Source organism: Pseudarthrobacter phenanthrenivorans, assembly GCF_036455295.1.
In the GTDB taxonomy this organism is placed as follows: Bacteria; Actinomycetota; Actinomycetes; order Actinomycetales; family Micrococcaceae; genus Arthrobacter; species Arthrobacter phenanthrenivorans_C.
The window spans coordinates 56,234-105,980 of sequence record NZ_JAYXNX010000013.1 but is presented as its reverse complement, the minus strand read 5'-3'; the positions used below and the strand labels follow the sequence as shown (position 1 = coordinate 105,980).

Below are 49,747 nucleotides of genomic sequence, written 5' to 3'. Positions count from 1 at the left end.
TCCGCCGCCCCCGGTGTTGCCGCCGCCGTTGTTGGTTCCGCCGCCGGTGTTGCCGCCGCCGTTGTTGGTTCCGCCATTGCCGCCGCCATTGTCAGTTCCGCCGCCGGCGTTGCCGGTGCCTCCGCCTGTGCCGTTGACATTGAATACCAGCGGTATCACGGTGCTTCCGTCCGAGTGGGCTAGCGCAGCCTGGTCGGAAGCCGCGATGGCGGGCGCTGTGAGGCTGATAAGGCCAAGCCCCATCACCCCCATTGTTGCTAAGGTGCGTTTCATTTCTTCTCCCCATATATGTGTGAAACGGACCATGGTGAGGAAGAGGCCAGCGGTGGCGCCGTATGCCCCAGCAGCACGGTCAGCTTGCTTTTGAGATTTCAGGCTAGGGGCGCTGCCGGAGGGAGTCGCCAGTAGGGGGTACTTGTCTTTTCCCCGGGCCGGCCAGGCAAGTTACCTGCCAGTACCCGAAGTCCCCTACCGGACACCTGCTTCTGCGGGAGCACCTTGTCCACGGCCACGGCCACGCCTACCGTTATTAATGGGTGAAGGAGGTGAGCGGTGGAAATCTTCATGTGGTGGCTGGACCTGGACCTGGCCAGCAAGGAGTGGCTGCGGCAAAACCTCCATGCGGAGGATCTGCCCCTTCCGGTGCTCCAAGGCATCGCGGAGGCCGGCGGTCCGCATCCGGGTAACCCGGCGGCCGTCCTGACGGGCGCAGACTGGGACTTCATCGAGACCCAGTCGGAGTTCGTGGACTGAGCCCCTGCCAGGAGGGGGGATCCGCAGGGCTGAAAACCGTTGCGCCGGGGCCCATCCGGTGGTTGCATGGTCCGCATGGCAACGGCGTCAGAAACATTTGTCCTGGCAATCGGCACGAAAAAGGGGCTGTGGCTGGCCACGAGCCCGGACAGGCAGGATTGGACCCTGACCGGCCCGCATTTCCTGATGGCGGAGATTCCCAGCATCGGGATTGATACCCGTGAAGGCCGTACCCGGATCCTGGTGGGGGTCCGCAGCCCGCACTGGGGACCCACGGTTGCGCACTCGGATGACCTGGGTGCCACCTGGACCGAACCGGAACAGGGCGCCATCAGATTCCCCGAGGACACGGGGGCTGCGCTGGAACGCGTGTGGCAGATCTACCCTGACGCCGGGTCCCGGCCCGGAGTGGTGTGGGCAGGGGCCGAGCCTATTTCCGTATGGAAATCCACGGATGGCGGGGAACACTTCGGGCTGAACCGCGGCCTGTGGGACCACCCGCACCGCAGCGAGTGGGGAGCAGGCTACGGCGGCGCGGCAGCGCATTCGATCGTTGTGGACCCGGCCGGCAAAACGGTACACGTAGCCATGAGCACCGGCGGGGTCTACCGTTCGCTCGACGCCGGCGCCTCCTGGGAACCCCGCAACAAGGGAATCTCGGCCTACTTCATGCCTGACCCCAACCCGGAGTTCGGCCAGTGCGTGCACAAGATCGCCGCCGATGCCGGGGTGGCGGGACGCCTGTACGCGCAGAACCACCACGGCGTCTACCGGACAGACGACAACGCCGACACCTGGAAGTCCATCGCGGAGGGCCTCCCGGCCGACTTCGGCTTCGTGATGCTGACCCATCCCAGGCGTGAAGGCACCGCCTGGGTGGTACCGCTCAAGGCCGACGGCGAACGCATCCCTCCGGATGGGCAACTGGCCGTCCACCGCACGGACGACGCCGGAAACACCTGGAAGCACTTGAACGCAGGCCTTCCCGACCATGAGTACAACAGCGTGCTCAGGGACGCGGCATCGGTGGACACCGCCGAACCGGCAGGCGTCTACTTCGGTACGCGGGGAGGCACGGTCTACGCGAGTGCGGATGAAGGGGAAACGTTCAGGGAGGTGGCGTCCCACCTGCCCGACGTCCTGTGTGTCCGGGCGGCAGTGGTGGCCGGTGCCTGACATTGTTCTGCTGCTCCCCAGCGTCCTGCAGCCCCTGGCCGGCGGGCAGTCCGTACTGACTGCGCCCGCCGACGGGCCGGTGACGGTGGCAAGCCTGCTTGATGCGGTTGCCGCGGACTACGCCGTGCTGGGCAGGCGGCTCCGCGACGAAACCGGGGCGCTTCGGAGGTTCGTCAACATCTATGTCGACGGCGATGAGGTGCGGCGGCTGCAGGGCATGGAAACCCAGGTCTCACCGGGACAGGAGGTCCTGGTGATCCAGTCCGTTGCCGGCGGCTGACGCGAAGGGCCGGCGGCTGGCGGGCAGTCCTGACTGACTACACCCGCCGTACCGCGTCCGGCTTCCGGATCACAGCTACTAGGCCACCCGCCAGACGCTGCATTCGTCGGTATTGATGGCTTTCCGGACGCCCGTGACCCGGTCCAGGATCCACACCACGCCAATTCCGGGTGCCGTTTCCTGCACGCTGCCGCGGCGGATCACCACGTCGTCGTAGGACGGCCCCACCGAAAGGCGGGCTTCGATTTCGTCACCGCGGTGGAGCTGGTCCAGGGCGCGGACTCTGGTTACATGGGTGGTCGCTTTCTTCAACATCGGGGCCTCCTGGCTGGAGCTGGTGCCGGCTCTTGCCTGCACTAACCAGTGTGGGCGTCCAATGTTGCCGACCGGTTTCCTGGCTGTTAGCGACCGGTTAGTTCTTTAATCCGCAACTGTTTCCACCTCGTAGTCCGCCTCACGGTTGCGGTAGGCGGCCAGGAACGTGGAGATCCGGTGCACGGCTTCCTCAATCTCGCGGACTGACGGAAGGATGACGAACCGGAAGTGGTCCGGGGTGGGCCAGTTGAAAGCCGAGCCGTGGGATACGAGGATTTTCTGGTCCCTGAGCAGATCCAGCACAAACTGCTCGTCGCTGGCGATCGGATAGAGCTCCGGGTCCAGCCGCGGAAAGAGGTACATGGCTCCGGACGCAGGAACACAGGTGACACCGGGAATGGCCGTGAGGAGTTTGTGGGCGAGGTCCCGCTGCTCGCGCAGCCTGCCGCCCGGTTTCACCAGTGCCTCAATGCTTTGATACCCGCCCAGACAGGTCTGGATGGCGTGTTGGGCAGGAACGTTGGCGCACAGGCGCAGGGAGGCCAGCAACTCCAGTCCTTCCCGATAGGCCGCGGTGGCGGCCAGCGGCCCGGTGATGGCCACCCATCCTGCCCGGTAACCGGGCATGCGGTACGCCTTGGACAGGCCGCTGAACGTCAGGCAACACACGTCCTCGGCCACGGAAGCCGTGTGGATGTGGGTGGCACCGCCGTACAGCACCTTCTCGTAGATTTCGTCCGAGAAGAGGACCAGGTTGTGCTTCCGTGCCAGGGCCGCGAACTGCTCCAGAATGTGGCGCGGGTAGACCGCGCCGGTGGGATTGTTCGGGTTGATGATCACGATGCCCTTGGTACGGCTGGTGATCTTTGCCTCCACATCGGCCATGTCCGGCCACCAGTTGTCCGCCTCGTCGCAAAGATAGTGCACGGGCTTGCCGCCGGTGAGGGTCACGGCGGCCGTCCACAGGGGGTAGTCCGGCGCCGGGACCAGGATCTGGTCGCCGTTCTCCATGAACGCCTGGAGGCACATGGAAATCAGTTCGCTAACGCCGTTGCCGATCACGATGTCCTCGACCCCAATGTTCATCAGTCCGCGGGTCTGGTAGTACTGCGAGATGGCCGTCCGGGCGGTGAAGATGCCTTTTGAGTCGCTGTAGCCCTGGGCGCCCCGCAGGTGGTGGATCATGTCGACCACCACCGACTCCGGTGCCTCCAGGCCGAACGGTGCCGTGTCGCCGAGGTTCATCTTCAGGATCCGGTGGCCCTCGGCCTCCATGTTCTTGGCTGCCTGGAGGATCGGCCCCCGGAGTTCGTACCGGACGTTCTCGAGCTTGCTGGAATGCTGCATGGCGTGCATGGCTGATTTTTTCACAAAGTCAGGCAGCGGATGGCAGCCGGGCCATTCTGTGGACGCCTCCGGGCATCACCGCGCCTATCGGATAGGTTTGGGACTTGTAGTACTGCCATTCCGCAGTAGTGCAATGGCGGCAGCGGAAGGAAGTACCCCACGTGGGCGGTGTGCTCATCGGACTGGCGGTGATCGGCGTCGTCATTGTCGTGGGTTATGTCGCTGCGCGGTGCGGCCTGGGCGATGAACCCACCATCTCCGCACTGACCCGGACCGCCTTCTTCATCACCAATCCGGTGCTGCTTTTTACCGTCGTGCTGAAATCGGACCTCTCCGTGGTCTTCTCCGCCTATGTGCCGCTGGCCATGATCACCGCCGCGGTCACCGCACTGCTGTACGTGGCCGCCAGCAGGATTTGGTTCCGGCGGCCCATGGCCGAAACGGCGGTCGGCGCGATGGCAGGGTCCTACGTCAACGCCAACAACATCGGCATCCCCATCACGCTTTACGCGTTGGGTGACGCCACGGCGGTGGCACCTGTCCTGCTGGTCCAGCTGCTCCTGTTCGCCCCGCTGGTCCTGACCCTGCTGGACCTCTCCGAGGCCGGCCGGTTCTCACCAAAGCTGGTCCTGACCCAGCCCTTCCGCAACCCCATGATCATCGCCTCGCTCCTGGGCGTGGTCCTCGCCGCGTTCCACGTGCAGCTGCCGTCCCCGGTGATGGCGCCGCTGACCCTCCTGGGCGGCGCGGCGGTCCCGGTGGTGCTGCTGGCCTTCGGCATGTCGCTGCGCGGGACCACGATGCTCCGCAGCGGCGGGCACACAGCGGAAATCCTCACTGCCACGGCACTGAAGTCGGCTGTGATGCCGGCGGTGGCGTTCGTCGTCGGACGTTTCCTCTTCAACCTGGACCACCGCATGCTCCTGGGCGTGGTGCTCATGGCTGCCCTTCCCTCGGCGCAGAACGTGTTCCTGTTCGCGAGCAAGTACGGGCGCGGCGTGGCGGTGGCACGCGAAACCATCCTGCTCACCACGGCCGCCGCAGCCCCGGTCCTGGTCCTGGTCGTCTGGCTGCTGGCCGCCTGACAAGCGCGCGCCGCCCTACCGCCAGGGGCACCGGCCGGGCAAGAATGGGCACATGGAACTTCCCGTGATGCCGCCCGTCCCGCCCATGCTCGCCAAGGCCGTCAACGGCATCGACGGAATCCCGGGAGGCGGGGAGCTCAGCTATGAACCCAAGTGGGACGGGTTCCGGTCCATCATTTTCCGCGATGGGGATGACCTGGAGATCGGCAGCCGCAACGAAAAGCCCATGACCCGCTATTTCCCTGAACTCGTTGCCGCGCTCAAGGAAAACCTGCCCCCGCGCTGCGTGGTGGATGGCGAGATCATCCTGGTGGGTGCCTCCGGGGACCGGCTTGATTTCGACGCCCTGCAGCAGAGAATCCACCCGGCCGCCAGCCGGGTGAAACTGCTGGCACAGCAGACGCCCGCGAGTTTCGTGGCCTTCGACCTCCTGGCCCTGGACGGCGACGACTACACCGGCAGGCCTTTTGCGGAGCGGCGTGCGGCGCTGGAGAAGGCGCTCGTGGCCAGTAAGGAACCCGTGCACCTGACGGCCGCAACCACGGACAAGGACACGGCGGCGCGGTGGTTTGAGCAGTTTGAGGGCGCGGGGCTGGACGGCATCGTGGCCAAACGCCTGGACGGCCGGTATGAGCCGGACAAGCGCGTCATGTTCAAGGTCAAGCATGAGCGCACCGCGGATTGCGTGGTGGCCGGCTACCGGCTGCACAAGAGCGGGCCTGACGCCATCGGCTCGCTGCTGCTGGGCCTGTACAAGGACGACGGCGGCCTGGCCAGCGTGGGCGTGATCGGTGCCTTTCCGATGAAACGGCGGCAGGAACTGTTCGAGCAACTCCAGCCCCTGGTGACCGACTTCGACAACCATCCCTGGGCGTGGGCCAAGCAGGAAGAAGGCGAACGGACCCCGCGGAATGCCGAAGGCAGCAGGTGGAGCGCCGGGAAAGACCTGTCTTTTGTCCCGTTGCGGCCGGAATTGGTGGTGGAGGTCCGGTACGACCATATGGAAGGCGAAAGGTTCCGCCACACGGCACAGTTCAACCGGTGGCGCCCGGACCGGGACCCGGAATCCTGCACCTATGAGCAGCTGGAGGAGCCGGTGAATTTCGACCTCGCCTCGGTTTTGGAGACCGGGAGGGGGTAGTGGCGGTGCGTAGCCTCAGGCGGGTCCGCCAGGGTACGAGTCCAACTGATACAGGGGCTGTGGAGCGGGGATACCATTGTTGAACCGTTCCCGAAGATGGCACCCGATTGGCTTCCGCGCAAGGGGACAGATCATTACACCAGGAGATAAATGCTGTGGCAGAATCACCGACCAAGAGCCGCCACGCGCGGGATGAATCTGCCAGGATAAATGCCATGCTGTCGGATCACCCTGTGATCGCCAGCATCAAGGATGAGGATGGCTTGCGGGCAGTTCTGACGGCCCCGTGCCCTGTTGTCTTTGTCCTCTTTGGATCCGTGATGTCGATCAGAGGGATCGTGGAGACGCTCAAGTCGGCGGGCAAGACGGTTTTTGTCGATGTGGATCTCCTTGATGGCTTCGCCAGCAAGCCGGTCGTGATTGATTTCCTCAGAACAAACACCCATGTGGACGGCATTCTCAGCTCAAAGGCTGCCATGGTACGGGCGGCGAAGACGGCTGGATTCCTGTCGATTCACCGGCTCTTCCTGATTGACTCGTTCAGCTACAACAATCTGCCCAAACAGGTTTCCGTATCAGGCGCAGACGCTATTGAGATCCTGCCGGGATGCATGCCCCGCGTGATCTCCTGGGTTTGCGAAGACATAGATCTTCCGCTGATTGCCGGCGGCCTGGTATGCGACAAGGAGGACGTGATCGGGGCGCTGGGCGCGGGTGCCACAGCAGTGGCTTCGTCCAACCGGGACGTCTGGCGCATGTAGCAAGAATTCGAACTGCCCCTAGGCAGACCTCCGGCCACATGCTAGAGTCCTTTTCAACTTAAAACTTCATACTTGTTCCGGGCTCTGCCCGTGACGGTTGCTAAAAACTAGAGAACAGCGGCCCCCAATTCCAAGGGGATCGCTGTTCTCTTTTTTTGTGCCTTTCCTGAACAAGGTGGAGGTTGAGTCAGCGCGCAAAAGTGCGAATGCCTAAAACGAACGGAAACAGACAAATTGACAACCCTCAAACGCGAAGAGATCGTAAGCGCCTACGTCGATATCCTCGGCAGCGACCGCGTCATCACGGATGAGCAGACGCTGCGGGAAAACAGCGTCGATCGCTATTACAAAGTCGAGAATGTCTTTGGCATTTATTCATTGCCCCTGCCGGCGGCAGTCGTCAGGCCCGGTACCCCGGAAGAAGTTTCGTCAGTACTGAAACTGGCGAACGAATACGGAATCAGCGTCGTACCAAAGACCGGAGGGTCGGCAACCGAGGGCGGACTTGAAACCGTCGTTGAGAATTCTGTCGTTGTTGACGGGTCACTAATGAACGAGATCATCAACATTGACACCGAAAACATGCTGGCCACGGTCCAGTGCGGCGTCCGGCTGCAGGATCTTGAGGACGAGCTTCGAAAGATCGGCTACACCACCGGGCACTCCCCGCAGTCCAAGCCAATCGCGCAGTTCGGCGGCCTTGTTGCAACGCGGTCCATTGGACAGTTCTCGACTCTTTACGGTGGCATCGAGGACATGCTCGTCGGCGTGGAAACCGTGTTTGCCAATGGTGAAATTTGCCGAATCAAAAACGTCCCGCGCCGGGCGGCCGGACCGGACATCCGCCACCTGGTGCTTGGAAACGAGGGTGCCCTCAATTTCATCACCGAGGTAAGCGTCAAGATCTTCCGCTACTTCCCTGAAAATAACCGGTTCTACGGTTATCTGCTGGACGACATGAAGACCGGCTTCGAAATCCTCCGGGAAGTCGTGACCCAGGGCTACAAGCCTTCTGTTGCCCGCCTTTACGACAAGGAGGATGGGCTGTACCACTTCGGGCATTTCTCCGAAGGCCGTTGCGTACTGATTTTCATGGCGGAGGGTCCCGAACTCATCGCCGAGGCCACCGGGAAAGCCATCGAGCAGATTGTCTCCTCCTTCACTACCGCTGATCGCGTCGCAGACTCGCTGATCGAGGACTGGTTCAGCCACCTGAACTGGGACGTCTCCAAAATCGAAGAGGAAAGGGTGGAGATACGCGAGACATTGAACAACGGCTTCACCACTGAGATCTCGGGAAACTGGAGTGTCATCAACGACATTTACAACAATGCCCTTGCGCGAATCCGGAAAGAAGTGCCCGCGCAATTCACCCTCTTGGGTGGCCACTCCAGCCACAGCTATCTCAATGGAACGAATATGTATTTCGTCTATTACTACAAGATAGACGTGGACCCCACCGAGGAACGTACGGTCTACCACGACCCAATCCAGAACATCATCGTGGAGGAAACGCTCAAGCTCGGCGGTTCAATGTGCCATCACCACGGTGTGGGCAAGCACCGGACGCACTTTCTCGCAGAAGAATACGGCTCCTCGCTGTACATGCTGGAAGCTCTCAAGTCTGCCTTAGACCCGAACGGAATCATGAATCCAGGGACAATCTTCCCTCTCTGATCCAGCTCATTACCAATAAGAACCAGGGAGTTTGCATGCCCGATTTGAACATTGTCGATTTTCAAATGAGCTTTTTCTCATTGAAAGGCAAGAATGCGATCGTCACCGGCGGGAATACCGGCCTCGGTCAAGCCTTCTCACTTGCGCTGGCCAAGGCGGGAGCCAACGTATTGGCAGCCAGTATCATGCCTGACGATGGCAGCACGGCGACCATGGTTGAGGAAGCCGGCGCAAAATACGCCTACATCATGTCCGACATCACGGAAAAGGGAAACCCCAAAAGGGTTGTGGATGCCTGCATATCCGAGTTTGGAAGCGTTGACATTCTCGTCAATTGTGCCGGACGCAGCATCAACGAACCCGACGTCCTCAACTACACCCGCGAACAGTGGGACCCCATGGTGGCGCTGAACCTGACAGCAGCCTTCGAAATGTCCCACGAGTGCGCCAAGCACATGGTGCCGCAGGGCAGCGGCAAGATCATCAACATCTGCTCGGTCTTCACCTTCCTCGGAGGACAATGGTCACCGGCGTATGCAGCCACCAAGCATGGCATTGCAGGATTCACCAAGGCCTACTGCGACGAGCTGGCCCAGTTCGGTGTGCAGGTCAATGGCATTGCGCCTGGCTACTACGCAACCGAACTGACCACTGCCACCAGATCTGACCCGGAAGCCAATCGCCGGGTCCTGGACCACATCCCGGCAAATCGCTGGGGGCAGACCCAGGACCTCATGGGCGCGACAGTATTCCTGGCCAGCCGGGCATCCGACTACGTCAATGGCCACATCCTGAGCGTCGACGGCGGCTATCTGGTGCGCTAGGCGCCGTCAAAGCAGATGAGGAAATGACATGACCACCAACTACATCATCGGACTTGATGGTGGATCCCAAAGCTCGAAGGTAGTCATCTTCGACACGAACGGCCACATCGTATGCGAGGCGAGTGAGCCGTTGGCTCCCATGCATACCCCCGGGGCGGGTATCGCGGAACACCCTGACGACGACCTTTACGACTCCATCGTTGCCGCAGCCTCCCGGGCGATGAAGGCCTTTCCCGGAGATCCCAAGGACATCATCGGCGTGGGGTTGTGCACCATCCGGTGCTGCCGGGCCCTGGTTCGCACGGATGGCACCCTCGCCGGGCCTGTCCAAAGCTGGATGGACCACCGGCTCTCCAAGGCGTATGAGCACAACAATGACGACGTCGCTTATGTCACCACCGCTTCGGGGTATCTCATGGGCCGGCTCACCGGTGAGCTCACGGACACCGCGGCCAACTACATCGGACCGTGGCCCATGGATGGCCGCACGTGGGACTGGTTTGACGACCGGGAAAAGTTCGAGTCGTTCAATGTACCGCGGGATATGTTGTACCGGTTGCAGATGCCCGGCGACGTGGGCGGCTTTGTGAACGCCTCCTTCGCGGAGCGTACCGGGATCCCCCAGGGCATACCGGTGGTCCACACGGCCAACGACAAGGCTGCCGAGGCGTTGGGTTCCGGCCTCCGCGACGACGCAACCGGCCTTATCTCGCTGGGCACCTACATCGCCGGCATGGTTGTCGGGAAGGAATTTGCGGCCGAGCCGCGGACATACTTCTCGAACTTTGCCGCCGAGCCATACCGCTACATATACGAATGCGCCGGCATCCGGAGGGGCATGTGGACGGTCTCCTGGCTGCGTGACCTGTTCGGTACGGAGAACGCGCGCGCTGCTGCACAGGCCGGAGCCAGCGCCGAGGAGCGCCTGAACCAGTTGGCTTCGGATATTCCGGCAGGAAGCGACGGTCTGCTGTGCGTTCTTGACTGGCTGGCGCCACCGAACAAGCCCTTCAAGAAAGGAATGTTCATCGGCTTCGACGAACGGCACGGTTACGCACACATGTACCGCGCCGTCCTGGAAGGCATCGCCTTCACAATGAAGCAAAACATGGCTGCCATGACCGCCGAAAGAGACATGAACCTCAGGACCCTTGTGGTCTCGGGTGGTGGCTCAAACAGCGACCTCATGATGCAGATCTTCGCCGACGTCTTCAACATTCCAGTGGTCAGGAATGTCGTCCGGAACGCCGCCGGTCTCGGTGCCGCCATCTGCGTTGCCGTGGCCTGCGGAATCTACCCTGACTTCGACGAAGCATCTGCCCATATGGTTCGGCGCGAGGACCGCTTCGAGCCCAACCCGCAGGACGCCGCGCTGTACGGGCAGTTGTCCACTGTCGCGGCTGAAATACCGATGCACACGGATCCCATTCTGGAAAAAATCCACAAAATACTATCTGAAAAATAAGGAGCTATTCCATGCTCAAGCTCGGCAAATCAAAGAAGATTTTTCAGCTTGTTTTGCTCATTCTCGCGGCGGGCTCAATCTATCCGCTGGTGTACCTTCGACAGAACTTTGAATCCACGATCCTGGCCGTCTTCCACCTCAGCAACTCAGAGTTGGCAGGCCTCTACTCCATGCTCGGGATCATCTTCGTAATCGGCTACATACCCAGCGGATGGTTGGCCGACAAGATCTCCGTGCGCTACCTCATTACATTCTCGCTGGTGCTCACGGCGGTGACCGGCCTCTTCTACGCGCAGGTACCGGACAAGTCCACCCTGGTCTACGTGTACCTTGTCTGGGGGTTTGCCACAGTCTTTACATTTTGGAGTGCAATTCTCAAAACTGTCAGCCTGCTGGCGGATAAGAACGAGGAAGGTACTTATTTTGGTGCGCTCGACGGCGGCCGGGGACTGGTGGAAGCAATTCTCGCCAGCTGCGCAGTCGGTCTCTTCGCGCTGTTTGCCGGGGACGGAACCTCCGACCTCATGCAGACCCGGGCAGGCTTCCAGGCCGTGGTCTACATGTACTGTGCAGTGCTCATCGTTATCGCCGTCCTGGTTTTCTTCGTACTTTCCGATACGCAGCAAAAGAGCACAAGGTCCAACGGAGAACCGGTTGAGTCGACTTTCGCCGCGGTACGTCGAATCCTGAAGATCCGCGAGGTGTGGGTGATGAGCCTGGTCCTCTTCTGTGGGTACACGCTGTTCTGGGGACACTACTACTTCTCCGGGTACCTCAACGTGAATCACGCCGTGAGCCCGGTGAATGCGGGCGTAGTGACGGTGATCGTCCTGTGGATGCGCCCAATCGGCGGGTTCGGAGGAGGATTCCTCGCAGACAGGCTCGGCAAGGGCCGGGTCCTGGCGGTCTCAATGGTTGTCGCAGCCCTCGGGTTCATCAGCCTTAGCCTCCTTCCGAGCGGTTCGAATGGCCTGGCCTACGTGCTGGTGGTGGTTGTGGGCCTCTTCCTGTACGCAATCCGTGGGATCTACTGGTCACTGCTTGATGACTGCCGTGTCCCTGCCGCGGCGACCGGTATCGCCATCGGAATCATTTCCTTCGTGGGCTACCTCCCCGACATCGTTATTCCGCAGATCAGTGGCGCAATTTACACCGCCTTCGGTGACGATGTGGCAGGGGCAAATAATTTGTTCTTCCTTGTCACAGCCGGCATTGGGCTGGTGGGGGCGGCGGCCGCCGTCTACTTCGCGGTCCTGATGCGGAAACGCCGGAATGTCGAGACTGCCAGCGTCATGGAGCCATCGCCGAGCACCATCTAGCCTCCTTTTCGCTGGCCCTCCAGCCAACGACGAAGCCCGCCACCCCCTTACCTTTCCTGGGGGTGGCGGGCTTCGATGTTTCGTGACGAGGGTGCGACCGCGGCTACTTCAGGCCCAGTTCCTTGGTGGGGGTCCGGAAGGATTCCCTGGCGGTCAGGGCGGACACAGCCGCAACGGCGCAGATGATGCCGGTGAAGATGGTGATCTGCACCCAGCCGCCGGGCTTGATGCCGCCCATGGCAGCCACGATGGCCGGCGCGAATCCTGCCATCAGGAAGCCCAGCTGGGTTCCGATGGCCAGGCCGGAGAACCGGACCTTCGTGCTGAACATTTCGGCGTAGAAGGACGGCCAGACGGCGTTGGCGGCTGCATAGCCACCGGAGAAGTAACCGATCGCGGCCAGGAACATCAGCGGGATGCTGCGGGACTCCAGGCTGAGCAGGAATACGGGCGTGAGGACGGCGCTGGCGACGGCGCCGTAGATGAAGACGGGCTTGCGGCCGATCCTGTCCGCCAGCATTCCAAAGAGCGGCTGCGTGCCCAGGGCCACGATGTTGGCAGCAACCACCAGCCACAGGGTGGTGGTGCCGTCGACGCCGGCCACGGTCTTGGCGTAGCTGATGGCCAGGGTGCCGAACACGGTGGAGACGGCAGCAATGAAGGCGCAGCAGATCACGCGCAGCACGTCGCGCCAGTGGCCCTTGAGCAGGTCGGCAACCGGAAGCTTCGCGATCTGCGCGGTCTTGCGGGCCTCTTCGAAGGCGGGCGGTTCGTGCAGGGTGCGGCGGATCAGGAACGCTACAACAACCACGGCGGCGCTGAGCCAGAACGGGATGCGCCAGCCGATGCCGAACTTGATCTCGTCCGGCAGGGCCAGGACGGGGATGAATACCAGGGCTGCCAGGATCTGGCCGCCCTGCGTGCCGGTGAGGGTCCACGACGTGAAGAATGAACGGCGGTTGTCCGGCGCGTGCTCCAGGGTCATGGAAGAAGCGCCGGCCTGCTCCCCGGCTGCGGAGAGGCCCTGGCAGAGGCGGGCCAGTACCAGCAGGGCAGGGGCCCACCAGCCAACGGTGCGGAAGTCCGGCAGGCAGCCGATGACGAAGGTGGATGCACCCATGAGCACCAAAGTGAACATCAGGACCTTCTGGCGGCCCACCCGGTCGCCGAAGTGGCCCAGGATGATGGCGCCGATGGGACGCGCCACGTAGGCGAACCCGAAGGTGGCGAAGGACATGATGGCCGCGTTGGCATCCGCACTGGGGAAGAAGACCGTGGGGAAGATCAGCGCCGCTGCGGAGCCAAAGATAAAGAAGTCGTAGTACTCGACGGCGCTGCCGAGGAAGCTGGCGAGGGCAGCCTTCCTGGGCGTCCCGGCGGAGGTGAGGGCACCCGCCCCGGCGGACGGAAGTGTCTTGCTCATGGTGTTCCTTTGATGTGACGACATTGTCGCGGATGGATCTGGGGGTCGCAGCCGCCGCTGCCTGGGTGCGGGCGGGGTGCGATGCGGCTGGAGTCCGGAATAGACCCGGCAAAGTAGCCACATTGTGGGAGCTACTTGTGCGATACAGAAACTATGACTGTGAGGGCGGTCACCTGTCAAGAAAAATAATCACCATCTAGAAGCGACTCTCACATTGTGGCAACATGGACTCATGAGTGTGAACCAAACCACAGCGGTCAATGAAGAATCCGCTGTCGCCGCCCCAACCGCGCATCCCGTGAATGCCATGCCCCCGGAGGGGAAGGTTGGCGCCCGTCCAGCCGACCGTACGGACATGGTGGGCAAGGCCCTTGGGCTGCTCGTCCTGCTGGGCGACGAACCCCGGGGCGCCACCGCGGCAGACATATCCCGGCGGGCGGAGCTTCCGTTCAGCACTACCTACCGGCTGCTTGGCTCCCTGACCCGCGATGGCTTTGTCGACTATGAGCCGGACGGGCGCCGCTACCATCTGGGCCTGAGAATCTTCCAGTTGGGACAGCGCGTCTCCAATCACCACGGCTTTGCCGGGACGGCCATGCCCATCCTCCGCCGCGTCACTGAGCAAACCGGCGAAGCAACCATCCTCAGTGTCCGCGACGGCCTGCACCACCTGACCGTCAGCAAGGTGGACGGGCCGCAGACTTTCCGCGTGACCAGCGACCCCGGCCACCTCGGGTCGCTCTCCACTACGGCGGTGGGCAAGGCCCTGGTGGCGTTCGCGGAGGATGCGGAGCGCGAAAAGCTGCTGGCCGAGCTTCCGCTTGAGGCGCTCACGGGGAAGTCCATCACGGACCGTGATGCCTTCAGGGCCGAAATCGACAGAGTGCGCCGGCAGGGTTATGCCGTCATGGACGAGGAAAACGAGGCCGGAATGCGCGCAGTGGCGGTGCCGCTGCTTAACGACCAGGGGCATGCCTTTGCCTCGCTGGCAACTGCCGTGCCGGTCTTCCGGCTGGACCTCGAGGGGCTGACCGCCCACGTGCCCCTGCTGCAGGAAGCCGCAGCCGAGTTGGCTGCCAGGCTTCCGCAGCGGTAGGCCCGTCCCCGCGCCACAGGCTCTTCCTACCTCCGTTTGTTCGTATGTAGAACAGTAGTGCGATAAGTGAACATTTGCTGTACCGTAATCCCTATCACCCGCAGCGCAGCCCAAGCATGCGTTGCCGGCGCCGTACCAAAGGAGCTGCCCGCATGAGCAATCGAACTGAGTCCTACCTCGTGGGACTGGTTGGTGATGGCGTGATGCCCTCCCTCACGCCGCCCATGCATGAACGGGAAGGCGACGTGCAGGGCCTCCGCTACCTGTACCGGCCCATCGACCTCCTCGAGCTGGGACTGCCCGGTGAGTCCGTCGGCACCATCCTGCAGGGCGCCCGCACCCTGGGCTTCAATGGCCTGAACATCACGCACCCCTGCAAGCAGCTGGTCCTTCAGTACCTGGACGAGGTGAGCCCGGACGCCCGCCGGCTGGGCGCCGTCAACACCGTGGTCATCCGCGACGGCCGCTTCATCGGCCACAACACCGACTTCTCGGGCTTCGCTGCAGCGCTGGCTGCCGGCCTGCCGGGAGCCAAGCTGGACCGCGTGGTGCAGCTTGGCGCCGGTGGCGCCGGGTCCGCCGTCGCCTACGCCCTGTTGACCGCCGGGGTCCGCACGCTGCACCTGGTGGATGTTGACCCCGCGCGGGCAGCAGCCCGGGCAGCCGAGCTTGCGGGCTTCTTCCCCGGCCGCACCATCACGGCAGGCACGACGGCGGAGCTGCCGCAGCTCATGCCCCTGGCCGACGGCCTGGTGCACTGCACGCCGGTGGGGATGGCGGCCCACCCCGGCGTTCCGTTGGACCTGGACCTCATCGACTCCCGGCACTGGGTGGCGGACATTGTCTACCGGCCCATCGAGACCGAGCTGGTCCGCGGCGCCCGCGCCAAGGGCTGCGAGGTCCTGGACGGCGGCCGCATGGCCGTGGGCCAGGCCGCCGACGCTTTCCGCATCTTCACCGGCCTGGACGCCGATCCGGACCGCATGCGCTCGCACTTCCTCGAGCTCGTGGCTGCCGAGGAGGTGGCCGCCTGATGCGCACTGGAATCGCCACCGTCTGCCTCTCCGGCACGCTGAAGGAAAAGATGCAGGCCTGCGCCATCGCGGGCTTCGACGGCATCGAGATCTTCGAGCAGGACCTGGTTACCTCCCCCCTCAGCCCCGAACAGGTACGCACCATGGCCGCGGACCTGGGCCTGGGCCTGGACCTGTACCAGCCGTTCCGGGATTTCGACGGCGTCACCCCTGAGCTGCTGAAAGCCAACCTGCGCCGCGCGGAAGCGAAGTTCAAGCTCATGTCCCGCCTGGGGATGGACACCATCCTGGTCTGCTCCAACGTTGCCACGGCCACCATTGACGACGAGGCCGTCCGCGCCGAACAGCTGGCGCAGCTCGCCAACCTGGCCGGCGACCACGGCATCAAAGTCGCCTACGAGGCACTGGCCTGGGGCAAGTACGTTAACGACTACGAGCACGCCTACCGCCTCGTGGAGATGGTGGACCACCCCAACCTCGGCACCTGCCTGGACTCCTTCCACATCCTGTCCCGCGATTGGGAGACCTCCCACATCGAGTCCTTCAACCCGGACAAGATCTTCTTCGTACAGGTGGCGGACGCCCCCAAGCTCTCCATGGACGTACTGTCCTGGAGCCGCCACTACCGGGTCTTCCCGGGAGAGGGGCAGTTCGGGCTGGCCAAGTTCATGGGCCATGTGGTCCGCGCCGGATACACCGGCCCGGTCTCGCTGGAGGTCTTCAACGACGTCTTCCGGCAGTCCGACGTCGAACGCACCGCGGTGGACGCCATGCGCTCCCTCATCTGGCTGGAGGAACAGAGCGCCAAATGGCTCGCAGGCACCTCCGCGGACGCCCTGCAGGGCGCCGGCGGCGCGAACCGCCGTCGTTACCCCATGGAACTGGCCACGCTGCCAAAGGTAAACGAACCAGCCGGGTTCAACTTCGCCGAAGTGAAGGCGGACGACACCGCGCAGCTGGAGAAGCTCCTTGGCCAGCTCGGCTTCGCGTTCGAGGGCCGGCACCGCACCAAGGACGTCCAGCTGTGGACCATGGGCCAGGCCCGGGTGATCATCAATGAACAGGCCGCGCGGCACGCGGAACCCGCCATCGCGGCGCTGGGGTTCGACGTCGATTCCCCCGTGATTGCCTCAGCCCGGGCCCAGCAGCTCAAGGCCCCCGTGGTGGCCCGCAAGGTCCAGGCGGACGAGGAAGTGTTCCAGGGCATTTCCGCGCCGGACTCCACCGAGATCTTCCTCTGCCAGGGCAGCCCGGACGGAACTGCCGCGTGGACGCATGAATTCGGGGAAGGCCTGGAACACCCGTCCGCCGGGACCAGCGCCGTGATCGACCACGTCAACCTCGCCCAGCCGTGGCAGCACTTCGACGAGGCCGTCCTCTTCTACACCAGCGCCCTGGCCCTGGAACCGCAGCCGTTCGCCGAGGTGCCCAGCCCCAGCGGCCTGGTCCGGTCCCAGGTCATGCAGACCTCCAGCGGTGCGGTTCGGCTCGTCCTGAACCTCGCCCCCATCCAGCAGGCGCGCAGCGAAGCCCGGAAGACGTACCAGGAACACATCGCCTTCGCCGTGGACGACCTCGTGGCAACTGCCCGGGGCGCCCGGGACCGGGGACTGGAATTCCTGCAGATTCCCGCCAACTACTACGAGGATCTGGACGCCCGGTTCGACCTCGACCCCGGCTTCCTGGCCACCCTGCAGGAACTCAACCTGCTGTTCGACCGCGACGCCGATGGCGAATTCCTGCACTTCTATACGGCCACGGTGGGCAGTGTGTTCTTCGAGATGGTGGAACGCCGCGGAAACTACGACGGCTACGGCGCCCCGAATGCTCCGGTGCGCCACGCCGTGCAGTACGACTCGCTGCACCGCATCCCTCGCCCATAAAGCCCCAGACGCAAGACAACCAACAGATCAGAAAGGAGCCAGCCGTGCCGGAAGACATCACTTCAGAGCTGGAGTCCGAGGAACTCGTGCCCCCGGCCGAACCGAAGGCTGCCCACCAGCTGGACAAGGCCATCGAATCCCAGGCGGACCTCAGTGCAGAGATCAGCGCCATCGGCGAGGCCTACCAGCGCGCGCTCAAGGACGGCGCCAAAGCCGAGATCCAGCCCCGCCTGGACTACCCGCCCTACCGCAGCAGCATCCTGCGCCACCCCACCAAGAGCCTGCAGCACGCCGACCCCGAGACCATCGAGCTGTACTCGCCGGCGTTCGGGCACCAGGACGTGCACGCGCTGGAATCGGACCTGACCATCCAGCACAACGGCGAACCGCTCGGTGAGCGCATCATCGTCTCCGGCAAGGTCCTGGACGGCGACGGCCGCCCGGTAGCCGGCCAGCTCGTGGAGATCTGGCAGGCCAACTCCTCCGGCCGCTACATCCACAAGCGGGACCAGCACCCTGCCCCCATCGACCCCAACTTCACGGGCATCGGCCGCTGCATTACCAGCCCGGACGGCTCCTACCGGTTCACCACCATCAAGCCGGGCGCCTACCCGTGGAAGAACCACCTCAACGCCTGGCGGCCGGCACACATCCACTTTTCGCTGTTCGGCACCGAGTTCACCCAGCGCATCATCACCCAGATGTACTTCCCCGGCGACCAGCTGTTCCCGCTGGACCCCATCTACCAGACCATCGTGGACCAGGACGCCCGCGACCGGCTGGTGGCCACCTACGACCACAGCCTCACCGAACCCGAGTGGGCGCTGGGGTACAACTGGGACATCGTCCTGACCGGGCCCAAGCGGACCTGGACCGAAAATGAAGCATACGGCGACGCCGGGGATGAGGAGTAGGAACGATGAGCACCAAGCTGGTACCCACCCCCGGCCAGACCGTGGGCCCGTTCTACGGCTATGCCCTGCCGTTCGAGAAGGACAATGAACTCCTGGCCCCGGGCTCACCCGGTTCCATCCGCCTGCAGGGCACCGTGTATGACGGCGCCGGGCACACCATCCCGGACGCCATCCTGGAAATCTGGCAGCCTGACGCAGACGGCAAGGTTGTCCAGCGCACCGGGTCCCTGGTCCGTGACGGCTACACCTTCACCGGCTGGGGCCGCGGCGCCGTGGGCAACTCCGGCGTGTTCACCTTCACCACCGTCAACCCCGGTCCCACCAAGCCGGGTGCCGCACCCTTTATCTCCGTGGCGCTCTTCGCCAGGGGCCTCACCAACCGCCTGTTCACCCGCATCTACCTGCCCGAGGACACTGAGGCCCTGGCCAACGACCCCCTCCTCAGCGCACTCGACCCCGAGCGCCGCCGGACGCTGATCGCCCGCCGCGATCCCGACGGCGGCCTCACCTGGGACATCCGTCTCCAGGGCGGGGACGAAACGGTCTTCCTGGACTTCCAGTGACCCACGCCGCCGCCATGGGAGATCTGCGCGTCTTCGCGGAAGAGGCCGACGCCGGCCTGCTCAGTCCCGTCTCAGCGTCACCGCTGGTGGCGGCGCTGACGGGGGACCGGGCCGTGCTGGCGGCGATCCTCGCCGTCGAATCGGGCTGGGCCGCCGTGCTGCAACGGGCGGCCCTGGCACCTGCCGGTTCCGCCGCCGTCGTGGCCTCCGCCGCGGAGGCGGGGCGCTACGACCTGGCCGATATTGCGCTGCGTGCCCAGGGCGGCGGCAACCCGGTAATCCCGCTGCTGGCGGACCTCCGGAAGAAGGTGGCGGCGCTCGACACCGCGGGAGTTGGGGCGGCGAAAGCCGTGCACACGTCCCTGACCAGCCAGGACGTGCTGGACACCGCCCTGATGCTGCTGGCCCGGAACACCGTCCATGCCGTGCTGGCGGACCTGAAGGGCGCCGCGGCGTCGCTCGCCGCCTTGGCAGGGCAGCATGCGGACACGCTGTGCGTGGGCAGGAGCCTGACCCAACATTCCCTTCCCTTCACCTTCGGGCTGCGGGCCGCGCAGTGGTTCCAGGGCGCGGCCGCCGCGGGCCGCCAGCTGGAGGCGCTGCAATTTCCCGTCCAGTTCGGCGGTGCCGCCGGAACTCTCGCGGCCGGAACGGTGCTGACCGAAGGCTCGCACGCCACGCCGTTCAGCCTGGCCGACAACCTGGCCGCCCAGCTGGGCCTGGCCCCGGCGCAGGCTCCCTGGCACACCAACCGGCTGGCCATTACCTCACTGGGGCATGCCCTGGCTTCCGTCCTGGACGCCTTCGGCAAGATCGCCGCGGACGTGCTGTTCCTCAGCCGGCCCGAGGTTGCAGAGCTCGCTGAACCCCGTGCTGCCGGCCGCGGGGTTTCCTCCGCCATGCCGCAAAAGCAGAACCCGGTGCTGTCCGTCCTGGTCCGCAGCGCCGCGCTGCAGGCACCGCAGCTGGCAGCGCAGTTGCACGTGGCCGCCGCCACCTTCAACGACGAACGCCCGGACGGGGCCTGGCATGCAGAGTGGCCGGCTCTCCGGCAGTTGCTGGCTCTCACCCTCGGGGCCGCCGGCCACCTCCGCGAGCTTGCAGAGGGGCTGCAGGTGTTCCCGGAGGCCATGCGCCGCAACCTGGACCTTGCCGGACCGCTGCTGCTGGCCGAGGGCGTCACGGCAGCGGTGGCTCCGCTGCTAAAGGAGCAGGGCGGCCGCACCGGCAAGCAGCAGCTGCAGGACGTGGTGGACCAAACGCTGCAGGCGCCCCCCGCCGAACAGGCCGCCACGTACCGGAAGCTGCTCCGCGACGCTGTTCCCGCCGTCGTCGTCCCTGATGCACGGCTGGAAGAGCTCCTGGACCCCGCGAGCTACCTTGGCCAGTCGGCGGAGATTACCCGCCGCATCCTGGCAGCCTTCCCTGACTTTGTTTCCCCCGATGCGAATGGAGCTTCCCGTGGCTAAACCGGCCCTGAAGGCAGCGCTGCTGTCCCCCCAGCGAGTACTCGGAGACCACCCCCTGGTGGTGGCCGGTCCTTCCCTGGGCACCTCGTCCATCCTCTGGAACCGCGTGGCATCACTGCTTGGCAATGACTACGACGTAGTGGCGTGGGACCTGCCCGGCCACGGGGTTTCTCCGGCCGCCACCGACACGTTCGACGTCGCCGCGCTGGCCGACGCCGTGGTGGACCTGGTTGATTCGATCGCCCCCGGTGAGGCCTTCCACTACGCCGGCGTCTCCCTGGGCGGTGCCGTGGGGCTCCAGCTGGGCATCAGGCACGGGGAGCGTCTCAAGAGCCTGTCCGTGCAGAACAGCGGCGCCAAGATCGGTACCCCGGAGGGTTGGCTGGAGCGCGCCGAAACCGTCCGCACGCAGGGCACACCGGTGATGATCCAGGGCTCCGCGCAGCGCTGGTTCGCGCCGGGCTTCATGGATCGGGAGCCCGACTTCAGCAGCCAGCTCCTGCATTCCCTCCGGGACGCGGACCGTTTCAGCTACGCCTTCTGCTGCGAAGCGCTGGCCGCCTTTGACGTCCGGGCGGAGCTGGGCAGCATTACCGTCCCCACACAGGTCATCGCCGGCGCGCTGGACGCTGTGGCTACCCCGGCCATGGCCGAGGAAGTGGCCGCCGGAATCACTGCTGCCGGAGGCACTGCCACGGCCGTGACGGTCGAGGGCATCTCGCACCTTGCCCCGGCCGAGGCGCCTGCACATGTCGCCGACCTCATGCGCAGCCTCATCAGCTGGGCGGAATCCCGGGCGGCGGCCAAGTGAGCGGCACGGGACAGCAGCCCGCTGACCGTCGCGGCGTGGTCCAGCCTGGCGCCACCAGCCAGGAAATTTACGACGGCGGCATGGTGGTCCGGCGGGAAGTCCTGGGTGACGCACACGTGGACCGTGCCAATGCCAGTAAGGACGAGTTCACTGACGACTTCCAGGACATGATCACCCGCATCGCCTGGGGCGGCATCTGGACCCGGCCCGGCCTGACCCGGCAGATGCGCTCCGCGGTGACCATTACCGCCATGGTGGCCCACGGCCACTGGGAGGAGCTGGCCATGCACATCCGCGCTGCCATCACCAACGGCCTGAGCAGGGACGAGGTCAAGGAAATCCTGCTCCAGACCGCCATCTACTGCGGAGTTCCCTCCGCCAACACCGCCTTCAAGACCGCCCAGCAGGTCTTCAAAGAAATGGATGCACCTTCATGAACCAGGCTTTTGTGTACGACGCCGTGCGCACCCCGTTCGGTAAGTTCGGTTCCGGGCTTGCCGCTGTGCGTCCGGATGACCTTGCCGCGCACGTGATCAAGGAGTCCGTCCGGCGCGCCCCCGGGCTCGACGTTGAGCGGATTGATGAGGTGGTGTTCGGCAACGCCAACGGCGCGGGTGAGGAGAACCGCAACATCGCCCGGATGGGCACCCTGCTGGCCGGGCTCCCGGTGTCCATCCCGGGCACTACGGTGAACCGGCTCTGTGGGTCCTCGCTGGATGCGGCGATGATTGCTTCGCGCCAGATCAATGCTGGTGACGCGGACCTGATGCTGGTGGGCGGCGCGGAATCGATGTCCCGTGCCCCCTGGGTTTTGCCGAAGACGGAGAAGCCGTACCCGGCCGGGGATATGACCCTGGCGTCCACCACGCTGGGCTGGCGCCTGGTGAACAAGGCGATGCCGAAGGAGTGGACCATCTCCCTGGGTGAGGCCACCGAGCGGCTCCGCGAGAAGTACGGCGTGACGCGCGAGGCGCAGGACGAGTTCGCCGCAGCCTCCCACAACCTGTCCGCCGCCGCCTGGGACGAGGGCTTCTACGACAACCTCGTGGCCCCCGTCCCGGGAACGGACCTGGTCCGCGATGAAGGCATCCGGGCGGGTTCGTCGGCGGAGAAGCTCGCCGGGCTCAAGACCGTGTTCCGGACCGAGAACGGCACCGTCACCGCCGGCAACGCATCCCCGTTGTCCGACGGCGCCTCCGCGGCCTGGGTGGGTTCCGAGGCGGCCGCCGGGCTGCTGGGGTTGGATCCGCTGGCCCGTATCGCCGGGCGCGGCGCGCACGCGAACGATCCGCAGTACTTCGGCTACGCCCCCGTGGAAGCGGCGAACAAGGCCCTCGCGNCTGGCCCGTATCGCCGGGCGCGGCGCGCACGCGAACGATCCGCAGTACTTCGGCTACGCCCCCGTGGAAGCGGCGAACAAGGCCCTCGCGAAGGCGGGCATCGGCTGGGACCAGGTGGGCGCCGTCGAACTTAACGAGGCGTTCGCCGCGCAGTCCCTGGCCTGCATCAACGCCTGGGGGATTGACCACGACATTGTGAACCGGCATGGCGGGGCGATTGCCATGGGCCACCCGCTGGGCGCCTCCGGGACCCGGATCCTGGGCACCCTCGCCCGGTCCCTGCAGGCCTCCGGGGAACGCTGGGGCGTGGCTGCGATCTGCATCGGCGTCGGCCAGGGCCTGGCCGTCGTCCTCGAAAACGTCACCGCTGGAAAGGCGTAAGTAATGCTGAATTTTGTTGAGTCGGTCCAGGAGGCCGTGGCCGGGATCAAGGACGGCTCCACCGTGATGATCGGCGGGTTCGGCAACGCCGGCCAGCCGTTTGAGCTGATCGACGCGCTGCTGGAGTGCGGCGCCACGGACCTGACCGTGGTGAACAACAACGCCGGCCAGGGCGACCAGGGCCTGGCCCTGCTGATCAAGGAGGGCCGGGTGAAGAAGATGATCTGCTCCTTCCCGCGGCAGTCCGACTCCTGGCACTTCGACGCCAAGTACAAGGCCGGGCGGATCGAGCTCGAACTGGTCCCGCAGGGCAACCTGGCCGAGCGGATCCGCGCCGCCGGGGCCGGAATCGGCGGGTTCTTCACCCCCACCGGCTACGGCACCATGCTCGCCGAAGGCAAGGAAACCCGGTTCCTGGACGGCAAATGGCAGGTCTTCGAGACCCCCATCCACGCCGACGTCGCCCTGATCAAGGCGCTGAAGGCCGATGGCAAGGGCAACCTGGTGTACCGCAAGACCGCCCGGAACTTCGGCCCCATCATGGCCGCGGCCGCCAGGCACACCATTGCCCAGGTCTCAGAGATCGTCCCGACCGGTGGCCTGGACCCGGAGAACGTGGTCACCCCTGGGATCTACGTCAACAGCATCGTGACCGTTGCCGGCAGCGGCAGCGCAGCAGAAAAGGCGGCCTGAGATGAGCCTGACCGAAACATCCCTCCAGACCTCGGCGACGCCCCTGGGCCGCGACGACCTGGCCCGGCTCGTGGCGAAAGACATCGCACCGGGGTCCTTCGTGAACCTCGGCATCGGCCAGCCCACCCTGGTGTCCAACTACCTCACCGAGGAACAGAACATCACCCTCCACACGGAGAACGGCATGCTCGGCATGGGCCCCGAAGCCGTTGGTGACCAGATCGACGGCGACCTCATCAACGCCGGCAAGATCCCCGTCACCGAACTCCCCGGCGCCTCGTACTTCCACCACGCGGATTCGTTCGCGATCATGCGCGGCGGCCACCTGGACATCTGCGTCCTGGGCGCCTTCCAGGTCTCCGCCACCGGTGACCTGGCGAACTGGCACACCGGGGCACCCGGGGCGATTCCCGCCGTCGGCGGTGCCATGGACCTGGCCACCGGCGCCAAGGACGTTTTCGTCATGATGACCCTCCTCACCCGCGAAGGAGCCTCCAAGATCGTGGATGCCTGCACCTACCCGGTCACCGGCGTCGGCTGCGTAACCCGCGTCTACACGGACAAGGGCGTGTTCCTCACCGGACCCGACGGCGTGACCGTCCGCGAAACCTTCGGCTGCACCCTCCAAGAACTTCAGGAACTCATCCCCGTCCCCCTCAAACCCGCGGCGGCCGTCGCCGGTGGTTGAGCCCGTCGAAACCCGGACACCCGCAGCCCGGAACGGTGGCCGCCCCCTAGGATTGGTAACCATGACCGACGCCGCAGGGACAGAGACCAGGACCGCCCCGCAGGCCAGCGACCAGTATGTCCAGTCGCTGGCCCGGGGCCTGGCCGTGATCCGGGCCTTCGACGCTGAGCGTCCCGTCATGACGCTCAGCGAGGTCGCGTCCCGCACCGGCCTGACACGCGCCACCGCCCGCCGGTTCCTGCACACCCTGGTGGAACTGGGCTACGTCCGGACCGACGGCAAGACGTTCGCCCTGACGGCCAAGGTCCTCCAGCTCGGCTACGCGTACCTCTCGGGTCTGTCCCTGCCGCAGCTGGCGCAGCCGCACCTGGAGGAACTGTCCCTGAAGCTGGGTGAGTCCACGTCCGCCGCCGTGCTGGACGGCACCGACATCGCCTACATTGCCCGGGTCACCACCCGCCGGATCATGACCATCGGCATCACGGTGGGCACCCGCTTCCCCGCCTACGCCACGTCCATGGGCCGGGTACTGCTCGCGCACCTGCCCCCCGCGGAGCTCAAGGCTTACCTGGCGGCCGCGGACATCAAGCCGCTCACTCCGCGTGCCCTGGGAACAGCTTCCGAGCTGCTGGCCGTCCTGGAAACCGTCCGCACGCAAGGCTGGTGCCTGCTCAACCAGGAACTGGAACTGGGCCTCATGTCCGTCGCGGCGCCCGTGTATGACGGGGCCAAGGTGGTGGCAGCCGTGAACGTGTCGCTGCAGGCCCAATCGGTCGAGGCCAAGCCTGACCCCGATACCTACCTCGCGTCGGTGGCACAGGAGATCGTGGCCACCGCCAGGCTCATCTCCGCAGACCTCACTGCCCGGGGGTAGCTCCCCTTGCAGGCGGCATGAACCCGGGTCAGCGGCGAAACATTAAGACTCACTCGCTCCGCTCCCATTGATTTCACGGCATTTCTTCAGGCGGCCCTTTTAGGGTCCAGCCATGACCTCAAAAACCCTCGTTATCAACCTGGGCCTGGGCGCCGTCATTGTGGCCCTCGGCGCAGGCACCTACCTCACGGCTACCGCGGCTGGATCCACCACCCCGTCGGCGGCCGCGAGAACGGTAACGGTGAGCAAGGCGGCCATCTCCTCGGTGGCCACAGCGTCGGGCAATGTCGCCCCGCAAACCACCACGGTGGTCAACGCGCAAAACTGCAGCGGCGTGATCCTCTCGGTGGCAGCAACCCTGGGCCAGCAGGTCACTGCCGGCCAGCCGCTCCTCTCCATCGATCCCACCAACGCCCAGAACGCCCTCAACGCCGCCCAGGCCCAACTGGATTCCGTGACGGCCCAGGCCAACCAGCAGCAGGTGTCCGCCGCCGGGCAGGTGGCCACCGCAAACCAGGCCCTGGTCAACGCCCAGCAGTCTGCCGGCCTGGACTCATCGCAGCAGTCGGCCACCGTGGCCGCGGCCCAGAAAGCTGTTGATGCCGATAACGCTGCCGTGACCGCCGCCCAGGCCGTGCCCGTCCCCAGCCCGAAGCCTGCCAACTGGACGGACCCGGTGGCGGCAGCCCAGAACCAGCTGGCCAAGGACCAGGCCGCGCTGACCCAGGCCCAGAACCAGGAGGCTTCCACGCAGCTCAAGGACAAGCAGCAGGTTGCCTCCGCCACCACGGCCCTGGGCAACGCCCAGAACAGCGCGGCCTCGGCAGGGGGCACCAACGTCACCAGCGCCCAACTCGCCGTCGAAACGGACAAGGCCAACCTCGCCGCCTGCAACCTGACCTCACCCGTGGCCGGAACCGTCACGTCGGTCAGCGCAACGGCCGGCGCGCTGACGGGATCCTCCCCGGCGTCCTCGGGAGGTTCCTCCGGAGCAGCCAGCGGTGGCGCCGGAGCGGCGTCGTCCGCCTCGTCCGGGAACTCGTCGTCCGGCGGGGCAAGCTCCGGCAGCGGCCTGGTCACCATCAGCGACACGGGCCACCTGCAGGTGGTGGCCGGCTTCTCGGAGTCCGACGTCACCAGCATGAAACCGGACCAGACGGCCCAATTCACCTTTCCCGCACTGGCGCAGGACCCGGCCGCGGCACCAGTCACCGGCAAGGTGGTCTCCATAGCCCAGACCGCGAGCACCACCAACGGCGTGGTCACCTACCCGGTGACGGTCTCCATCGCCAATCCACCGGCAGGGCTGAAGCTCGGCCAGAGTGCCAATATTTCGGTCACCACGGCCACGGCCGACGACGCCCTGGTGGTCCCCAGCCTGGCCATCACCACTACGGGGAACCGGCTGACGGTCAACGTCCTGAAGAACGGCACCCCCACACCGGTGACGGTCACCACCGGGATCAGCGCCAACGGGCGCACCCAGGTCCTGACCGGCCTCGCCGAAGGGGACCAGGTGGAACTGCCGGCCATCTCCAGCACCCTTGACACCGGCAGCACCCCCACCGGCGGCGGCTTCGGCGCCGGCGGCCTGGGCGGCGGCGGCAACAGGGGCGGCGCCCGGAACGGCGGCCAGTAGGCATGCCCACTGTCATCGAACTGTCCGGCGTCAGCAAGGTATACGGCAAGGGCGAGGCTGAGGTCCGCGCACTGGACAAGGTGGACATTTCAATCGAGCGGGGCGACTTCGTGGCCATCATTGGGGCTTCGGGATCCGGCAAGTCCACCATGATGAACATCATCGGCTGCCTCGATGCCCCCAGCACTGGAAGCTACCGCCTGGACGGCATCAACACCCGGGAACTGGACGAATACCAGCAGGCACAGATCCGCAACCGCAAGATCGGCTTCGTGTTCCAGAACTTCAACCTGATCTCAAGGACCAGGGCCGTGGACAACGTGGCCATGCCGCTCGCCTACGCGAAAGTGGGGCGGCAGGAGCGGCGCAGCCGCGCACTGGCCATGCTGGATACCGTGGGACTGTCCAGCCGCGCGGGACACAAACCCTCGCAGCTTTCCGGCGGCCAGCAGCAGCGCGTCGCCATCGCCAGGGCCCTGGTGACAAACCCGGTCCTCCTCCTGGCCGATGAGCCCACCGGAGCGCTGGATTCGCGGTCCTCCAACGAGATCCTGGATCTCTTCGGGACCCTGCACGCCAGTGGGCGGACCATCGTGATGATCACCCACGAAATGGACGTCGCAGAGCGTGCAGGCCGGGTGGTGCGGATGCAGGACGGCAGGATCGTCTCCGATGTCCGGCAGCAACCGGTGCCCGCGGGAACCTTTGCGGTGGCGCCGTGAACCTCCTCGAATCCGCGCGGTTCGCCCTGTCCGGGGTGGCCGCCAACAAGATGCGTTCGGTCCTCACCACGCTGGGAATCCTCATCGGCATTGCCGCTGTCATCATCCTGCTCGCGGTCGGAGCCGGGACCAGCAACAACATCAAAGCCCAGATCGGCAAGCTGGGCACGAACGTCCTCACCGTCAGCCGTTCCACCAGCGTGGGTGGACGCAGCACTGGTGGACAGGCCGGGACAAGCCGCACCCGCAGCACCAACCTCACCCTCGACGACGAGCATGCGCTCACGGACGCAGTGCTGGCACCGGATGTCGCCCGGACGGCGCCGATCGTCCAGGCGCAGGGCGTCACCGCAACGTACACCAACGCCACCCATTCCGTGGCGAGCTTCCTGGGAACCACGGCGTCGTACTTCGATATCACCAACAGCGCCATGGCGTCCGGGGCGTCCTTTACAGACGCCGACCAGCAGGCGGGGAATCCCGTGGCCGTCATCGGAAACACGGTGGCCAGCGACCTCTTCGGCAACGCCACCGGTTCCGCGGTGGGCCAGACCATCCAGCTGAACGGCCAGAACTTCACGGTGTCCGGAGTCCTCGCAGTCAAGGGGTCCACGGGCCTGAACGATCCGGATGACATCGTGGTGGTGCCCTTCTCCGCCGCGCAGAACAAGTTCACCGGGTACGCGCCCACGCTGGCATCGATTACCGTGCAGGCTGCCTCCGCGGACGTCATGAACCAGGCCCAGAACGAGATCCAGATGATCCTGGACGCCCGCCACCACGTTGACTCCACCAACCGCGACTACCAGGTGCGCAACCAGGCGCAGATCCTCACCACCGCCACCAACACGACCCAGACGCTGACCATCCTGCTCGGCGCCGTGGCGGCCATCAGCCTCCTGGTGGGCGGGATCGGCGTCATGAACATCATGCTGGTCACGGTGACCGAACGCACCCGCGAGATCGGCATCCGAAAGGCGATCGGTGCGTCCAGGGGCAGCATCGTGACGCAGTTCCTGATCGAGTCCCTGGTGATTTCCGTCATCGGTGGAGTGGCCGGGATCGCCGTCGGCTTTGCCGGCAGCGCATTCCCCGTCCTCGGAGTCCAACCTGAGGTGCAGGCCTGGACGGTCTGGCTGTCCCTGGCGGTATCGGCCGTCATTGGACTGGTTTTTGGGGTCTACCCCGCCAACAAGGCCGCAAAGCTGCGGCCCATCGATGCCCTCCGCTATGAATAGGAAACCCGTGAACAGTTCCAGTCCAGGCAATCCGGACACCGCCGACGTCACCGAGGCGCTGTCGGCTCCGGTCTTCCTGACGGCGTCAGGCGGGGAGTCCGCGCCCTTCCCCGACGAACCGGCAGAGGCCCAACCCGCCGACGAGCCCTTCATTCCCAGGAAGCGCTATACGCCGGGCCGCTCCACGAAGGTCCTGGTGTGCGTGCTGTTGGTGGTGGCCGGGTTCTTCGGCGGCTCGATGGTGCAAAAACAGCTGGACATGGGTGCCCGGGGCGCCCGCACCAACGTGGGGAACTTCCAGGGAACCAATGGCCGTTCGGGTGCCGGCAACGGCAACAATGCCGGGACGCAGACACCGGGCCAGGGACGGCGCAGCCAGAACAATGGGGCAGCCCCGGTCAGCGCCCCGGCGGCGCCGGCCGGACAATAAGGCGAAAAAGGCGGACGACGGCGGTCCATCCCGCCGTCGTCCGCCTTTTGTTTGCTGCCTTGCCGGGAAGGCCCCTACCGCACGTGGTTGCCCAGCTCGCGCAACGGGGTCTTGGCGGTCTCCCGCGCCCACCAGGCCCCTGCGACGGCAAGGACGGATGAACCGGCCACGATCCAGGCAGCCGGTCCCCAGTTGGCCTTGTCCGCGCCCACCAGGGCCGTGCCGAGCAGCGGGGTGAAGCCGGCGCAGAGGATGCCGATCTGCAGGCCGATGGCCATGCCGGAATAGCGGACCTTGACGTTGAAGAGCTCCGCGAACCAGGCCGGGTAGATGGCATTGGACATGGCGTAGGTGCCGGCTGTGATCAGGGTGCTGGTCAGGAAGATCATGGGGATGTTCGCGGTGGAGATGACCCAGAAGTAGACGAAGATCATGGCGCCGGAACCAAGGACGCCGCCGATGAAGATGGGGCGGCGGCCAAAGGTGTCCGACATCCGCGCCAGCAGGGGCTGGCTGACGATGGCCAGGACGTTGCCCAGGATGCTGACCCACAGCATGGTTGAGGCCGGGACGCCTACCGAAACCGCATAGGCCAGGCCAAAGGACTGCATGAAGGTATTGGTGACGGTCTCGAAGGACATCAGCGCCACCTGGAAGAACTGGGCGGGGTGGGTCTGGAACATCTTGGCGAAGGGGAGCTTCACCAGTTCGCCGTGGTCATGCTTTTCCTCGAAGACCTCCGGCTCCTCCAGCGAGCGGCGTACCAGGTAGGCGACGATGAGGACCACCAGGGAGAGCCAGAACGGAATCCGCCAGCCCCAGGCGATCCGTTCCGCTTCGCTCATGGCAGCCACTGGCAGGAAGGCAAGGGACGCCAGCACGATGCCGGCCGAGATGCCGCTCATGGCGAAGCTCGCGAAGAAACCACGGCGCCCCTCAGGGGCTTCCTCCGTGGACAAGGCCGAGGCGCCGGCGGTCTCGGCCCCGGCGGACAGGCCCTGCAGCAGGCGCAACACCACCAGCAGCCCTGGGGCCCAGTAGCCTGCCAGGCTGAAGTCCGGCAGGGCGCCGATCAGGAACGTGGCGCTGCCCATCAGGACGAGGGTGAGCACGAGGGTGTTCTTGCGGCCGATCTTGTCACCCAGGTGCCCGAACACCACTGCTCCGAACGGCCTCGCGACGTAGGCGACACCGAAGGTGGCAAAGGACGCGATGAGCGCCACGGTGGGGTCACCCGCAGGGAAGAAGATCTTTGAGAAGACGAGGGAGGCGGCCGTGGCGTAGATGAAGAAGTCGTAGTACTCCAGTGCGCCGCCGAGGAAGGCTGCCAGTGCTGCCTTTTTTGCGCGCTTGAGACGGCGCTGCGCCTCAGGCGTCGACTGGGCCTGGGCTCCTGCTGCGATGTTGGTCATTGTGGGGTCCCTTCCACGCTGAAGGTGGGGATCTTTTTTCTAATTTGTACGCATACCGAACAAGTGTGCGAAATGCGTCTAGAAAGAGGATACTAGCCGGTGACGGCAATCACAACGTCGATGTCGGCGAAAGGTGGATCTCTGTATGGAACCGCGCACCCAGGCTTTCCGGCTGGTCCTGATCGGGTCGGCGGCTTCCCAGGCCATGTCGCCCGGGCTTTGGAACCCGGTCCTGGCCCGGCTGGGCAGTGGCTGGACGTACGAGGCATGGGATGTCCCAGCCCACGGCGATCTTGCGCAGGTCCGCAGGAGGCTCCTGGAACCGGATATGCTCGCCGCCAACGTGACCATGCCGCACAAACACTGGGCGGCTGAAGCAGCCGACAGTGCCGACGAGTCCGTGCGGCTGAGCGGGGCCTGCAACCTGCTTCTGCGGGCAGGCGGGGGCCTGGAAGGCCACAACACCGACGTCACCGCTGCCGAAGTGCTGCTCGGCAACGCCTACCAGCGCCATGCCCTCCTGCTCGGAGCAGGAGGAGCCGCCCGTGCAGCCCTCATTGCCATCCGGGAAAACGTGGGCACCGTGTCCATCACCGACCGCGATCCCCACGCTTCCGCGGAGTTGCTGGAGCTTGCGCGCGAGCTGGGCCTCGACGCCCGCAGCATCACATGGAAGGAAGCCCGGGAGGCCGCCGCTGGTGCCTCCCTGATCGTCAACGCGACGCCCATCGGAAAAAACACGTCGGACGCGCCGGCCTGGGGCGGTGCTGTGCTGGCCCCGGACGCCGTTGTGTACGACTTCGTGTACGCCCGGCATACCACCGCCACCGTTGCCTGCGCACAGGCAATGGGTGTGCGGTGCATCGACGGGTGGGACCACCTTCGGGAGCAGGCGGTGGCCATGGTGCCACTTCTGGGCCTGGACAGCGCAGCCGGCAGTCTCCTGCAGGACACGCTCGTCCGGCTTCGGGATACCCACTAGGTTGGCCGCTGCCGGGCCGGATCTTCCCCCGCCCGATATGATCGGACAGGTGCGAACGACCGGCAGTCCCGTGCCGGCATGCCCGGTGGCTTCGGAGGGAACAGCAACGTGGAGGAGCAGGCAGGCTACTTCGTTAAGTCGGTTGAGAAGGCCTTCGATGTCCTGCTTGCCTTCACCCCGGACCAGCCCCGGCTCACCGTCTCGCAGGTGGCCGCCCGGACTGACATGACGCGGGCATCTGCCCGGCGCTTCCTGCTCACCCTCGCTGACCTTGGCTACCTCCGTGCTGACGGGCCGGCTTTCGAGCTGACTGCACGGTCCCTGGATGTGGGCCGGTCGTACCTGGCCGCACTGACGCTGCCCCGGGTGGCCGAGCCGCATCTGAGGGACCTGGCGGCGGAACTCAACGAGACAACCTCGCTGTGCATCCTGGATGGCGGTGACGTGGTCTACGTGGCCTGTGTTCCCTCACCGCGCCTGCTGAGCGTCTCCATCACGGTGGGTACCCGCTTCCCGGCCTGGGCCACCTCCATGGGCAGGGTCCTCCTCGCGGGACTCCCCGCGCCGCAGCTGGAGGAGTACCTCCACTCGGTCCGCCTGCAACGCTTCACTGACCGCTCCATCGGCAGCGTCGAGGACCTGCGTGCCGAGGTGGAGGCGGCAAGGACCAGGGGCTGGTCCATGGTCTCGCAGGAACTGGAGGAGGGTCTGCGGGGCGTGGCCGTTCCGGTCCTGCGCGGACATGAGGTGGTGGCCGCGGCCAACGTTTCGCTGCAGACCCACAGGGCAGCGGCCCAGGACATCGAAGCGTCAGTCCTGCCCCAGCTGATGGAAGCCGCACGGCGCATCGCGCTCGACTACGGCGGACCCGTACCCCAGGCCGCCCGTGCCACCCCCAAGGCGGCCCGGGCCGCGCACTGACCGAGGTTCCCGGTGCGGCTGAGGTAACGCTTTGCCACCGAAGCCGGCACCCCTACTCCCGCAGCGGCAGCAGTGGCCCTAGACTCTAGCCAACTGCGTGCAGCAGAGCCGCTGCATTGCTCGTCAGGAAGAGGAGTTGGCGGGTGAAACTGGGGATTCCGCGGGAACGCCGGGAGGGCGAGCGGCGAGTGGCCGCCACCCCGGATACCGTCAGGCAGCTGACGGGCATGGGCCTGGACGTCGCCGTCGAAAGCGGGGCCGGGGACGGCGCCGGGCACGCAGACACCGAATACCGCAACGCCGGTGCGGCCGTTGTACAGGAACTGGACATCTCCGCCGTCGACATCCTGGCCCACGTCCGTCCCCTGGACCCGGGCGTTGCCGCGTCCCTCAAAAGGGGAGCCGTGGCCGTGGGGCTCGCGTCACCGTCGTCCGAACTCCCGGCCGTGCAGGCGCTCGCGGACAATGGGGTGACCTCTTTCGCCCTGGAACTGGTGCCCCGCATTTCCCGCGCCCAGTCCATGGATGCCCTGACTTCCCAGGCGCTGGTGGCCGGGTACCGCTGCGTGCTGGAGGCCGCCATCCGGCTGCCCCGCTTCTTCCCGTTGTACATGACGGCCGCGGGTACTGTCCCGCCGGCCCGCGTGCTGGTGCTCGGCGCAGGTGTGGCCGGCCTGCAGGCCATCGGCACGGCCAAACGCCTGGGCGCGCGGGTATTTGCCAACGACATCCGCCCGGCTTCAGCAGACGAGGTGGCGTCCATGGGCGGAACGTTCATCCGGCTGGACCTTGAGACCGCGGAAGCGGCCGGCGGCTATGCGCGGCAGCTGAGCTCCGACGCCGGCACCCGCCAACGGCAGCTGCTGGCGCCGCACGTGGCGCAGTCGGAGGTATTGATTACGACGGCGGCCGTCCCCGGGCGCCCGGCCCCCCTCCTGGTAACCCGCGAGATGGTGCAGGGGATGCGCCCAGGCTCGGTCGTCGTCGACCTGGCGGCAGAGTCCGGCGGCAACGTGGAGGGCTCCGTGCCGGGCCAGGACATCCCCATCCCCACGGCCGACGGAACCGGGCACATCACGCTGGTGGGGCTGAAAGACCCCGCTTCCGCCATGGCCTCGGACGCCTCCCGCCTCTACGCCAAGAACGTGGCCAACCTGCTGGCACTCATGGTCCGGGACGGTGCGCTTGTCCTCGACTTCGATGACGAAGTGGTGGCGGGCGCCTGCCTCACCCACGGCGGGGAGGTGCGGCACCGGCCCACCGCGGAGCTGCTCGCAGAACGGACGGCCACGGCTGTGGCCCGGCAGGAAGGAGCGCTCTGATGGACGGAACGGCCCTGTTGACCATCACGGTGCTGGCGGTGTTCGTCGGCTTCGAGGTGGTGTCCAAGGTGTCCAGCACCCTGCACACGCCGCTGATGTCCGGCGCGAACGCCATCCACGGGATCATCCTGGTGGGTGCCATCATCGTGGCCGGGCAGGCAGCGGACCCGTGGGTCCTGGCGGTGGCGCTGCTCGCCGTCGTCCTGGCCACCGCCAACCTGGTGGGCGGCTTCGTGGTGACGGACCGGATGCTGCATATGTTCCACGCCAAAAAGGACGCAGCGCGGAACGTTGCCGGACCCGGGGCAGGCAGTAAATGAGCGTCGTCGATCCGGTCTGGACCTCCCTGCTCTACCTCGCCGCGGCGGTCTGCTTCATCCTGGCCCTGCGCGGGCTCAGCTCTCCCCGCACCGCGCGCCGCGGAAACCAGGTGGGGGCACTCGGGGCGCTGATCGCCGTCATCACTGTCTTCCTGTCCGCCCGGCTGGAGAACATCCCGTGGATCCTGGCTGCCATCGCCATCGGGTCCGCCGTGGCAGCCCCGGTGGCCCGGCGCGTGAAAATGACCCAGATGCCGCAGCTGGTTGCCCTGTTCAACGGGGTAGGCGGCGGGGCGGCGGCCCTGGTGGCGCTCCTGGAGCTGGGCCACGCGGACAACCCTTGGGTGCGCGTGGCCATTGTCTTCACGCTCCTGGTGGGTGCCGTGTCTTTTGCCGGATCAGGCATCACCTTCGCCAAGCTGCAGGAACTCATGACCACCCGGCCCCTGGTGTTCCCGGGCCTGCCGGTGGTGATGGCCGTGGTGCTGCTCGTCGCTGTGGCCGCGGGCGTGGCCGTGGTGATGACCGCTTCGCTGCCCCTTGCGGTCCTCCTGCTGGTCCTGGGCCTTGGCGCCGGTGTCCTGCTGGTGCTGCCCGTGGGCGGCGCCGACGTACCCATTGTCATCTCACTGCTCAACGCCTTCACCGGCCTGGCCGTCGCGGCGTCCGGCCTGGTGCTGGGCAACGTCCTGCTGGTGGTGGCCGGCACCCTCGTGGGCGCCTCCGGCACTATCCTCACCCGGGCCATGGCGGCGGCCATGGGGCGCAGCGTGGCGGGCATCCTGTTTGGTGCCTTCCGCGGAGGTTCGACGGCGGGATCCACCGCCGTGAGCGAGCGTCCGGTGCGTTCGTCCTCGCCGGAGGACGTGGCGGTCCTGCTGGGCTACGCCCAGCGGGTGATCATCGTCCCCGGCTACGGCCTGGCGGTGGCCCAGGGCCAGCATACGGCCGCCGAACTCGCCCTGGCGCTGGAAGCCCGCGGCATTGAGGTGGATTTCGCCATCCACCCGGTGGCCGGCCGAATGCCCGGCCACATGAACGTCCTCCTCGCCGAGGCCAACGTGCCGTACGAGTCGTTGAAGGAGATGGGCGAGATCAACCCCGAGTTCAAGACGACGGACGTGGCCCTGGTGGTGGGCGCCAACGATGTGGTCAACCCGGCCGCCAAGACCTCCTCCGGGTCCCCGATCTACGGCATGCCCATCCTGGAAGTGGCGGAGGCGCGGCAGGTGGTGTTCCTGAAGCGCTCCATGCGCCCGGGGTTTGCCGGAATTGAAAACGACCTCCTGTACCAGCCGCAGACGTCCCTGCTGTTCGGGGATGCCAAGGACTCGCTGGCCCAGGTGCTGGGTGCGGTGAAGGCCCTGTAGGCCGCCGCGCTGCGCCGGACCGCCCCCGTGGCGGGTTACCCTTCTTTCAGAAGCTTGCTTTCCATCCCCCATCAGAGGACGCCATGACTGACATCAGCTCCACTTCGCCCAAGCGTGCCGCCATCATCGTGAATCCTGCCAAGCCGGTGGACATCGACGTGCGCGGCCTGGTGGCCAAGCACTGCGTGGAAAACGGCTGGGGGGAAGCCATCTGGCTTGAGACCACCAAGGAGGACCCCGGCGTGGGGCAGGCCAGGGAAGCGCTGGCCCAGGGTGCGGACATCGTGATCGCGGCCGGCGGTGACGGGACCGTGCGCTGCGTGGCCGAGGTGCTCTCCGGCGGGGATACCCCCATGGGCCTGCTGCCCCTGGGCACCGGGAACCTGCTGGCCCGCAACCTGGGCATGGACGTCACCGATTACGACGGCGCCATGGCCGGTGCGCTGATCGGTGCCGAACGGAAGATCGACGTGGTCCGTGCCCGCCGCAGCGACCCGGACAAGGACCAGCTGTTCCTGGTCATGGCCGGCATGGGTTACGACGCCACCATCATGGCGGACACCAACGAGGACCTGAAGGACAAGGTGGGCTGGCTGGCCTACGTGGATGCCGGCATCCGCAACCTGCCCGGCAAGCCGGTGAAGGCAACCGTGGTGATCGACGGCCAATCAGTGGTCCACCGCGGCGTGCGCAGCGTCATGGTGGGCAACTGCGGCAAGGTCCAGGGCGGACTGGAAATCTTCCCGGACGCCAAGATCGATGACGGCCTGCTGGACATTGCCGTCCTGGCACCCCACCACGGCAAGCTGGGCTGGCTGTCCGTGCTGGCCGGCATCATCGGCAAAGGCAGGAACAGGGACACCGCCGTGGAGTACTTCCAGGGCAAGACCGTGGAGATCACCCTGGAGCACAAGGATGACTACCAGCTGGACGGCGACCACGAGGGCCAGGGCAAGCACGTGCTCATGATCATGGAGCCCGGTGCCCTGACCCTGCGGATGTAACAGCCCGGCGGCTGCAGGGGTTCTACCCCAGCAGCCGGCCCCAGCGGGCATCCAGCAGTGGCGCGTCCGCGAGCTTCAGGGCGTGCCAGAGCGTGACGGCCACGGAATCCAGGACCGGAACTCCTGTGGCCTCCTCGATTTCCCCGGTGATGTTGGCCCCGTACAGGTTGGTGCACAGGTACACCAGGGCGTCAGGCGCTGCGGCCGCGAGTTCCAGGGAGCCGGGGCGCATTTCGTCATCCGTGACCCGGGCAAAGGATTCGTTGTCGCTCAGGCCCAGGGCCCGGTGGTCCACGGTTTTGATCCCTTCGCGCTCATAGCAGGCGATCACCTGGCGGTTCACGTCCTCCGTGTAGGGCGTGAACAGGCCGATCCGTTCCGTGCCGAAGGCCCGGAACGCCTCAAGGTAGGCCAAGGTGGAGGTGGTGGCCGGGATACCCGTGGCGCCGGTGATCTCCGCGGCCAGTTCCTGGTCGTGGGACGACCCCAGCCATGAGCCGGACGTGCCGTTCCAGGCAATCACGTCCACGTCCGCCGTCGCCAGCAGCTGTGCCGCCCCGCGCATCACCGCGGGGTCGAACTGCCGGTCGGAGGAGTCATCAAGGGCGATGCGGGTGACGGGGATCCGGGTGAAGTGCACCGTGACGTCGTCCCGGCCGCCCAGGATGCGGTACGTCTGGGGTTCCAGGCAGGTGTTGGAGGACGGCACGATCATGCCGATGCGGCGGGGGCGTGTAATTGCAGGCATGGAGGCTCCTAGAAGATCCCGGCGGGCTCGTGCGATTCGGCTGCTGTTGATTGATGCTCCCTGAAGCCGTTGCGGTGGATGAAGCGTCCCGCAGCGCCGGGGTCGTGGAAGCCGTCCGTGTCCAGGACCACGCGGCCGTTGGAAACAACGACGCCGGGCCAGCCCGTGAGCGCCCTCCCGTCAAAGGGCGAGAAGTCAGTTCCCATGTGCAGGGCTGCGCCGTCCACCGTGCGTTCCTCTGCGGGGTCGAAGACCACCAGGTCGGCGTCGAACCCCTCGGCGATGCGGCCCTTGCCCGGGACGGCGTTGATCCTCGCCGGTTCAGCGGAAAACGCGCTGACGAACTGTTCCACCGTGGCACCTGCGGACGTCATGGCCGTGAAGGTGACCGGCATGCGCGTCTCCACTCCGGGAAGTCCGTGCGGCATGGCACGCACGTCGTCGGTGCGCTCGCGTTTCTGGGACAGGTCGTAGCAGGAGTGGTCGGAGGACATGGTGTGGATGGCACCGGACACCAGCCGCTCCTTGAGGGCAGCCACGGTTTCCGCGCTGCGCATGGGCGGGCAGCAGGCGAACCATTCAGGAAAGGCGGAGGCGTAGACGGTGTCGTCCAGCGTGACATAGTGCGGGCAGGTTTCGGAGTACGCGTCGAGGCCGCGCTCGCGTGCCTGCCAGACCAGGTCCACGGCGCCTGGCGTGGACTGGTGGACGAAGTAGACCGGCGCGCCCGTGTATTCGGCCATGGCCAGGGTCTCCTTGACGGAGATCTCCTCAGCCAGCTCGGGCCGGGTCCGGTGCAGGTGTTCAATCCCGATCCGGCCGTCCTGGGCGTGCTGTTCGGTGCAGTCGGCAATGATGGGGTCGTGCTCGGCATGGATGTACGCGAGCCCGTCCAGCCGCACCATTTCCCGCATGACTTTGAGGATGGTGTCGCCGTCGGCCATGGTGGTGCCGCGGTTGGTGGTGTACATCTTCACCGAGCGGACGCCTTCCGCGGCCAGTTGCTCAAGCTGCCACGGCACCGTTTCGTCCCAGCTGACCACTGCGCCGTGAAGCGCCACGTCGCAGCGGGACTCGGTGGCGAGCTCCTTCTTGTGCAGGACGGCGGCCAGCGGAGTTTCCTGGGCGTCCCGGGGGATGCCGAAGTCGATGATGGTGGTGGTGCCGCCCCACAGGGCTGCGGTGGACGTGGTGCGGTAGTCGTCGAGCGTGCGGAAGCGGCCGGTCACCTGCGCCACGTGGCAGTGTCCGTCCACGCCGCCGGGGATCACGAGCTTGCCCGTGGCATCGATGGTGCGGCCGGCTGCCGGGATGGGCTGGGTGGCATCCACGAGGGCTGCGATCCGGCCGCCGGAAACCACGATGTGGGCTTCCCGGCGGCCGTCGCTGTTCACCACGGTGGCGTTGGAAATAACAAGGTCTGGCTGGTGGGACATCGGTGTCCTTCCTGGAATGGTGAAGTCTGCTTAGGCTGCGGGGTGCGGGGTTCCGGCGTGTTCCTGGCGGGCCGCGAAGACGGCGTCCAGGTTGCCGGAAAGGCCCTTGCGGTCCTTGGCCGGCGGCGGGGCGAAGGCTCCGGCGCGGTGCAGGCCGGACTGCAGCGCTGCCACGGCCTCCGCCATGCGGATCCCGGCGGAGATCCCGTCAACCACCGGTACGGGGATTTGTCCCTTGAGGTCGCGGGCCAGCCCCGCCAGCGGTGCGCCGGCAAGGATGACGACGTCGGCACCATCCTCGGCTACGGCCTGCCGGCTGAGTGCCAGCAGGGTTTCCCGGAAGTCCTGCTGGACGGAGGCGATGCTGGTGAGGGAGTCGTTGATGGAGCGGATGGAAGCAAGCCGTCCCGCCAGGCCGAAGCGCTCCACGCACTCCCGGTACCAGGGTTTGATGCGGTCGGAGATGGCGATGATGGAGAACCGGTGGCCCTGCAGCGCTGCGGCGGACAGGGCGGCCTCGGTGATGCCGATGACGGGGACGTCCGCCATTTCCTTGAGTGCCGGCATGCCGGGGTCGCCAAAGGCAGCCACCACCACGGCGTCCACCGGGTCTGCCCCGGGCCGGGTGTGTTCGGCGATGATTTCGGCTACTGCGCCGGCGGCGATGAGGGCTTCGAAACGGGTCTCGATGTACTCCACGCCGTGGCCGGCGGTCCGGACCAGCAGTTCGGTGCCGGGGGAGGCGGAGCGGAGGGCCTCGGATTCAATCAGCGCCGTGACGTCGGCACTGATGTTGGGGTTGATGACCAGGAGTTTCATTTTCTCTTCCGGTGGAATTCTGGTTCGGTCTTCTGGAAGTCCTCGGGGAACTGGTCCCGGTACTTGCCAATGTGGGATGCGGACTGGGCGGCTGCCCTGTCCGGGTCGCCGCTGGCGACGGCGGCATAGAGTTCGCGGTGTTCGCGGATGAGCTCGGGCAGGTCGCTGACGTGCCGGAAGAGCCAGTGCATGCGGCCCTGGAGGGGTTCCAGGGCGGACTTGAGGAAGTTGTTGTCCGCGATGGCCGTGATGGCGTCATGGAATTCGCTGTTGGCGCGGTGGGCCTCCATGACCGAACCCTTGGCCAGGAAAGCCTCCGCGTTGTCCAGCAGCCCCTTGAGGTAGGCCAGGTCCTGCGTGGTGGCCCGCTTTGCGGCGAGCCGGCAGGCCAGGACCTCCAGGGACTGGCGGACGTCGAAGAGGTCCTCCACGTCCTTGGGGCTGAGGCTGCTCACCTCGGCCCCGCGGGCGCCCCGGTCGCTGATGAGGCCTTCCTGGCGGAGCATCCGCAGGGCCTCGCGCACCGGCAGCCGGGAGACGGAGAATTCCGCAGCGAGGTCGCGTTCCACCAGCCGCGTGCCGGGAGCGTAGTGTCCTTCGAAGATCCGGGTGCGGAGGGTGTCCCGGACAGTCTCGCGAAGGGGGCGGTCCTTGTCCTGGGTCTCTTCTGCGGTCAGCATGATGCTCCATTTCGGATTCTCGTTGGCACTGCTCCCGGCTGCGGGGGCGTTGGTTGCAAGTTTCCCTGCGAGGGTCAGCTTAGACAGGAAGCCGTTTGTTGTAGTTCAGGGTGAGGACTGAGGCGCCCATGATCACCGCGGAGCCCACAAAGTACAGGAGGGCCCAGGTGTAGGAACCGGTGGCCCCGACGATCAGGCCGACGACGATGGGGGTGACGAAGCCGGAGATGTTGCCGCTGAGGTTCATGGCACCGCCCAGGACGCCGGCGTTGGTGCGTCCGCCCAGGATGGCCGGGATGCTCCAGAACAGGCCCACCCAGCGCAGGAAGAACAGGACGAGCGAGAGCAGGACGACGGCGGTGGTTGCGTCCGGGACCACGGTGACGCCCACCAGGCCGGCCACCACGATGGCGCTGGAGATGCCCAGGAGGGTCCGCATCACCAGGTTTGCCGACGCCCCGGAGGCCCGCCATTTGTCGGCGATGGTGCCGCCGATGATTTCGCCGACGAAGCCGGCGCCGAAGATGACCAGCGTGGACCAGCCGATGGTCTTCAGGTCGAAGCCCTTGGCCTGGGCCAGGTACAGCGGGCCCCAGGTCAGCAGGCCGTAGAAAACGCCGTTGAATCCCAGCCAGCCCAGGCACATGGCCCAGAAGGAACGGAACTTGAGGTAGGGGAGCAGGCCGCGCTTGCCCTTGCTGCCATCCACGGCTGCCTCGGCGTCCTCGGCGGCATGCGAGGCTTCGATGTAGGAGGCCTCCGCGTCGTTGACGCCGCGGTGCTGGCGGGGATTGTCCCGGACGTACCACCAAACGGCGAGGCCCATGAAGACGGTGGCGGCGCCGGCGATGACGAAGGACCAACGCCAGCTCCCGGTGGAGGCGATGAGGCCGGCGATGATGATGCCGCCCAGCCCTGCGCCGAGGGGTGCGCCGGCGTCCAGGATGGTGGCGCCGCGGCCGCGTTCGGACTTGTGCATCCAGATGGCATTGAGCTTGCCGCCTGCCGGCATCACCCCGGCTTCGGTGACGCCGATTCCCAGACGGGCAATGAACATGCTCAGGAAGCCGCCGGCCATGCCGGATGCCGCCGTGGCTGCGCCCCAGCCGAGGCAGGAAGCGGTCATAACCTTGCGGGGTCCGAACTTGTCGATCAGCCAGCCGACGGGGACCTGCATCAGGGCGTAGGTCCAGAAGAAGGCGGAGAGCAGCAGGCCCACCAGTTCGGGCGCCAGGTTGAATTCCTTCTGGATGATGGGCAGCGCCACGGAGATCGATCCGCGGTCGATGTAGTTGACGGACACCAGGACCAGGAGCAGCAGGAAGAGCTTCCAGCGGACGGCTGTGCGCCGTTGCGTGCCGCCCTTTCCGGCTTGTTCGGTGGTCAGGGGTGCGGCCTCGTCTGGCGTGGCCGTTGTTTCGGTGTTTGGGATGGACACAGCTTCTCCTTCACGGGGAAGTTTACGGATGGGGGAGGGAGCGTAAGGTGCGTGGAGTCCGCCCGGCAGGGCAGGTGCGCCTGCCGGGCGGGAGGGCGGTGCGCGCCAGGCGATCCGGAGCGCCGGGTGCTGCCGCGTTTTTGGGATCCCAATTTGGGATCCCAAAATCAAAGGTAAGAGTGACTCCCGCCACTGTCAAGAGTTTCTTGCTGTGCCCGCACCGCGACGGCGTGCCAACGGATTGTGACTGCCCGCGGATGGCTATGCCGGGGAGTCGCTCCGCCGATGGGAAAGGATCTCGGCCAGCTCCGCGAGTCGGTGGGCGCGGGCCGATTCTGCCGGCGTGAAGGGTTCCCCGGGCCGGGAAAAGGCAATAGGCCCGTGCCATGCGGTGGGGATCTTGAGGTACGTCCCGTCGTCGGCGGCCCTGGTGCCGGCGTCCGACGACGGGACGATCCGGGCATGCAGCAGCTCGGCCACCGCCAGCGGCAGTTCCTCGGGGGCGGCGGCGATCCGGGCCGCGAGGCTGAGCGCCCCGGTCTGCCCGTCCGCCATGGCCAGCGCCGTGGTGGGCCAGGCATGTGCGCCTGTTCCGCCGCCGTCGTGCAGTGCCGCAACCAACTCACTCTCGCCCACGTCGCCCGGCACGGAAAGGACAAACTCGTCCAGGACGCCACCGGGCACGGGGTGGACGTGGATGCTCAAAATGTTGGTGTCCAGCCGTGCCAGCGCGCGTGTGATCCGCTGCAGTGAACCGGGCTGGTCCCGCAGCACTGTCCGGGCGCGCCACAGTGATGGGGCTGCCGCCAGCTGCCGGCGGTGCCGCAGGGCCGGTGCGTGCAGCCAGCGGAGCAGGATCCGGGCGGCTGAGGGCTCGGCCACCCAGATCACCAGGACCGTTGCAGTGAAGGTCAGCACCAGCACTTTCGCCACGTAGGGGAGGTGGGCCTCCAGTACCAGGGCATGCACCAGCAGCTCGATGGGCAGCATCGCCGCCACGTTCGCCAGGGTCAGGCGCCCCTTGGGCGGTTCGGGCATCTGGCCGCACACCTCACAGCGCAGCTCGGCGGCGGGCGTGTTGTGGGGAAGGCGCTTCATGGATCAAGCATCGTGCGGCGCTGTTACCGCCGCGTTGCCTTCCGATTCCATTCATGGGAACGCGCCGGGGCTTTCGGCGCCCTGCTCCGTAGGATTTACCCGGAACGTCAGCGCGGCCGCCCGTCAGTATTTACCCCCAGGAAGGCGCTGCCCGTGAAGATGTTTGCCGAAATGTTCAGCATTGGCCCCGGCAACAAGGACCACCACCCTGCGTTCAGGTGCGCGGTGGGCGTCTTCGTCCCCCTCATCACGCTGGTGCTGCTTAACAGGCTGGACCTGGCAATCTTCGCGTCTTTTGGCGCCTTCGCCGGGATCTACGGCCGCGGCGAACCACACGCGGTCCGCTTCGTGCTGCAGCTGCGGGCCGGGCTGCTGATGCTGCTGGTGATCTTCCTGGCGGCGCTCGCGGCGCGGATGGGGCCTGCCTGGGGGCTCGACGCCGCCACCCATACCTGGCTGCTGGTCCTGGCCACCACGCTGGTGGCCGGGGCCTGTTCCGTCGCCATCTCCTGGCTGCGGTTGCGGCCGGCCGGTTCGCTCTTCCACATCTTCGCGTTTGCCGCCATCGCCTCGATTCCCAACCAGCCACCCTTGTGGCAGGGCATGTTGGTGGCGGTCCTGACCACGGTGTTCGCCCTGCTGGTCGGCTTCTCCTCCCGGATCCTTTCCAGCCACCGGACCCCCTGGGCCAGGCCTGCCCGCATCCGGCGGACCCCCGCTGAGAAGCGAACAGCGTGGCTGGAAGGGTTCGGCTACCTGGTGGCGGCGGGACTCGCCGGCTCGCTGGCCACGTGGGCAGGCGGCCGGCTGGGATTCGGGCACAATTACTGGGCCATGGTGGCCGCCGTGGTTCCCCTGGTAGGCCATACCACCCGGCACCGGGTACGCCGCGGCATCCAAAGGATCATCGGGACCGTCCTGGGACTGCTGGTCCTGGCCGCGGTCCTGCTGATCGGCCTGCAGCCCTGGCAGACCGTGCTGGTGATGGCGCTCTGCCAGTTCGGAGCAGAGATGTTCATCATCCGCCAGTACCTCCTGGCCCAGGTCTTCGTGACACCACTGGCGCTGGTCTCCACGCTTCTGGTGGTTCCCGCCTCGCCATCCATCCTGCTGCGCGACCGCATCATCGAGACCGTCATTGGCGCCGCCGTCGGCATCGCCGTGGTGCTGGCCCCCGCCGCGTGGCGCCGTGCCAGGCAGCGCGCGACGACGGCCTGACCGCCTGCCCGACTGACCCACCCGCCAGGGGCTGCCCCGCACCGTGCCGCGTCCTTTCCGCGGTACGCTGGATTCCCATTCAATGGAAGCGGGTGTCAGCGGTGGCCAATTCACGGTCCGGTGATTCGGTGGTGGACCGGATCGTCCGGCTGATTTCCGCCTTCCCGCAGGATGTCTCCGCCCTGCAGCTCAGCGAACTTGCCCAGCGGGCGGGCCTGCCGCTGACCACCACGCACCGGCTGGTGGGCCAACTCGCCGCCCACCGGTTGCTCGAGACCGCGCCCGGCGGCACGGTCCGCCCCGGCGTCCGGTTGTGGGAGCTGGTAAACAGGGCGTCCCCCACTCTCGCCCTTCGGCAGGCCGCCATGCCGTTCATGGAGGACATCCAGCAGGTCCTGAACCAGAATGTGAACCTGGCCGTCCTGGACGGCTGGGAGGCGTTGTTCGTCGAGCGGCTGTCCCGAAGGGGTTCGGTGGCCAACCGGGCCCAGGTGGCAGGCAGGATGCCCGTCCACATTTCGTCCGCAGGGCTGGCGTTGATGGCCCACCAGGACAGGTCGGTGCAGGATGAATACCTCGGCCAGTTTGCCGATCCCGAGGGGAATGCCGGGCCCGACGCCGTCCGGATGCTGCTCGCCGAAACTTACCGCCAGGGGTTCGCGCAGCTCAAGGCCGTGGTGGACCCCGACACCTGGGGCATCGCCGTGCCCATCCTCAACCGCAGGCAGCGCGCCGTGGCGTCACTCGGCGTCGTCGTTCCCCTCCGCGAGATGCGCCTGCAGGCCCTGGTGCCGGCACTGCAGACGGCCGCCCGGGGCATCGCCCGGCAGCTTGCCGATTCCTGAACCATTCAACGGAATCGGTGTAACGCCGCTCACGGAGTTTCACCCACACTGGTGGGCAGACGAACCACTCCGGTACCGCCCCCGCGGGCCCGCAATGAAGCGAGAAACAGAACATGGCACGCAAAGTCATCAACACCCAGGTGGCCATCATGGGAGGCGGTCCCGCAGGACTGATGCTGTCCCACCTGCTGGCCACCGCAGGGATCGAGTCCACGGTGATCGAGATCCGCAGCCACGAGGACATCGCCCTTACCGTGCGTGCCGGCATCCTGGAGCACGGGACCGTCAACCTGCTGGTGGACAGCGGCGTCTCGGACCGGGTGCTGCGCGACGGCGACCGTCATGACGGCATCGAACTGCGCTTCAACGGCGAAAGCCACCGCATCGACTTCAAGGACCTGGTGGGGGAGTCCGTGTGGCTGTACCCGCAGACGGACGTCTTCCTGGACCTTGCCGCGCGCCGGAAGGATGATGGCGGCGACGTGCGCTACAGCGTCACAAACACGTCCGTCCATGACCTGAAGGGAAAACCGAAGGTCTGGTTCACCGATGCCGACGGCGTCGAGTTCGAGATCCAGGCCGACTTCCTGGTGGGCGCCGACGGATCGCGGAGCCACTGCCGGGTCCAGATACCCGAGGGCTGCCGCAAGTGGTACTTCCATGAATATCCCTTCGCCTGGTTCGGCATCCTGGCCCAGGCGCCGCGCAGCTCAGACGAACTCATCTACGCCAACTCGGCCAACGGCTTCGCCCTGATCAGCCAGCGCACCCAAACCGTGCAGCGGATGTATTTCCAGTGCGACCCCAGGGAAAACGTGGCGGACTGGGATGACGACAGGATCTGGGCCGAGTTCCGCAGCCGCGTCAACGGCAATGGCTTTGAGCTCAAGGAAGGCCCGGTCCTGGAGAAAATGGTGCTGCCGTTCCGCAGTTTCGTCCACACCCCCATGCGCCACGGCAACCTCTTCCTGGCCGGCGACGCCGCCCACACGGTGCCGCCGACGGGCGCCAAGGGCCTCAACCTGGCCATCAATGACGTCAAAGTCCTCTTCGAGGGACTGGACAGCCACTACAACTCCGGCTCCGACGCGCTCCTGGAGACCTACAGCGACCGGGCGCTGGACCGGGTCTGGAAAGCGCAGCAGTTCTCGTACTGGATGACCACCATGCTGCACACCCCCGCGGGCGCCGACGACTTCTCCCGTGCCCGGCAGCTCGGCGAATTGAAGTCGGTGGTCTCCTCCCGCCACGGCATGGCCTACCTGGCCGAGGCTTACACGGGCTGGCCCGGAGCTTCCTGACAGGAGGACGACGGCGGCCGGGGGGTCAGTACCCCAGCAGGCGCCGGATGGTGGCGGCGATGGCTTCGGGGTCGGGATCGTCGTCGCGCCGCACCGTGAGCAGGTGCAGCAGGACGCCGTCCGCGTAATCCGCCACGTCCCGTGCCCGGGCCGCCGGGGCCGGCACTCCAAGTGTGGCCAGCATCTGTTCGAGTCCGCCGAGCAGCAGGCGGTGCCCGGCGGTTACGGCTTCGGGACGGTCCAGTGAAAGGGCCAGCCGGGCCCGGGTAAGCCCTGAATGCTGCCGGGAAAGCGCCAGCACCATCCCGGCCAGCTGTCCTGCCAGCTGGTCGACATCCCGTGGGGTCCCTGCCGGGCCCACGTCCTGCAGAAGTTTGGCGTCCAGCTGGAGCAGGCGGTCCAGGACTGCTTCCACCAGTGCTGCCCGGTTTCGGTAGTAGTTGGACGTGGTGCCTTCGGGCAGGCCCGCGGCCGCGTCCACTGCCCGGTGGGTGAGGCCCTTCATTCCGTTGTCCGCCACGACGGTGAGTGCTGCGTCGAGCAGTTGGGTGCGTCGGTCGGGCATGGGTTCAGTGTAATGCGACCCCTTCCAATGAACTACAAAAGTAGTAGAATTTGGGGTATGGAAACGATCTCGATCGTTGGTGGTGGAATCGCAGGGCTGGCCCTCGCCGCCTGCCTGGAACCGGACCGTTTTCAGGTCACGGTCTACGAGAAAAGGCCGGAGCTGCCCACCGTTGGCACCGTCCTTGCTATGTGGCCCAATGCCCAGCGGGCCCTCGCCCGGATCGGCATCCTGGGCCAGGCCCGTGCGGTCAGCCCCGTCCTGGGCAGCGGGTCCATCCGCGATGCGGCTGGTGAGCCCTGGGCCACGGTCAACGGGGGCGAGCTGTTTGGGATGTCCAGGATTGACCTGCTGACGCTCCTCGACCGGGCCGTCCCGGGCAGCGTCCGCCGCGTCAGCAGCCACCTGCGGTCGTTGCCGGACGGTGAGGGCCTGGTGGTGGGTGCCGACGGAGTTCACAGCCTGGTCCGCCACCAGGTCTGGGGTGCGGGGACGGATGCGAGGGTCACTTCTTGCCTTGCCGTCCGGGGCACCATCCCCGCGCCGGTCAATCCCGATGAGGTGGGCGAATACTGGGGGCGCGGGGACCTGTTCGGCATCGCAGCGTCCCCGGGCGGAACCAATTGGTATGGCAGCTGGCGCTCCGGGCTTGGCCCCAACGGCATAGACGTTGAGGAGGCTCTTGAACAGTCCCGGCGCCGCTTTGCCGGCCACGCTCCCGCCATTCGCGCGGTGCTTGCCGCCGCGGTCCCGGAACTCTCCCTTGCCCAGCGGATCTGGACCACGCCCCCGCTGCGGTCCTACGTCCGCGGCACTGCGGTACTGATAGGCGACGCCGCCCATGCCATGATGCCCAACCTCGGCCGCGGCGCGTGTGAATCATTGGTGGATGCTGTCACGCTGGCAGATCTCCTGAACAGCCTGCCGCGTGGGAAGGCACTTGCCGCCTACAACAGGCAGCGGTGGCTGCCGACCCGGGCGCTTAGCCGCGCCTCGGCGGCGATGATGCGGGTGGCGCTGGCGGAACGTGGCCAGCCCGTCCGTGACGCCCTGCTCAACGTGGCCCGACGGCGGAAGGAATCTCCCGCCGTCGGCGGACATGCCGGCGGTTGATCAGCAGGGCAAGGGGCGGGGAATCCGCTTCCGCCCTTGGGTTGGTTGCGTTCAATCCTTGGGCGCCGTCCCGCTGAGGTGGTGGGTGGGGATGCGGTCCCGGTCGTAGGTGATCTCTGTGTAGCCGTGCGGCTCCGGCTTGCCGTCCTGGTTCAGGTTCACGAACACAATTTCCTCGATGGTGAGGATGCTCTGCCTGGTGATCATGTTCCGGACTTCGGCCCTCATGGTCAGCGAGGTGCGGCCAAACCGGGTGGCTGTCAGGCCCATCTCGATAAGGTCGCCCTGGACAGCCGAGCTGACGAAATTGATCTCCGAGATGTACTTGGTGACTGCGCGCCCGTTGCCGAGTTGGAGGATGGCGTAGATGGCGGCCTCTTCGTCAATCCATTTCAGCAGGCTGCCGCCGAAGAGCGTCCCGTTGGCGTTAAGGTCCTCTGGCCGGACCCACTTGCGGGTCCGGAAAGTGATGTCGGCTGTTTCCATAGGCCGAGGTTAGCTGAACGGGGCCGCCTGCCGGACCCGTATGACGATGGGGGCCTGGTGCCGAACGGCAGTCAGGCCATGGCGGTCTGGGCGGCACTGTGGGCATTGATGCTCTTGGCGTAGCAGTACGAGTGCTCCACGCCGGCGTACGGGCCGAAGTTCGGGATCGGTTCAAACCCGGAATTTTGGTAGAAGTTGCGCCCGTCCGGCTGCGCGGATCCTGCTTCGGCCTTGATGCGGGTGATGCCCTGCCGGAATGCCTCTGCTTCGAGGGCTGCCAGGATGGAGCTCGCAACCCCGGAGCCCCGCGTGTAGGGCAGGACGTACAGGCGTTTGATTTCCGCAGTGGATCCATCCAGGAGGCGAAGTCCGCCGCACCCCACGGGCTGCCCCGAGCCCTTGTCGTACGCAACGAGGAACACGGCACAGTCAGCTCCCGACGGCGGTGGCCCGGGTTCGTGGTCGGCCCGGCCAAAGCGGGCGTCCAGTTCGGCCTGCTGGGCCCGGCGCAGGTCGGCGCCGACGGGATTGGACCAGGAAACCTGGCGGATGTTGAGCCTGGGATTGGTCTGCATGACTGCCTCGATTCGCCGGAGGGGTATGCCTCACAAGGCTATGGGGCCGCGGTTACGCCGGTGTTTCCCGTCCGTTAGGGCCCGGATAACGTTTCGCAGCCCGCTGGCGGCCGCTAGGTCGCTTGGCAGCCTAGTTATCAGTTGGTCTAGAATGATGCCATGGTTTCTACGGGCAACGAGGGATCCGGCTACTGGTACGGACCCGACGGGCAGCTGGATTACAGTGCGGCGGTGTTGAAGTCACTGCGGGACTACAGGGCGGCCGAGACTGAAATCCGCCGCAGCACCAGGGACTCCATGGGGATGGGGGAGACGGACATCCTCGCCCTGCGGTACCTCCTGAGGGTGCAGGCTTCGGGCAAGCAGGTTGTTCCCAAGGACCTCAGCAAGTTCCTCAATATTACTAGCGCCTCCACCACCTCGCTCATCGACCGCCTGGTGGCGAGTGGGCACGTCCGCCGGGAGGCGCACCCCACCGACCGCCGTTCCGTGGTTGTCGTTCCCACGGGTGAATCGGACAAAGAGGTGCGCGAGACCCTCGGCGCAATGCACCGCCGCATGATGACCGTTGCGGAGAGCCTGTCCGCGGAGGAAGCCCGCATCGTGGTCGATTTCCTCCAGCGGATGACTGAATCACTCCAGGTGCACGAAAGTGAAGAATTAAAAGTTCACTAGCCGGACTAGCTAGTTAGGCTAGTTATATGTAAGCTTACGATTGTTCCTGCTGTTGCTTCCCAACGGAGTCGTGAGTGT

At 66.1% G+C, this 49,747-nt stretch carries 49 protein-coding genes and 2 pseudogenes; 37 read left to right on the top strand and 14 right to left on the bottom strand.

All coding sequences use genetic code 11. From position 1 onward, the window contains the following. Positions 1-273 (bottom strand): annotated as a pseudogene (locus VXJ37_RS16350) (hypothetical protein); the annotation flags it as partial. Positions 274-552: 279 nt separating this feature from the next. Here VXJ37_RS16350 and VXJ37_RS16345 point away from each other — a divergent pair. The 3 genes from VXJ37_RS16345 (at position 553) to VXJ37_RS16335 (ending at position 2,209) form a co-directional block, all read left to right on the top strand. Continuing rightward, positions 553-753, top strand: a complete 201-nt coding sequence (locus VXJ37_RS16345) for a hypothetical protein (protein WP_331324091.1) — start codon at positions 553-555, stop codon at positions 751-753. Between the two features lie 66 nt (positions 754-819). After that, entirely contained in the window at positions 820-1,929 is a 1,110-nt protein-coding gene (locus tag VXJ37_RS16340) for a WD40/YVTN/BNR-like repeat-containing protein (protein WP_331324090.1), read from the top strand. Beyond that, positions 1,898-2,209, top strand: a complete 312-nt coding sequence (locus VXJ37_RS16335) for a MoaD/ThiS family protein (protein ID WP_440589827.1) — start codon at positions 1,898-1,900, stop codon at positions 2,207-2,209. The genes VXJ37_RS16340 and VXJ37_RS16335 overlap by 32 nt, the downstream gene beginning before the upstream one ends. A gap of 78 nt (positions 2,210-2,287) precedes the next feature. Here VXJ37_RS16335 and VXJ37_RS16330 read toward each other — a convergent pair whose 3' ends face one another. Further along, positions 2,288-2,524, bottom strand: a complete 237-nt coding sequence (locus VXJ37_RS16330) for a hypothetical protein (RefSeq protein ID WP_331324088.1) — start codon at positions 2,522-2,524, stop codon at positions 2,288-2,290. A gap of 105 nt (positions 2,525-2,629) precedes the next feature. Further along, positions 2,630-3,880 (bottom strand): pyridoxal phosphate-dependent aminotransferase, encoded by a 1,251-nt coding sequence (locus VXJ37_RS16325; RefSeq protein WP_331324087.1) that lies wholly within the window; start codon positions 3,878-3,880, stop codon positions 2,630-2,632. A gap of 152 nt (positions 3,881-4,032) precedes the next feature. Here VXJ37_RS16325 and VXJ37_RS16320 point away from each other — a divergent pair, with 152 nt between their 5' ends. From VXJ37_RS16320 to VXJ37_RS16290, 7 genes are all read left to right on the top strand, one after another. Continuing rightward, positions 4,033-4,956, top strand: coding sequence for an AEC family transporter (locus tag VXJ37_RS16320; protein ID WP_331324086.1), 924 nt, complete (start codon positions 4,033-4,035; stop codon positions 4,954-4,956). A gap of 52 nt (positions 4,957-5,008) precedes the next feature. Next, positions 5,009-6,097, top strand: a complete 1,089-nt coding sequence (locus VXJ37_RS16315; RefSeq protein WP_331324085.1) for an ATP-dependent DNA ligase — start codon at positions 5,009-5,011, stop codon at positions 6,095-6,097. Between the two features lie 155 nt (positions 6,098-6,252). After that, positions 6,253-6,858, top strand: a complete 606-nt coding sequence (locus VXJ37_RS16310) for a glycerol-3-phosphate responsive antiterminator (RefSeq protein ID WP_331324084.1) — start codon at positions 6,253-6,255, stop codon at positions 6,856-6,858. A 234-nt stretch (positions 6,859-7,092) separates the two neighbouring features. Next, entirely contained in the window at positions 7,093-8,535 is a 1,443-nt protein-coding gene (locus VXJ37_RS16305; RefSeq protein ID WP_331324083.1) for an FAD-binding oxidoreductase, read from the top strand. A 35-nt stretch (positions 8,536-8,570) separates the two neighbouring features. Next, positions 8,571-9,359 carry an SDR family oxidoreductase gene (locus tag VXJ37_RS16300; protein WP_331324082.1) on the top strand — a complete coding sequence of 263 codons (789 nt, stop codon included), beginning with the start codon at positions 8,571-8,573 and terminating at the stop codon, positions 9,357-9,359. Between the two features lie 28 nt (positions 9,360-9,387). After that, complete coding sequence (locus VXJ37_RS16295) at positions 9,388-10,824, top strand: FGGY-family carbohydrate kinase (protein ID WP_331324081.1); 1,437 nt, start codon at positions 9,388-9,390, stop codon at positions 10,822-10,824. Positions 10,825-10,835: 11 nt separating this feature from the next. Further along, entirely contained in the window at positions 10,836-12,143 is a 1,308-nt protein-coding gene (locus VXJ37_RS16290; protein ID WP_331324079.1) for an MFS transporter, read from the top strand. Positions 12,144-12,246: 103 nt separating this feature from the next. Here VXJ37_RS16290 and VXJ37_RS16285 read toward each other — a convergent pair whose 3' ends face one another. Then, positions 12,247-13,566: an MFS transporter gene (locus VXJ37_RS16285; protein WP_331324078.1), complete on the bottom strand. Its 1,320-nt coding sequence runs from the start codon at positions 13,564-13,566 to the stop codon at positions 12,247-12,249. 232 nt (positions 13,567-13,798) lie between these two features. Between VXJ37_RS16285 and VXJ37_RS16280 the strand changes: the two genes are divergently transcribed. From VXJ37_RS16280 to VXJ37_RS16205, 16 genes and pseudogenes are all read left to right on the top strand, one after another. Next, positions 13,799-14,662 carry an IclR family transcriptional regulator gene (locus tag VXJ37_RS16280; RefSeq protein WP_331324077.1) on the top strand — a complete coding sequence of 288 codons (864 nt, stop codon included), beginning with the start codon at positions 13,799-13,801 and terminating at the stop codon, positions 14,660-14,662. Between the two features lie 152 nt (positions 14,663-14,814). Beyond that, entirely contained in the window at positions 14,815-15,696 is an 882-nt protein-coding gene (locus VXJ37_RS16275) for a shikimate dehydrogenase (protein WP_331324076.1), read from the top strand. Continuing rightward, positions 15,696-17,579, top strand: a complete 1,884-nt coding sequence (locus tag VXJ37_RS16270; protein WP_331324075.1) for a bifunctional sugar phosphate isomerase/epimerase/4-hydroxyphenylpyruvate dioxygenase family protein — start codon at positions 15,696-15,698, stop codon at positions 17,577-17,579. Before VXJ37_RS16275 ends, VXJ37_RS16270 begins: the two co-directional genes overlap by 1 nt. A 44-nt stretch (positions 17,580-17,623) precedes the next feature. Then, the gene (pcaH, locus tag VXJ37_RS16265) at positions 17,624-18,493 is read left to right on the top strand and encodes a protocatechuate 3,4-dioxygenase subunit beta (protein WP_331324074.1); all 870 of its coding nucleotides are present in this window, start codon (positions 17,624-17,626) and stop codon (positions 18,491-18,493) included. Positions 18,494-18,498: 5 nt separating this feature from the next. Next, positions 18,499-19,056 (top strand): protocatechuate 3,4-dioxygenase subunit alpha, encoded by a 558-nt coding sequence (gene pcaG, locus VXJ37_RS16260; RefSeq protein WP_331324073.1) that lies wholly within the window; start codon positions 18,499-18,501, stop codon positions 19,054-19,056. A 14-nt stretch (positions 19,057-19,070) separates the two neighbouring features. Further along, entirely contained in the window at positions 19,071-20,525 is a 1,455-nt protein-coding gene (locus VXJ37_RS16255) for a lyase family protein (RefSeq protein WP_331324095.1), read from the top strand. Next, positions 20,518-21,336, top strand: coding sequence for an alpha/beta fold hydrolase (locus tag VXJ37_RS16250; protein ID WP_331324072.1), 819 nt, complete (start codon positions 20,518-20,520; stop codon positions 21,334-21,336). The genes VXJ37_RS16255 and VXJ37_RS16250 overlap by 8 nt, the downstream gene beginning before the upstream one ends. Continuing rightward, entirely contained in the window at positions 21,333-21,773 is a 441-nt protein-coding gene (gene pcaC / locus VXJ37_RS16245) for a 4-carboxymuconolactone decarboxylase (RefSeq protein WP_331324071.1), read from the top strand. Before VXJ37_RS16250 ends, pcaC begins: the two co-directional genes overlap by 4 nt. Continuing rightward, positions 21,770-23,057: pseudogene (locus VXJ37_RS16240) on the top strand (thiolase family protein). Before pcaC ends, VXJ37_RS16240 begins: the two are co-directional and overlap by 4 nt. A gap of 3 nt (positions 23,058-23,060) precedes the next feature. Beyond that, entirely contained in the window at positions 23,061-23,750 is a 690-nt protein-coding gene (locus VXJ37_RS16235; RefSeq protein WP_331324069.1) for a 3-oxoacid CoA-transferase subunit A, read from the top strand. A 1-nt stretch (position 23,751) separates the two neighbouring features. Next, on the top strand, positions 23,752-24,438 hold the full coding sequence (locus tag VXJ37_RS16230) for a 3-oxoacid CoA-transferase subunit B (RefSeq protein WP_331324068.1): 687 nt from the start codon (positions 23,752-23,754) through the stop codon (positions 24,436-24,438). 61 nt (positions 24,439-24,499) lie between these two features. Beyond that, entirely contained in the window at positions 24,500-25,312 is an 813-nt protein-coding gene (locus VXJ37_RS16225) for an IclR family transcriptional regulator domain-containing protein (protein ID WP_331324067.1), read from the top strand. Between the two features lie 112 nt (positions 25,313-25,424). After that, positions 25,425-26,951: an efflux RND transporter periplasmic adaptor subunit gene (locus tag VXJ37_RS16220; protein WP_331324066.1), complete on the top strand. Its 1,527-nt coding sequence runs from the start codon at positions 25,425-25,427 to the stop codon at positions 26,949-26,951. A gap of 2 nt (positions 26,952-26,953) precedes the next feature. Then, positions 26,954-27,673 carry an ABC transporter ATP-binding protein gene (locus VXJ37_RS16215; protein ID WP_331324065.1) on the top strand — a complete coding sequence of 240 codons (720 nt, stop codon included), beginning with the start codon at positions 26,954-26,956 and terminating at the stop codon, positions 27,671-27,673. Beyond that, the gene (locus VXJ37_RS16210) at positions 27,670-28,911 is read left to right on the top strand and encodes an ABC transporter permease (RefSeq protein ID WP_331324064.1); all 1,242 of its coding nucleotides are present in this window, start codon (positions 27,670-27,672) and stop codon (positions 28,909-28,911) included. Before VXJ37_RS16215 ends, VXJ37_RS16210 begins: the two co-directional genes overlap by 4 nt. A gap of 7 nt (positions 28,912-28,918) precedes the next feature. Next, positions 28,919-29,341, top strand: coding sequence for a hypothetical protein (locus tag VXJ37_RS16205; protein ID WP_331324063.1), 423 nt, complete (start codon positions 28,919-28,921; stop codon positions 29,339-29,341). A 74-nt stretch (positions 29,342-29,415) separates the two neighbouring features. Here VXJ37_RS16205 and VXJ37_RS16200 read toward each other — a convergent pair whose 3' ends face one another. Then, the gene (locus VXJ37_RS16200) at positions 29,416-30,753 is read right to left on the bottom strand and encodes an MFS transporter (protein WP_331324062.1); all 1,338 of its coding nucleotides are present in this window, start codon (positions 30,751-30,753) and stop codon (positions 29,416-29,418) included. Positions 30,754-30,898: 145 nt separating this feature from the next. On the opposite strand from VXJ37_RS16200, the gene VXJ37_RS16195 reads away from it, so the two are divergent. The 6 genes from VXJ37_RS16195 to VXJ37_RS16170 all read left to right on the top strand — a co-directional run bounded on the left by VXJ37_RS16195 (position 30,899) and on the right by VXJ37_RS16170 (position 36,672). Beyond that, positions 30,899-31,735 (top strand): shikimate dehydrogenase family protein, encoded by an 837-nt coding sequence (locus VXJ37_RS16195; protein ID WP_331324061.1) that lies wholly within the window; start codon positions 30,899-30,901, stop codon positions 31,733-31,735. 108 nt (positions 31,736-31,843) lie between these two features. Beyond that, positions 31,844-32,656, top strand: a complete 813-nt coding sequence (locus tag VXJ37_RS16190) for an IclR family transcriptional regulator domain-containing protein (RefSeq protein WP_331324060.1) — start codon at positions 31,844-31,846, stop codon at positions 32,654-32,656. A 143-nt stretch (positions 32,657-32,799) separates the two neighbouring features. Continuing rightward, positions 32,800-33,978 (top strand): Re/Si-specific NAD(P)(+) transhydrogenase subunit alpha, encoded by a 1,179-nt coding sequence (locus VXJ37_RS16185; RefSeq protein ID WP_331324059.1) that lies wholly within the window; start codon positions 32,800-32,802, stop codon positions 33,976-33,978. Next, positions 33,978-34,298 (top strand): NAD(P) transhydrogenase subunit alpha, encoded by a 321-nt coding sequence (locus tag VXJ37_RS16180; RefSeq protein ID WP_331324058.1) that lies wholly within the window; start codon positions 33,978-33,980, stop codon positions 34,296-34,298. Before VXJ37_RS16185 ends, VXJ37_RS16180 begins: the two co-directional genes overlap by 1 nt. Further along, complete coding sequence (locus VXJ37_RS16175) at positions 34,295-35,668, top strand: NAD(P)(+) transhydrogenase (Re/Si-specific) subunit beta (RefSeq protein ID WP_331324057.1); 1,374 nt, start codon at positions 34,295-34,297, stop codon at positions 35,666-35,668. Before VXJ37_RS16180 ends, VXJ37_RS16175 begins: the two co-directional genes overlap by 4 nt. 83 nt (positions 35,669-35,751) lie before the next feature. Further along, the gene (locus tag VXJ37_RS16170; RefSeq protein ID WP_331324056.1) at positions 35,752-36,672 is read left to right on the top strand and encodes a diacylglycerol/lipid kinase family protein; all 921 of its coding nucleotides are present in this window, start codon (positions 35,752-35,754) and stop codon (positions 36,670-36,672) included. 22 nt (positions 36,673-36,694) lie between these two features. Here the strand turns inward: VXJ37_RS16170 and VXJ37_RS16165 are convergent, their stop codons facing one another. From VXJ37_RS16165 to VXJ37_RS16140, 6 genes are all read right to left on the bottom strand, one after another. Continuing rightward, the gene (locus tag VXJ37_RS16165; protein ID WP_331324055.1) at positions 36,695-37,420 is read right to left on the bottom strand and encodes a maleate cis-trans isomerase family protein; all 726 of its coding nucleotides are present in this window, start codon (positions 37,418-37,420) and stop codon (positions 36,695-36,697) included. A gap of 8 nt (positions 37,421-37,428) precedes the next feature. Continuing rightward, a complete protein-coding gene (locus VXJ37_RS16160; RefSeq protein WP_331324054.1) occupies positions 37,429-38,856 on the bottom strand; it encodes an amidohydrolase family protein in 1,428 nt (475 codons plus the stop codon). Positions 38,857-38,886: 30 nt separating this feature from the next. Then, entirely contained in the window at positions 38,887-39,675 is a 789-nt protein-coding gene (locus VXJ37_RS16155) for an aspartate/glutamate racemase family protein (protein ID WP_331324053.1), read from the bottom strand. Further along, a complete protein-coding gene (locus tag VXJ37_RS16150; RefSeq protein WP_331324052.1) occupies positions 39,672-40,355 on the bottom strand; it encodes a GntR family transcriptional regulator in 684 nt (227 codons plus the stop codon). Before VXJ37_RS16150 ends, VXJ37_RS16155 begins: the two co-directional genes overlap by 4 nt. 79 nt (positions 40,356-40,434) lie before the next feature. Further along, positions 40,435-41,793, bottom strand: a complete 1,359-nt coding sequence (locus VXJ37_RS16145) for an MFS transporter (protein ID WP_331324051.1) — start codon at positions 41,791-41,793, stop codon at positions 40,435-40,437. A 261-nt stretch (positions 41,794-42,054) separates the two neighbouring features. Further along, on the bottom strand, positions 42,055-42,891 hold the full coding sequence (locus tag VXJ37_RS16140) for an ACT domain-containing protein (RefSeq protein WP_331324050.1): 837 nt from the start codon (positions 42,889-42,891) through the stop codon (positions 42,055-42,057). A 153-nt stretch (positions 42,892-43,044) separates the two neighbouring features. On the opposite strand from VXJ37_RS16140, the gene VXJ37_RS16135 reads away from it, so the two are divergent. The 3 genes from VXJ37_RS16135 (at position 43,045) to VXJ37_RS16125 (ending at position 46,255) form a co-directional block, all read left to right on the top strand. Continuing rightward, positions 43,045-44,109, top strand: a complete 1,065-nt coding sequence (locus VXJ37_RS16135; protein ID WP_331324049.1) for an FUSC family protein — start codon at positions 43,045-43,047, stop codon at positions 44,107-44,109. 101 nt (positions 44,110-44,210) lie between these two features. After that, positions 44,211-44,954 carry an IclR family transcriptional regulator gene (locus tag VXJ37_RS16130; protein WP_331324048.1) on the top strand — a complete coding sequence of 248 codons (744 nt, stop codon included), beginning with the start codon at positions 44,211-44,213 and terminating at the stop codon, positions 44,952-44,954. A 113-nt stretch (positions 44,955-45,067) separates the two neighbouring features. Further along, positions 45,068-46,255: a 4-hydroxybenzoate 3-monooxygenase gene (locus VXJ37_RS16125; RefSeq protein ID WP_331324047.1), complete on the top strand. Its 1,188-nt coding sequence runs from the start codon at positions 45,068-45,070 to the stop codon at positions 46,253-46,255. A 25-nt stretch (positions 46,256-46,280) separates the two neighbouring features. Here the strand turns inward: VXJ37_RS16125 and VXJ37_RS16120 are convergent, their stop codons facing one another. After that, positions 46,281-46,820, bottom strand: coding sequence for a TetR/AcrR family transcriptional regulator (locus VXJ37_RS16120; protein WP_331324046.1), 540 nt, complete (start codon positions 46,818-46,820; stop codon positions 46,281-46,283). A 57-nt stretch (positions 46,821-46,877) separates the two neighbouring features. On the opposite strand from VXJ37_RS16120, the gene VXJ37_RS16115 reads away from it, so the two are divergent. After that, positions 46,878-47,933, top strand: coding sequence for an FAD-dependent monooxygenase (locus tag VXJ37_RS16115; protein WP_331324045.1), 1,056 nt, complete (start codon positions 46,878-46,880; stop codon positions 47,931-47,933). Between the two features lie 51 nt (positions 47,934-47,984). Here VXJ37_RS16115 and VXJ37_RS16110 read toward each other — a convergent pair whose 3' ends face one another. Together VXJ37_RS16110 and VXJ37_RS16105 are read right to left on the bottom strand one after the other, a co-directional pair. Beyond that, positions 47,985-48,419, bottom strand: a complete 435-nt coding sequence (locus tag VXJ37_RS16110; RefSeq protein ID WP_331324044.1) for an acyl-CoA thioesterase — start codon at positions 48,417-48,419, stop codon at positions 47,985-47,987. Between the two features lie 71 nt (positions 48,420-48,490). Further along, positions 48,491-48,994, bottom strand: coding sequence for a GNAT family N-acetyltransferase (locus VXJ37_RS16105; RefSeq protein WP_307309185.1), 504 nt, complete (start codon positions 48,992-48,994; stop codon positions 48,491-48,493). A gap of 159 nt (positions 48,995-49,153) precedes the next feature. Here VXJ37_RS16105 and VXJ37_RS16100 point away from each other — a divergent pair, with 159 nt between their 5' ends. Continuing rightward, a complete protein-coding gene (locus VXJ37_RS16100; RefSeq protein WP_331324043.1) occupies positions 49,154-49,669 on the top strand; it encodes a MarR family winged helix-turn-helix transcriptional regulator in 516 nt (171 codons plus the stop codon). Positions 49,670-49,747: the final 78 nt, after the last annotated feature.

Bases quoted from the DNA above. Each gene is read 5' to 3' on its own strand.
- VXJ37_RS16340 (WP_331324090.1), top strand. From the start codon at position 820: ATGGTCCGCATGGCAACGGCGTCAGAAACATTTGTCCTGGCAATCGGC.
- VXJ37_RS16330 (WP_331324088.1), bottom strand. From the start codon at position 2,524: ATGTTGAAGAAAGCGACCACCCATGTAACCAGAGTCCGCGCCCTGGAC.
- VXJ37_RS16325 (WP_331324087.1), bottom strand. From the start codon at position 3,880: ATGCACGCCATGCAGCATTCCAGCAAGCTCGAGAACGTCCGGTACGAA.
- VXJ37_RS16315 (WP_331324085.1), top strand. From the start codon at position 5,009: ATGGAACTTCCCGTGATGCCGCCCGTCCCGCCCATGCTCGCCAAGGCC.
- VXJ37_RS16300 (WP_331324082.1), top strand. From the start codon at position 8,571: ATGCCCGATTTGAACATTGTCGATTTTCAAATGAGCTTTTTCTCATTG.
- VXJ37_RS16295 (WP_331324081.1), top strand. From the start codon at position 9,388: ATGACCACCAACTACATCATCGGACTTGATGGTGGATCCCAAAGCTCG.
- VXJ37_RS16290 (WP_331324079.1), top strand. From the start codon at position 10,836: ATGCTCAAGCTCGGCAAATCAAAGAAGATTTTTCAGCTTGTTTTGCTC.
- VXJ37_RS16285 (WP_331324078.1), bottom strand. From the start codon at position 13,566: ATGAGCAAGACACTTCCGTCCGCCGGGGCGGGTGCCCTCACCTCCGCC.
- VXJ37_RS16280 (WP_331324077.1), top strand. From the start codon at position 13,799: ATGAGTGTGAACCAAACCACAGCGGTCAATGAAGAATCCGCTGTCGCC.
- VXJ37_RS16275 (WP_331324076.1), top strand. From the start codon at position 14,815: ATGAGCAATCGAACTGAGTCCTACCTCGTGGGACTGGTTGGTGATGGC.
- VXJ37_RS16270 (WP_331324075.1), top strand. From the start codon at position 15,696: ATGCGCACTGGAATCGCCACCGTCTGCCTCTCCGGCACGCTGAAGGAA.
- pcaG (WP_331324073.1), top strand. From the start codon at position 18,499: ATGAGCACCAAGCTGGTACCCACCCCCGGCCAGACCGTGGGCCCGTTC.
- VXJ37_RS16255 (WP_331324095.1), top strand. From the start codon at position 19,071: ATGGGAGATCTGCGCGTCTTCGCGGAAGAGGCCGACGCCGGCCTGCTC.
- VXJ37_RS16235 (WP_331324069.1), top strand. From the start codon at position 23,061: ATGCTGAATTTTGTTGAGTCGGTCCAGGAGGCCGTGGCCGGGATCAAG.
- VXJ37_RS16230 (WP_331324068.1), top strand. From the start codon at position 23,752: ATGAGCCTGACCGAAACATCCCTCCAGACCTCGGCGACGCCCCTGGGC.
- VXJ37_RS16225 (WP_331324067.1), top strand. From the start codon at position 24,500: ATGACCGACGCCGCAGGGACAGAGACCAGGACCGCCCCGCAGGCCAGC.
- VXJ37_RS16220 (WP_331324066.1), top strand. From the start codon at position 25,425: ATGACCTCAAAAACCCTCGTTATCAACCTGGGCCTGGGCGCCGTCATT.
- VXJ37_RS16215 (WP_331324065.1), top strand. From the start codon at position 26,954: ATGCCCACTGTCATCGAACTGTCCGGCGTCAGCAAGGTATACGGCAAG.
- VXJ37_RS16200 (WP_331324062.1), bottom strand. From the start codon at position 30,753: ATGACCAACATCGCAGCAGGAGCCCAGGCCCAGTCGACGCCTGAGGCG.
- VXJ37_RS16195 (WP_331324061.1), top strand. From the start codon at position 30,899: ATGGAACCGCGCACCCAGGCTTTCCGGCTGGTCCTGATCGGGTCGGCG.
- VXJ37_RS16180 (WP_331324058.1), top strand. From the start codon at position 33,978: ATGGACGGAACGGCCCTGTTGACCATCACGGTGCTGGCGGTGTTCGTC.
- VXJ37_RS16175 (WP_331324057.1), top strand. From the start codon at position 34,295: ATGAGCGTCGTCGATCCGGTCTGGACCTCCCTGCTCTACCTCGCCGCG.
- VXJ37_RS16170 (WP_331324056.1), top strand. From the start codon at position 35,752: ATGACTGACATCAGCTCCACTTCGCCCAAGCGTGCCGCCATCATCGTG.
- VXJ37_RS16165 (WP_331324055.1), bottom strand. From the start codon at position 37,420: ATGCCTGCAATTACACGCCCCCGCCGCATCGGCATGATCGTGCCGTCC.
- VXJ37_RS16160 (WP_331324054.1), bottom strand. From the start codon at position 38,856: ATGTCCCACCAGCCAGACCTTGTTATTTCCAACGCCACCGTGGTGAAC.
- VXJ37_RS16155 (WP_331324053.1), bottom strand. From the start codon at position 39,675: ATGAAACTCCTGGTCATCAACCCCAACATCAGTGCCGACGTCACGGCG.
- VXJ37_RS16150 (WP_331324052.1), bottom strand. From the start codon at position 40,355: ATGCTGACCGCAGAAGAGACCCAGGACAAGGACCGCCCCCTTCGCGAG.
- VXJ37_RS16140 (WP_331324050.1), bottom strand. From the start codon at position 42,891: ATGAAGCGCCTTCCCCACAACACGCCCGCCGCCGAGCTGCGCTGTGAG.
- VXJ37_RS16125 (WP_331324047.1), top strand. From the start codon at position 45,068: ATGGCACGCAAAGTCATCAACACCCAGGTGGCCATCATGGGAGGCGGT.
- VXJ37_RS16120 (WP_331324046.1), bottom strand. From the start codon at position 46,820: ATGCCCGACCGACGCACCCAACTGCTCGACGCAGCACTCACCGTCGTG.
- VXJ37_RS16115 (WP_331324045.1), top strand. From the start codon at position 46,878: ATGGAAACGATCTCGATCGTTGGTGGTGGAATCGCAGGGCTGGCCCTC.
- VXJ37_RS16110 (WP_331324044.1), bottom strand. From the start codon at position 48,419: ATGGAAACAGCCGACATCACTTTCCGGACCCGCAAGTGGGTCCGGCCA.
- VXJ37_RS16105 (WP_307309185.1), bottom strand. From the start codon at position 48,994: ATGCAGACCAATCCCAGGCTCAACATCCGCCAGGTTTCCTGGTCCAAT.
- VXJ37_RS16100 (WP_331324043.1), top strand. From the start codon at position 49,154: ATGGTTTCTACGGGCAACGAGGGATCCGGCTACTGGTACGGACCCGAC.